Below are 57,671 nucleotides of genomic sequence, written 5' to 3'. Positions count from 1 at the left end.
CACTGAGTTTGGCCCTCTTTCGGCGGTTTGGTTTCTGCCGCCACCGAATAAGTGCGGCCCATAATCATCAATTTATAACCTGGAATTTTTTTCGAACCGAATCCATCAGTGATATCTTCGACCAGTTGCGGCGCAGTCAGGGTTTCGTTTGCCAAAATACGGGCTGAAGTTTCTGCCAAATGGGCAGGCTTGCCGTCTATGGTCAATGCCTGTTCATGGCCGAAATCAGACGCAAATGCAGGCACGGCGGCCAGTGCAGCGGCCAATGCTAGAATACGGATAGTTTTCATTGCAGACTCCTGATAAAAATGTAATTGGGTTGATTACCCGATAAAATCCGGGCAATATTGATTGGAGTCGATATTTTTATATAAATGATACAGATTATCAAGAATATTTGTATTTAAAAATAAAAAAGGCCGTCTGAAAACCAAGTTTCAGACGGCCTTTTAATCTAATTAAACCTTCTATCAGTCTTTGAAGCGTTTGAATACCAATGTGCCGTTGGTACCGCCAAAGCCGAAGGAATTGGAGATGGCAACGTCGATTTTCGCATCGCGTGCTTCGTTGGCACAGTAGTCCAAATCGCAACCGGCTTCAACGTCTTGTTCAAAGATGTTGATGGTCGGTGGAGATTTTTGCTCGTGTACCGCCAACACGCTGTACAACGCTTCCACGCCGCCGGCCGCGCCGAGCAGGTGCCCGGTCATGGATTTGGTGGAGTTAACAATGACTTTGCGCGCATGATCGCCTAAAGCGCGTTTGATGGCTTTGGTTTCGTTGGCATCGCCCAAAGGAGTCGAGGTACCGTGTGCGTTGACGTAATCTACGTCTTCAGGGTTCAGGCCGGCATCTTTCAGGGCGCGGGTAACGGCCAATGCAGGGCCTTCTTCGTTAGGCGCGGTAATATGGTAGGCATCGGAGCTCATACCGAAGCCGACGATTTCGGCGTAAATTTTCGCACCGCGTTTTTTCGCGTGTTCCAATTCTTCCAACACCAGCACGCCAGCGCCTTCGCCGATAACGAAACCGTCACGGCCTTTGTCCCACGGACGGGAAGCGGTAGCAGGATCGTCGTTGCGGGTGGAAAGTGCTTTCATGGCAGCAAAACCACCAACGCCCAAAGTGCTGATCGCGCCTTCTGCACCACCGGCAATCATCACATCCGCGTCGCCGTATTTAATCAGTCGTGCAGAGTCGCCGATGGAGTGTGCGCCGGTCGTACAGGCAGACACCATGCCGTAGCTCGGGCCGCGGTAGCCTTTGAGGATGGTCACGTGGCCGGAGATCAGGTTAATCAGCGAGCCTGGAATAAAGAAAGGATTGATTTTGCGCGCGCCGCCTTCGATAACGGCTTTGCCGGTCGCTTCGATGCTGGGCAGACCGCCGATACCGGAGCCGATGTTGACACCGACGCGGTCTTTGTCGAGGGTTTCCAAATCGTCCAAGCCTGAATCATTGATGGCTTGCAGGGCGGCGGCAATACCGTAGTGGATGAACACGTCCATACGGCGCGCTTCTTTCGCGCTGATGTATTGGCCGATGTCGAAATCGCGCACTTCACCGGCGATTTGGCTGTTGATGTCGGATGCGTCAAAGCGGGTAATCCGTCCGATGCCGCTTTTGCCTGCGAGCAGATTGCTCCATGCGGTGGCGACGTCGTTGCCGACCGGTGATACTTGGCCAAGACCTGTGATGACTACTCTTCTCTGACTCATGATAATCTCGCTGTTGGTTGTCGGGATTTTCGCGGCAGCCTTGCTCTTTTTCTTCGTGAAACGGGCAAAACTCATGCCGTCTGAAATTTCAGGGGTTTAATAATAAGGTAAAAGCCTCTATTGCGATGGCGCAGCAGAGGCTGGATGTTTGGTGCGACCGATTAGCCTTGGTGGGCGTTGATGTAGTCGATAGCCAATTGTACGGTAGTGATTTTTTCAGCGTCTTCGTCAGGGATTTCGCAGCCGAAAGCTTCTTCCAAAGCCATCACCAGTTCTACGGTGTCCAGAGAGTCAGCACCCAAATCGTCTTGGAAAGAAGATTCGTTTTTCACTTCGGCTTCGTTTACGCCCAGTTGTTCAGCAACAATTTTTTTAACTTGTTGTTCGATGTTTGACATGTCAGTCGTTCCTTTTCGCCTTGCGGCAGGTTGTTTAAGGGAAATAATTCGTCGGTATTGTACCGAATTCGGATAGAGTTTTCCATCTAATCCTGCATTTTAGCACAGATTATTCTGGAAAAACCTGTTGTTGCGCATATTAGCATAGGCTGATTTTAACCTACAAGCGGGAATTTGTTTTTCCTTGGTATCAATAAGTTAATAGGCGGAAAGGTCGTCTGAAAACTGATTTCCCCGTTTTCAGACGACCTTTTATTCAATCAAGGCAGATTTGGGATAACCCAAGTAGCGTGGGCTTTGCCCACGAAATCCACCATCCAACAACTAAATCCGACAACAGTCACATAGACTTTCATTTTGGCATTCATCTCGTGGGTAAAGCCCACGTTACGGCTTGCTGTAACGGCAACTTTGCCCTTCCTTCATCTAACGGAGGAAAAGTTTGCGGACGTATGCTAATATAGTATATTGCGGGAAGTGTGCCTGTCAGATTTAGCCGTAATGGCAAGGCATTATTTCATTACTCAAAAATTCTTTATGAATTAGATGTTTAAAATAAACTATTAAAACTTTAGGATACGCATATGCAAGATCAGGGAGAAAGTAAAAATCAGGAAATACAAGAAAAGCAGAAACAAGAAGACAATGGTGCCATGACCAAGTTGCAAGATGTGTTCAATCTTGCGCATGACCAAGCTCATCCCGATAAGATCGATGCCACCATCCGCGCCAATACTCGGGTGTCCGGAACCAGTATGTGGGTATTGATGTTTGCCATTGCCGTGTCGAGTATCGGTCTGAATGTAAACAGCACGGCAGTAGTGATCGGAGCGATGTTGATTTCGCCGTTGATGGGGCCGATAGTCGGTATGGGTTACGGTTTGGCGGTAGGGGATACTGCGCTGATCCGTCAAGCCGTGCGCAATATTATTATATTCGTCGTCATCAGCTTGATTACCGCTACGTTGTATTTCCTGTTAACCCCGCTTAAAGAGGCGCAAAGCGAGATTTTGGCGCGTACTCAGCCGACCCTTTGGGATGTGTTGATTGCCTTCTTCGGCGGTAGTGCGGGTATTGTGGCGCTGACCCGAAAAGAGGGAGGCAATGCCATACCGGGTGTGGCGATTGCTACCGCATTGATGCCACCCCTGTGTACTGCGGGCTACGGACTGGCACATGGCAACTGGCACTACTTTCTCGGTGCTTCATATCTTTTTGCCATCAACTGCGTGTTCATCGCTTTTGCGACCTTGTTGTTTTCCAAGCTGCTCAAGCTGCCGCGCAGGGGGTTGGTAAAGGAATCCAAACGCCGGTTGCACAGCATCATTATTACTGCCGTCGTACTTGCTGTCATGATTCCGAGCGGCTATATGGCATCAGGACTGGTGCGTCAGGAAATCTTCAACACCAGAGCCAATGCTGCCATTGCCACTGCGAAGCAACAGGAAGGTTTTTTCGTGCTGCGTAAGATGTTGAACCATAGAGAAAATACGGTCGGTCTGGTTGTCAATGGAACGGGCAATGCCGAGAAAATTTCCGCCTTGCTGGTGAAAAGCCTTGAAGCGTCAGGTGTGAAAGAGCCGAAGGTCAACGTGGTCTATGCGGGAGGGGACAATGCCAAAATCGAAGAATTGCTGGCAAGCCAAAACAACCCGGTTCAGCAGCAAAATGAGCTGAAAGAGCAACAGGCCTATATCGATACCGTACTGGCAGGCAAAGCCTCCGATATCGACGATGCAGCGGTACTTAAGGAATTAAAAGCCCAATATCCGGAAGCGGAAAAAATCGTTGTCGGACGCGGCTTGGCTTGGGATAAAGCGCAAACAACGCCTGTTTCCGAACAGTCTGAAAGCCAAAAAAACGCAGAACCGAAGACAGATACATATGACGATATCGTCGTTGTCTCTCTCGAATTGGAGCAGCCACTACCTGCCAAAGATTACGAGCGGATACAGGCGTGGTTACGCCAGCGTTATGAGGGTAAGGTAGTGAGCATATTGCAAACGCACAAGTCTCAGACAGATAAACCGTCTAACGAATAATCGCCTTCAGGCTTTATCCATTTCCGAGAAATCATTGATTGTTCCTAGTACACCAAATCCGCCTCAAACACGCCTTTCAAGGCGTTGGAGAGGCGGATTTTTTCTGCGCGTTCGAGCATATCGCGGGTGATGTGTGTTTCGATGATGGTGTCCGCGCCCAAGTAGGTTTGCAGCTGCTGCAACACGGCTTGGCGCATGATGCCGTTGAGGATATCCAAATCCAGAGACGGGGTGAGACGGGTGTTTTTGTGCATGTTCATGTTTCAGTATTCTCCTGGAAATACTGTAAACAACGCTACTAGTTTCTACAGCATCGAGTTGATAACGTTCGCCCACACCGGCAAGGTTTTCTGCGCCAAGGACGAGTTTGAGTTTCTCAAAGTCGATTTGGTCTTCGCAAAAGACTTCGGGAAAGATTTGTTTTAGTTTTAATATATTGTTTTGTTTGAAATTATTTTCTAAATCGTGTATAATTTTTCGGTTCGGTTGCCATAATTGCGTCTTCCATCAATGATCACTTACAAAGTGTCCATTTTATCGGGATATGTTGAAAGTTAAAAGAAAAGAAGGCCGTCTGAAAAACTTTAATATTCGTTTTTCAGACGGCCTTCTTTTCACTTGTCGAAACAAGAGTATTTTGTTTCTCAACTTTACGAAACAGTCAGTCCTGCTGCTTACTTCTACCCCAAAAACTCTTTCAAAAACAGCAATACGCAGGTAAGTTCGTCGGCGGATTCGCGTTGCGTACCGTTGCCGGTATGGCCGCCGCCGTCAGGCGAGTAGAGCCAAGATTGCGGCGAGGTTTCGCGCAGTTTGGCGTAGAACTTGAGCGCGTGGGCGGGATGGACGCGGTCGTCGCTGAGGCTGGTGGTAATGAGCGCTGGCGGATAATTGATGCCGTCTGAAAGATTGTGATACGGCGACAATTCGCCCAGCCAGCGTTTGCAGACTTCGTATTTTTGCGGATTGCCGTATTCGTCCGTCCAGCTTGAACCGGCGGACAGCAGCGGATAACGGATCATGTCGGTCAGCGGCACTTCGCACACCAGCGCGCCAATGCTTTGAGGTTCGCGCACGAAGGCGGCGGCGGTAATCAGGCCGCCGTTGCTGCCTCCCTGCAAGCCGATGTGTTTGGGCGAACTGATACCGCGTTCGGACAAATCGCGCACGACGGCAAGCAAATCATCAACGCTTTTATGTTTGCTGATTCCCTGCGCCGCCTGATGCCAACGCGGGCCGAATTCGCCGCCGCCGCGGATGTTCGCCAACACAAAGGCATTGCCCTCTTCCAGCCAATATTTGCCGACGCTACCCAAATAATGCGGCAATTCGGGAATACCGAAACCGCCGTAGGCATAGACTAAGGTCGGCGTGTCGGGCGTGGCGTTTTTGCCGATGTGGAAATAAGGAATGCGCTCGCCGTCGGCCGAAGTCGTCCAAAACTGCTGCACGTTGATGCCGTCTGAATCAAACTGCTGCGGCTGACGGCGCATGACGGTCAGTTCCATCACGTTCAAATCCAGCGCAAACAGCGTCAGCGGCGTGGTGAAATCGCTGGCGGCAAGGTAAACCACGTCGCCACCCCACGGTTGGTCGGTCATTTCCAACGCACCCGAAGGCAAGCGCGGCAGTTCGACTTCCTGCCATTTGCCGTCGCTAAAGCGCCATGCTTTCAGATGGCCTTGTACGTTTTCCAACAGGCTCGCCACGACAAAACGCTTGGTCGTTTCCACGCTTTCCAATGCCTGCGTTTCATCAGGCGCAAACAAAAGCTGCGCCGCCCCGAGTTCGCCCCGATTCAGTTTCACAGCCACCAGCGCACCGCTCGGATAGCTTTGGTTCGCGCGGTTCCAGTCTTTACGCAGCGTCAGCAAAAGATGTCCGGCCAAATAGCCGACTACGTCGCAATCGTTGGGCAGGTTTAACGGTTTCGCCTCGCCTTCAGACGACACCTGCAAATAGGTTTTGGTGTAAAAACCATCTGACGCTTCAATCAAATCAATCGGCGACCCCTGCGGATCGAGATAACGCCACGCGTTTACCATCATGCCGTCTTCGGCAATTTGATACACCGGCAGGCTTTCCTCGAAACTTTTGCCGCGTTCCACCAGCCATACTTCGCGCGGATAGCCCGATTCGGTCAACTGGCGTTCGTCCCAAGCCGGACACACCCACACGCTGTTTTCATCGCGCCACGACACATGGTTTTTGCCTGCCGGAAAGTGAAAACCGCCTTCTACCAACTCCCCTGCTTCCAAATCCACTTCCAGCGTGTACGCCGTATCTCCGCCCGATTTGCTCAGTGTTAACAACGCGCGGTTGGGCTGTTCCACCAAGTGCGACACGCCGCCCAAATACACATCGTCGCCAAGCAATTCGTCGAAATCCGCTACCGAAAACAGGATTTTCCACTCGGGATAGCCGGAACGGTAAGTCGCCGCGGTACACACGCGGTACACGCCCTTCGGATATTCTGCGTCCTGATGGAAATGGTACATCCGCGCGCGGTGTTCCTGACAAAACGGAATCTGCCGCGTGTCCTGCAACTGCGCCAAAATACCGTCAGACAATTCGCGCGCCTTGTCGTTTTCTAAAAAACGGGCGCGCGTTTCAGCATGCGCCGCGGCGGCGAAATTTTGTGTTTCGGGAGATTCGAGGTTTTCAAAATGGAGATAGGAATCGGGGTAAGATTTCATAGGAAAAGGCCGTCTGAAAGATTGGGAAATGGAATTATAACGGCAAAATCAAAAAAGGCCGTCTGAAACCTGCATTTCAGACGGCCTGAGACATTATTCAACTCAACGTCCGTATATTTTCCACAAACCTTCCTGCAAACCAAACGCAGGCTCGCCGTCTTGCGGCTGGGTGCGGACGTAGCTGCCGTCAGGCTGCATCAGCCAAGCCTGGGTATTGTCTTCCAAAGCCATTTCCAAACCTTCGCGGATCACGCGTTCTTTGAGTTCGGGCGTGGTAATCGGCGTGGCGACTTCAATGCGGCGGAAGAAGTTGCGACCCATCCAGTCGGCGCTGGAGATAAAGGTATCGTCTGCGCCGTTGTTATGGAAGCAATACACGCGCGAGTGTTCGAGTTGGCGGCCGATAATGGAGCGGACGCGGATGTTTTCGGACAAGCCTTTTACACCCGGGCGCAAAGTACACATACCGCGCACAATCAGGTCGATTTGCACGCCTGCCGCGCTGGCTTGATACAGCGCATCAATCACGCTTGGCTCAATGAGGGAGTTCATCTTGGCGGTAATCCGCGCCGGTTTGCCTACTTTGGCGTGTTCGGTTTCCTGCTTGATGCGGTCGATGACCATTTTGTGCAGGGTAAACGGGCTTTGATAGAGCTTGTTCAGACGGCCTGGCTTGCCCAAGCCTGTGATTTCCATAAACAAAGTGTTCACATCGGCAGTGATTTGTTCGTCGGCGGTAATGATGCCGAAGTCGGTGTAAATGCGCGATGTGCCTTGGTGGTAGTTGCCGGTACCTAGGTGGGCATAACGCTTGAGCACGCCGTCTTCGCGACGGATAACCAAAGCCATTTTGGCGTGGACTTTGTAGCCGAATACGCCGTACACGACGTGCGCGCCTGCCTCTTCCAGCTGCTTCGCCCAGTTGACGTTGTTGGCTTCGTCAAAACGCGCCATCAGTTCGACCACGACAGTAACCTGTTTGCCCGCCAGTGCGGCCTTCATCAATGCGCGCACAAGCTCGGAATTGCTGCCGGTACGGTAGATGGTCATTTTGACGGCCAACACATCCGGATCGGCAGCGGCTTCGCGTATCATTTGGACAACCGGATCGAAAGACTGATACGGGTGGTGCAGCAAGATCGGCGACTGTTTGACCAGTTTGAACACGGAGCCGTTTTTGCGCAAGGCTTTCAGACGGCCTGCATTGCGTGGTGGAAACTTCAAATCCGGCCTGTCCACCAAATCGGGAACGGCATTGAGTCGCACCAAATTAACCGGCCCTTTGACCTGATACAGCTCGGCAGAAGTCAGCTTGAACTGGGCAAGCAGGAAGTCGTGAATATGCGCCGGACAAGTGTCCGCCACTTCCAAGCGCACGCCGTCGCCGTATTCACGGTCGTGCAACTCATTTTGAATCGCGGCACGCAGGTTTTTCAAATCTTCTTCATCTACTGTCAAATCGCTGTCGCGCGTGAGGCGGAACTGATGGCAGTCTTTAACCTTCATGCCGGGAAAGAGTTTGCCGACATGGGCGTGCAAAATCGAAGACAAGAACACAAAGCCTGCATCGCCGCCGCAAATTTCAGACGGCATGGGGACGACGCGCGGCAAAATGCGCGGAGCCTGCACAATCGCCATTCCGGACGGACGGCCGAACGCATCCGTGCCTTCGAGTTCGACGGCGAAGTTAAGCGATTTGTTTAACGGGCGTGGGAACGGGTGTGACGGATCAAGGCCGATGGGCGTGAGAATGGGCAACAGCTCGTTGTCAAAATAATTTTCAATCCATTTTTTCTGCGCGGCCGTCCATTTGTGGCGGCGATAAAAATGAATACCGGCGCGACTGAGTGCAGGCTGCAATACTTTGTTAAACAGATCGTACTGCTCGCGAATCAAGGCCTGTGCCTCTTTTGCCACCGCTTCGATGGTTTCGGCCGCGGTTTTGCCGTTGTCGAGCGGCTGATGCGGGCGCAATTTGTTTTCGCGTTTCAACCACGCCATGCGCACTTCAAAAAATTCGTCCAAATTGGAAGACACGATGCACAAAAAACGCAAACGCTCCAACAAAGGAACTTTCGTATCCTGCACCTGAGCCAGTACACGGCGGTTAAACGCCAACAGGCTGAGTTCTCGGCAGAGAATGCGGTTTTGCTCGGGCATAGTTCACTCCTGAAACATCGGTCATTAAGACTATCAAGTATAACGTTTTGACGCTGTTCCGTCAGGTTTCAGACGGCCTTGACAGAAAACCTTATCCCTATTTGAGGCAAGACAAAGGGTTATCCGTTTTTTTCTATGCCGAAACAGCGGTTTTTGCTATAATGCGCAGTTTAATGCAACCGCAATACCACTGCTAAAGGATAAGAAAATGGGCTTTTTGCAAGGCAAAAAAATTCTGATTACCGGCATGATCTCCGAGCGTTCCATCGCTTACGGCATCGCCAAAGCCTGCCGCGAACAAGGCGCGGAATTGGCATTTACTTATGTTGTCGACAAACTGGAAGAGCGCGTCCGTAAAATGGCGGCCGAACTCGGCTCCGAACTCGTGTTCCGCTGCGACGTTGCCAGCGATGACGAAATCAACCAAGTTTTCGTTGATTTGGGCAAACACTGGGACGGCTTGGACGGCCTCGTCCACTCCATCGGCTTCGCCCCCAAGGAAGCCTTGAGCGGCGACTTCCTCGACAGCATCAGCCGCGAAGCGTTCAACACCGCTCACGAAATCTCCGCATACAGCCTGCCTGCGCTGGCAAAAGCCGCCCGTCCGATGATGCAGGGCCGCAACGCCGCAATCGTCGCCCTGAGCTACTTGGGCGCCGTTCGTGCCATTCCTAACTACAACGTTATGGGCATGGCCAAAGCCAGCCTCGAAGCCGGCATCCGCTTCACTGCCGCCTGCCTGGGCAAAGAAGGCATCCGCTGCAACGGCATCTCCGCAGGCCCGATCAAAACCCTGGCCGCTTCCGGCATCGCCGATCTCAGCAAACTCTTGGGCCACGTCGCTTCCCACAACCCATTGGGCCGCAACGTTACCACTGAAGAAGTCGGCAACACAGCCGCCTTCCTGCTGTCTGACCTCGCTTCCGGCATTACCGGCGAGATTACCTACGTTGACGGCGGTTACAGCATCAACGCGCTGAATGACGAAGAGAACTAAACGGTTTTCACGCAAAACGCACTTTCATCATGAAAGTGCGTTTTTTATGGCCGTTACATGATGGTTTGAATAACTGCATAACCCAAAAGGCCGTCTGAAAGTCAAATACGGATACGAAACATTAACTTTACAGGCTTTCAACGACTATGTTTTCAACATTATTATATTATCATTCCACCTTAACCTAAAATTTCGATAGAGCATTGATTCTAAAGATAACATTCATATTATCTGATACTTAGCCACGGATAAAAAGTGGTGCAAAAAAGTAACAAAAAAAATTCAGACGGCCTGTTTTTCATACAGAAGGCATAGAAGCCGGGTATTTTTAGCATGAAATACAAAATTTAACATTATTGAAATTTTCTTAACCGATAAAGCGTTAATATGCCTGCCGTTTTATTGAACTACATCTGATTTTGACTCAAACACATACAGGAGATTAATTATGTCAATCGCTTCAGAATTTAAAGAATTTATTATGCGTGGCAACGTGATCGACCTCGCAGTCGGTATGGTTGTCGGTACAGCATTCAGCGGCATCGTCAAATCATTGGTTGACGACGTAATCATGCCCCCTATCGGCCTGTTGATCGGCGGCGTTGATTTCTCCAACCTGTTCATTACATTGAAAGACGGCGCACAAGCCGCTCCTGCAGAAGGTTACGCCAACTTGGCAGCCGCCCAAGCAGCCGGTGCCGTTACCCTGAACATCGGTCTGTTCATCAACACCGTGATCAGCTTCCTGATCATCGCCGCTGCCATCTTCTGCGTGGTTAAAGCCATCAACTCTGTGAAAAAAGCCGAAGCTCCTGCTGAAGAAGCACCGGCAGAGCCTAGCGAAGAAGTTCTGTTGTTGCGCGAAATCCGTGACTCTCTGAACAAAAAATAATCACAATACCCAAACATACACACAAACTAAGGCCGTCTGAAACCATTTCAGACGGCCTTTTTTCATACCGATCTATTTATCGTCAAGCCCTTCCCATTGAAAGAATCACACCCCTCCCTTTCTCAGCGCTATCCTGCTTTTTAACCATGAAGCAACCACTCATGGCAAACACAAAAAATAAGTGGCTCACTCCTCCCAACCAATAAAAAGCCCGATGCGTTAAACATCGGGCTTTTAACTGGAAAACCAATCTTAGTCTTTGCGTGTTTCCACCAAAATCATTTCGACTGCTACGTCTTCCACTTCTACTTTAGGCACATCCGAACGGCGTGTTTTAGCAACCGGTTCGGGTTGCGGCTGCGCGGCAAAAGCGGCAACGGCTTGCGGATCGGTTTCAACGAAGATTAAATCGCCCAAGCTCTCAGGCACAACGATTGCGACAGGCGCTGCTTCAACTACGGCTTCAGTTTGTGTGGCAACAGTTTCGGCTGGTGCTTCAACCGGTGCAACAGTAGCCGTTGCATTCGGAGACAATACCGCAGCAATGGCTTCTTTGACGTTGCTGACTGCAGATGCAAGCAGGGCTTGTTCGGCATCAGCGCCTTCAGTTTGGGCTACGGCAGGCTCGTCTTCGCCTTCAATGGCAAATACGAATGGCTCTGCGCTGGTCACTTCAGGCTCGGATACCACAATCACCAGCGGCTCGGCTTGGTCGCTTTCAGAAGACAATGTCGCATTTACAGCTTCAACCGTTTCGTTCAAACCCAAAACATGCGCCACGGCAAAGAGGACTTTGTCGGCGGTATCGGTAATGTTCAGGTATTGCTCGATTTTTGCCGAAGACGGAATATTGCGTTTTTTGCTGTTAGAACGGCGGTCGTTGCGGTTGTTACGCTGACGGTTGTTGCGCTCACGTCCTTGACGGCCGTTGTTTTTCGCACCTTCTTCGCTGCGGGCGTTGTCGTCCGCTTCGACTTGCGCCTGTTCGCCATCGGCTTGAACGTTCACGTCTTTAACACGGTTTTCCGTAGATTGATGGCGGTTGCGCTCGTTACGGCCATTGTTGCGGCGGCGTTTATTGCCGTTTTGTTCCGCTTGGTTTTCAGACGGCATCTCAGCCAGTGCAGCCACTTCTTGAACGTTTACATCTTCAACCACTTCCTCAACACGGTTGCGCTCGTTATTGCGATCATCACGGCGGTTGTTACGGTTGCGGTTGCGGCGAGTGTCTTTACGCTCGTCGTTGCGGCTTTCGTTTGATTTGTTTTCTTCAAACTTGCTCTCGGCAGCTTCGGCATTAACTTCGCGCACTTCGACTTTGCTGCCGTCGTGCTTGTTATTGCGGCGTGGATTTTGACGGCGGTTGTTTGCGCGGCGGTTGCCGGAATTGCTGTTGCGGTTGTTACTGCCCGAAGTGCGTTTTTCTGCCACTTCGGCAACAGGCGCGGTTTCGGCTGCGGTATTACCGCCGAAAATGCGTTTCAACCAAGCTTTAAAGCTGTCCCACCAAGAGGCTTTTTTCTCAGGGGCGACAGTCGGTGCAGGCTGGGTATGGCGTACGCCTTTGACAGCTGGCTCAGGACGGGAAGCTTTGGCTTTTTCGCTGCCGAAAGGTTTGGCGGATTCGTCTTCTTCCGGCTCGGCAACGCGTTTGTAGCTCGGTTCGCTGTCTTCTTCTACGTCATCGATGCGGATGCGGTTGATTTCGTAGTGCGGATTTTCCAAGTGGATGTTTGGAATCAGGACGACGTTCACATCCAAGCGCTCTTCCATCGCAAACAGCTCGGCGCGTTTTTCGTTCAACAGGAAGGTAGCAACATCGACAGGCACTTGTGCATGCACTTCGCCGGTGTTGTCTTTCATTGCTTCTTCTTGAATGATGCGCAAAACGTGCAGGGCAGTGGATTCGATGCCGCGGATAACACCGGTACCGGCACAACGCGGACACGCAACATGGCTGCTTTCGCCCAGAGCCGGTTTCAAACGTTGACGGCTCAATTCCAAAAGGCCGAAACGCGAAAGTTTGCCCATTTGCACACGTGCGCGGTCTTTTTTGAGCGCGTCGCGCAGGACGTTTTCAACATCGCGTTGGTGTTTCGGATTTTCCATGTCGATGAAGTCGATCACGACCAAACCGCCCAAGTCGCGCAGGCGCATTTGACGGGCAACCTCTTCGGCGGCTTCCATATTGGTTTTAAACGCGGTGTCTTCAATGTCAGAGCCGCGAGTGGCGCGGGCAGAGTTGACGTCGATGGAAACCAGGGCTTCAGTGTGGTCGATCACAATCGCGCCGCCGGAAGGCAGGCTGACGCTGCGTGAGAATGCACTTTCGATTTGGTGTTCGATTTGGAAACGGGAGAACAGCGGCGTGTGGTCTTGATAGAGTTTCAGACGACCTACATTGCTCGGCATGACATAGCTCATGAACTCGGCAACTTGGTCATAAACTTCTTGATTGTCCACCAGAATCTCGCCGATGTCGGGACGGAAATAGTCACGAATCGCACGAATCAGCAGCGAGCTTTCCATAAAGAGCAGGTAAGGGTCATGGTGTGCTTTGCCTGCTTCTTCGATGGCTTGCCAGAGTTGTTTGAGGTAGTTCAAGTCCCATTCCAACTCTTCCGCGCTGCGGCCGATGCCGGCAGTACGGGCAATGATGCTCATGCCGTTTGGAATGTCGAGTTCGGCCATGGCGGCTTTCAACTCTTGGCGCTCTTCCCCTTCGATACGGCGGGATACGCCGCCGCCGCGCGGGTTGTTCGGCATCAATACCAAATAGCGGCCGGCCAGGCTGATGAAGGTGGTCAGTGCCGCGCCTTTGTTGCCGCGCTCGTCTTTTTCGACTTGGACGATAACTTCCATGCCCTCTTTGAGCACGTCCTGAATACGCGCCCTGCCGCCTTCGTAGTCGCGGAAATATGAACGCGATACTTCCTTAAACGGCAAAAAGCCGTGGCGGTCAGTTCCGTAATCGACGAAACACGCTTCCAGCGACGGCTCGATGCGGGTAATGATACCTTTGTAGATATTGCCTTTACGCTGTTCTTTGCCCAGCGTTTCGATGTCCAAGTCCAAAAGGTTTTGGCCATCGACAATGGCAACGCGCAGCTCTTCGGCCTGCGTTGCGTTGAATAACATTCTTTTCATAGTCACCTCGTGAACAGCGGCCGTTTGATTTGTGAATATCTTTTTCAGACGGCCTGTCTGTCCGGTTGGCACTCTTCAAAGGCAAGATGGGAAAATCCCCGTGTAACCAGTATTTGATTTGAAATCCGCAAGGTTGCATGCTTGAGCTCAAGCCATGTGCGGACGGATTCGGATAAAGAAGGAAATAAAGAACAATGCGGCGGAAAGGTTGATGGTTCCGCTGCCGTCCGAATGCTGATGCTTCGGACAAAATTAAGGCAGCCTACATCTTCTTATTATCGTAGCGCCGGTAATTTCGGACGGTGCTGCGCGGACTGCGTCTTACGCCCGGCCGGACGGCAGGTTCAATTCAAACTTAATTACGGGATTGCGTTTGCCGGCTTTGAACAAACACAAGGAAATGCTTTGCGGAGTGCGTTTTTAATATAAAATCTCGTTTTAACAATAAATCCGTTTCAGACGGCCTGCAACGGCAGGTTCGGGTCCAGAAACGGACGTTTGGGATTATAGAGAAAATGCACGCAATACGCAAAGATTCAGTCAGCCTGATTGCCGTTGCCGAACACGAGGAAGGCCAACGCCTTGATAACTATCTGATAAAAATCCTCAAAGGCGTCCCGAAAAGCCATATCCACCGCATTATCCGCGCCGGCGAAGTGCGGCTGAACAAAAAACGCTGCAAACCCGACAACCGCATTCAGGCAGGCGATACCGTCCGCATTCCGCCGATACGCATCGCCGAAAAACAAAGGCCGTCTGAAAACCAGGCCGCGCCAGCACGCGAGTTTGACATCGTTTATGAAGACGATGCGCTTTTGGTCATCAACAAACCGTCCGGCATTGCCGTTCACGGCGGCAGCGGCGTGAGCTTCGGCGTCATCGAACAAATCCGCCGCGCCCGTCCCGAAGCGCGTTATCTCGAACTCGTCCACCGCCTCGACAAAGACACCAGCGGCCTTTTGATGATAGCCAAAAAACGCAGCGCCTTGGTGAAACTGCACGAAGCCATCCGCAATGACCATCCGAAAAAAATCTATCTCGCGCTGGGTGTCGGCAGGCTGCCGAACGACCGCTTCCACGTCAAGCTCCCCTTGTTCAAATACACCGGCGCACAAGGCGAAAAAATGGTGCGCGTCAGCGAAGACGGCCAATCCGCCCACACCATCTTCCGCGTGTTAAACCGTTTTTCAGACGGCCTTTTGCACCAAGTCGGCCTATCCAACCTGACCTTTGTCGAAGCCACCCTGAAAACCGGCCGCACCCACCAAATCCGCGTCCACCTGCAATCGCAAGACTGCCCCATTGCCGGCGACGAACGCTACGGCGACTATCAAGCCAACAAACGCCTGCAGAAACTCGGTTTGAAAAGAATGTTCCTGCATGCTTCCGAGCTGCACCTCACCCATCCGCTGACTGGCGAAAAACTGATTCTGAAAGCCCCCCTGCCGCAAGAATTGGCGCAATTTGTTTTAATGTTGGAAAATCAGGAAAAGGCCGTCTGAAAGGAAATCCATGAAACCCAAACTCATCATTTTCGACTGGGACGGCACGCTTGCCGACACCACCAACCCCATCATCCACACCTTTCAGCAAAGCTTTGCCGATTGCGGCCTGCCCGTTCCCGAAGCCGACCAAATCCGTCCGCTCATCGGATACAGCCTCTCCGGCATCATTCGCCGCCTTGCCCACAACATCAGCGAACACGTTCAGGAAACCCTGATTGAGACCTATGCCGCGCACTACCTCAATCCCAACAACCGCAACATGACCCTGTTTCCCGAAGCCCTGCCCTGCCTGCAACGCTTGAAGCAACAAGGCTATTGGCTTGCCGTAGCGACCGGCAAAGGGCGGAGCGGCTTGGATAAAGCCATTGCACAAACCGACACCCAAGCCTTTTGGCTCGAAACCGCCTGTGCTAGCGAATATCCGTCCAAACCCGCGCCCGATATGGTACTCGCCCTCTGCGACCGACTGAGTGTTGAGCCGGAAGAGGCCGTCGTCGTCGGCGACACCACCCACGACCTAGAAATGGCTGCCAATGCCAAAATCCGCGCCATCGCTGTCACCACCGGGGCGCATACTGCCAAACAGCTTTCCTCCATGCCCCATGTCGCCATGCTCAACAGCTTGGCCGAATTGCCCGATGTATTGGAAACCTTATAAAAGGCTATGCAACATCTATATTAAAGGCCGTCTGAAACCTATTTTCAGACGGCCTTTAATTTGTTTTATCGATCCGAACGCACTCTGACAAATGTTGCAAATTTCGGCGTTCCTTTTTGCGTAAAACCACGATAACGGTAAGTAATCAGCGCACCGATTTTCGGCGGATGGTCGCGGTCTTTATCCTTAAAACCGCTGCCGATACGAAACTCTCCATATTGGTTTTTGCATCCTACTGCACCCAAACGCCCGACATTGCGCCCTTTGCCCTCATAATGACGCGTTACCGTACATTCATCATCATATTCACTTTTCAGCTTCAACAGCTGCCCATTTCTACCGCTTGCATAACGGGCTTCAGGTTGATGCAGCATCACCCCTTCCCCACCCAGCGCTTCAACTTGTTTCAAAAAATCCAAAGCATGCTGTTTGTCGCGCACCTTGACTTGCGGAATAACCGTAAACCGTGCCGACGGGTGTGATTTCAGCCATTTCGAAGCCGTTTCCAGCCGCTGATACAGATTGCCCTGCGCCTGCGGCACATCAAAAACATGCAAACGAATGCCGTCCCAATTTCCCGAGGCAGAACGCACCGTCGCGGAAATTTGCTCAAACCGCCCTCGTCCGCTGTACAACTCGCCATCCATCGGAAACGGCGGAAAACCTGCTGTAAAACCTTTGGGCGGTGTAAACGCATAGCCCTGACGACTGACCAGCTGCCTGCCGTCCCAATACGCGCGTACGCCATCCAACTTTTCACTCATGGCCCAACCGGCAATATCTTGATTTTTATATTCCTGCGCCAACAACAAATCTGCACCAAACGCCGCAGAGATGAAAGAAGCCGCAAAAATCGGTATCATGGTTCGCATTACATTATTCATATTCATAAGACACTTTTCCATACTTGCTTTTGTTATTATATATGCATAATAACAAAAGGCCGTCTGAAACGTAAACAACATTAAATAAGCATTTCCTAGGAACACCCATGGCACTCCAATTTGAAATCAACGCCGTTACCCCCTTCCGTCAAAACTGCACGCTGATTTGGGATGACGAAACAAAAGAAGCCGTTTTGACCGATGTCGGTGGCGACGTCCCTTATTTATTGCAACAAGTCCAAGAAAAAGGCCTCAAGCTGACCGCCATTTGGCTGACCCACGGCCATCTTGACCACGCAGGCGGCGTGGTTGAGCTTTTGAAAACCTGCGACGTACCTGTTCTCGGCCCGCACAAAGACGACGAATTCCTGCTCCAAGCCCTCCCGCAAACAACGGCGCAATACGGCTTCCCCGTTTCTCCGTCATTCACGCCGACGCGCTGGCTGGAAGAAGGGGAAACGCTCAAGGTCGGCAACCACAGTTTCCAAGTCCTCCACATTCCCGGCCATACCCCCGGCCAAGTCGTTTTTTACAACGCCGAAAACGGACTTTTAGTCGCAGGCGATGTTTTATTTTATGAGACCGTTGGTCGCACAGATTTTCCGCGCGGCAATCATGATGACCTCATAAACAATATCTGCGCTAAACTATTAACCCTGCCCGAAACCACGCAAGTTATAGCCGGACACGGTCGTATGACCAGTATCGGGCATGAGAAAAGGTATAATCCGTTTCTGGTTCGTTAATATGAATGTTGTATAAAGCCAACATTCTGGCATACACAGATTATGCGTATAAAGGAAAACTGGCATACAATTTGCAGGGATAACACCCGAAAGATTAAGTACCTAATCTCCGGCAAATGCCAAAAAGAACTAAAGCACAAAGATAACAAGGTATTACGCAATACAACCTGATTTATCGAAAACCGGAAATCTCTAAACTCCAAGCCTTACTCGCAGTGAAATTGTTACAAAGTGACAATAAATGTCAGTCAGGCCGTCTGAACGGTTCTGCCGATTCAGGCGGATACAACGGAGATGAGGCGCAATGCCCTGCCGGAATGTGCCGATGTTCTGTTTGTCAAACCGTCGGGTACATCTTTAAGAAGCACAACATTATTTGGGTAAACCGGCAAACTCGCTGCCGGCACTAACAGGCCGTCTGAAAAGTTCGGCTGGTAAAATCAATAAAAGGATTATCAAATGAAAAAAATCGCAAAAGTGGGCTTCGTCCTGCTGGCTACCGGCCTGCTGGCCGCCTGTGCTACTAAGAGCAAAATCACTCCTGAAGGCACTACAGACGAGCCACGCTTCCCTAAACCTTACTCCCTGACCTTCAACAAAGACCGCGGTACATTCCCGACTTTTGACGAGCTGGATCAAATGCGTCCTGGTCTGACCAAAGACGACATCTACAAAATCCTCGGCCGTCCTCACTACGACGAAGGCATGGTTGGCGTGCGTGAATGGGACTACCTGTTCCACTTCTACACCCCGGGCGTAGGCGTTGACCCTGAAAACACTTCCGGCGTTGAAGGCATCACTACTTGCCAATACAAAGTGATCTTCGACAAAGACAAATTTGCACGCAGCTTCTTCTGGAATCCAGTATTCCCTAAAGATGCCGTATGTCCTCCTCCAGCACCTAAACAAGAGCCTCAAGTGATCATCCGCGAAATCATTAAAGAAGCTCCTAAACGCATCCGTCAATAAGGACAAATTTGAAACGGATCCTATTGGGTATAGCCTTGGCAGCAAGCCTGAATTCTTTGGCCGCTGCCGATGCTGTCAGCGACTATATCCAACGCAAAAAAGTTGTGGTCAATACAGCTAAGGCGGAGCTTTGCTTTGCCGATGACGGTCAGTGCCATCCGGTATTGATTGGCAAGACCACGCCGAAAGGCAAATTCAATATGACGCCGATGATGACCAGCAAACCGGGTTACGGTGGTGAAGTTATCGGCTTCAAAGAAGAAAATGACTTTCTGTTTGCGTTACACAGGGTATGGACGCTCAAGCCGCAGGAAAGACGCATGGAACGCATCGTCTCCCCTCACGTGGCCGACCGCATCATAACCAATGGTTGTATCAACGTACAAAATAATGTGTACGAAAAACTGCGTCAGTATTTCATTCTGGAAATCATCTGATGTAAGTCAGTCAAACAAAGGCCGTCTGAAACTTTTCAGACGGCCTTTCTTCTCAAACGAAAATTCAACGGCAATTTGCTTGCTCCGTCAGTACCAAACGAAGAATATTTGACCGCTTCATCCTCAATTCATCCTCAAAGCCATATCATTTTTTACCATATCCAAAGAACCAACGGTTATTTATGCCGTTTCTCGCCCAATGCTAGAATCGCGCGTTTATATATCGGCTCGCCGAGAAATCAAATAAATAATATAGTGGCAGGAATAGCTTTTATTCCCTGCCCCCTTACACACAAACATCATGACCGATTCTTCTGCCAAATTACCTAATTTGTGGCTGCTGATTGCCGCTGCCGCCTCCATCCTGCTGATTACCATCGGCATGAGGATGACTTTAGGGCTTTTTGTCCTGCCCGTCGTCAACTCGACCGAATTGAGCATGACCCAGTTCAGCCTGATTATTGCCGTGTTCCAATTGATGTGGGGCATATCGCAACCCTTATCCGGCGCGTTGGCCGACCGTTTCGGCGCGTTTAAGGTTTTAGCCGGCGGTACGGTTCTATTGATTGCCGCCTGTCTGATGGTGCCGCAAATGCCGACTTATTGGGGGCTGATGCTGGGTATCGGTTTATTGTTGGCATTCGGTACAGGTTCGGGCGGATTTTCCATCATTATGGGACAGGTCGCCGCCAAAACACCGCCTCATCGGCGTGGCTTGGCTTCCGGCTTGGTCAATGCAGGCGGGTCCGCAGGGCAATTTTTGTTCGCGCCGTTGGTTCAAGGTTTGATTACCCTACCCCATGTCGGCTGGACAGGGACATTTTATGTTTGGGCAGTCATTGCCATCTTGATTTTGCCGATTTCTTGGTGGCTGGCCGGCGGCAAACATGCTTCTCACACCGTCCATACCGACAACGGCGGCCAAACCCTGAAGCAGGCCGTCTGCAAGGCTTTCGCCAACCGCAGCTATATCTTGCTGCATTTGGGTTTCTTTACCTGCGGTTTCCACATCGCCTTTTTGGTTACCCACCTACCGACCGAAATTTCACTTTGCGGCCTCCCCGCTACGGTCGCTTCGACCTCCATTGCCATTATTGGTTTGGCAAACATCGCCGGCTGTATTTTTTCAGGCTGGTGTACCGGCAGATTTTTGGGCAAATACGTCCTCTTCGGTTTATATGCTTCGCGTGTCGCCATGATATTGATTTATCTGGCCGCACCTAAAACCGATTTGAACTTCTATCTTTTCGCCGCCGGACTCGGTTTCACTTGGCTGGCAACCGTCGCTCCCACCGCCGCCATTACCGGCAAACTTTTCGGTACGCGCTACTTGGCCACCCTCTTCGGGTTGACCATGTTGAGCCACCAAATCGGCGGCTTTTTGGGTTCATACATCGGCGGCATCGTCATCACGCGCTTCAACGATTACGGCTGGATGTGGTACGCCGACGCAGTCTTGGCAGGCGCGGCCGCCCTGTTGAATTTACTGATTCATGAACGGAAAGCGGCTGCCGCCTGACGCGGAAACCTTGACATTTCAAGGCCGTCTGAAACGTTTCAGACGGCCTTTGCCTTATTCCATTTTTTGTGTTTTATCCACAATCGATATTCCTATCCATTATTTAACACTCTCTTACAAACCCGTTAAAATACTGCCTTTATCATGCTGATTGTCTGACTCTGATGAACTGGTCTTATCTGATCGATGCCATCCCTAAATTTGTCGATGCGGCAAAGCTGACGCTGGAATTGTCGGTATATGGCGTCGTTTTGTCGTTGCTGTTCGGCCTGCCCGTTGCCGTGGTTACGGCATACCGCATCCGCCCCTTCTACGCATTGGCACGCGCCTATATCGAGCTGTCGCGCAATACGCCCCTGCTGATCCAATTGTTTTTCCTGTATTACGGCCTGCCGAAAATGGGCATTAAATGGGACGGTTTCACCTGCGGCGTGATCGCACTGGTTTTCTTGGGCGCAAGCTATATGGCGGAAGCCATCCGCGCCGGTATTTTGGCCGTCCCCAAAGGGCAGATCGAAGCGGGCAAGGCCATCGGTTTGAGCCGCTTTCAAGTGTTCCGCTATGTCGAATTGCCTCAGGCATGGGCGGTCGCCGTTCCCGCCATCGGCGCAAACGTATTGTTTTTGATGAAAGAAACATCTATCGTCAGCGCGGTCGGCATTGCAGAATTGTTGTTCGTTACCAAAGACATCATCGGCATGGACTATAAAACCAACGAAGCCTTGTTCCTGCTGTTTGCCAGCTACCTGATCATCCTTCTGCCCGTTTCGCTTCTGGCGCGCTGGGCAGAAAACCGCGTACGGAGTGCAAAATATGGTGTTTGACTGGTTGTTTGAAGGACAAAACGCGGCACGCTTGGGCGAAGGCTTGTTGCTGACGGCGCAGATTTCCCTGGTCTCCGTTGCTGCCTCCTGTGTATTGGGTACACTGTTCGGCTTGGTTTTGCGTTCGCGCAACCGGCTCATCCGCTTTATCGGACGGTTTTATCTCGAAACCATCCGAATCGTGCCGATTTTGGTGTGGCTGTTCGGCCTGTATTTCGGCCTATCCGTCTGGACAGGCATCCACATCGACGGATTTTGGGTCTGCGTCTGGGTATTTACCATGTGGGGCATCGCCGAAATGGGCGATTTGGTCCGCGGCGCATTGGAATCGATTGAAAAACACCAGGTCGAATCAGGCCTAGCACTCGGCTTGAGCCGCGGGCAGGTATTCCGCTACATCGAGCTGCCGCAAAGCATCCGCCGCGTATTGCCCGGCGCCGTCAATCTGTTTACGCGCATGATCAAAACCAGCTCGCTCGCCTCCCTTATCGGCGTCATCGAAGTCGTCAAAGTCGGCCAGCAAATCATTGAAAACTCGCTGCTGACGCAACCCAATGCTTCATTTTGGGTTTACGGCCTGATTTTTATGCTGTATTTCTTCTGTTGCTGGCCGCTGTCGCTGCTGGCGGCAAAACTTGAACAAAAATGGGAACACTGACATGGCTTTACTGAGCATCCGCAACCTGCACAAACAATACGGCAACGTAACCGCCATTCAATCCTTAGACTTGGACTTGGAAAAAGGCGAAGTCATCGTACTGCTGGGTCCGTCCGGCTGCGGCAAATCCACCCTCCTGCGCTGCGTAAACGGTTTGGAGCCGCACCAAGGCGGCAGCATCGTGATGGACGGTGTCGGCGAATTCGGCAAAGACGTTTCCTGGCAAACCGCCCGGCAAAAAGTCGGCATGGTCTTTCAAAGCTATGAACTGTTTGCCCACATGACCGTCATCGAAAACATCCTCTTAGGCCCGGTGAAAGTACAAAACCGCAACCGTGCCGAAGCAGAGGCACAAGCCGACAAACTTCTGGAACGCGTCGGCCTGCTCGACCGCAAAAACGCCTATCCGCGCGAACTCTCCGGCGGCCAGAAACAACGCATCGCCATTGTCCGCGCCCTGTGCCTGAATCCGGAAGTCATCCTGCTGGACGAAATCACCGCCGCACTCGACCCCGAAATGGTGCGCGAAGTCTTGGAAGTGGTTTTAGAACTCGCCCATGAAGGCATGAGCATGCTCATCGTAACCCATGAAATGGGGTTTGCTCGCAAAGTTGCCGACCGCATCGTCTTCATGGACAAAGGCGGCATCGTCGAATCGTCCGACCCCGAAATTTTCTTCTCCGCCCCCAAAAGCGAACGCGCCCGCCAATTCTTGGCAGGCATGGACTACTGATTTTATTTTCAGGCCGTCCGAACCCTTTTTCAGACGGCCTCCACTTTCAACCAAACATTTGAAAAGGAAACACTCATGCAATTGAATACCAAATTCAAAGCCCTCCTCGCCTCCGCCGCCATCGCCGTCGGCCTGACTGCTTGCGGAGGCGGCTCCGGCGATGCCCAATCTTCACAAAGTAGCGGCGCGGCAACCGTTGCCTCCATCAAAGAAAAAGGCGTCATCCGTATCGGCGTATTCGGCGACAAGCCTCCGTTCGGCTATGTTGACGCCAACGGTAAAAACCAAGGCTTTGACGTTGAAATCGCCAAAGACCTGGCCAAAGACCTGCTCGGCAGCCCCGACAAAGTCGAATTCGTCCTGACCGAGGCCGCAAACCGCGTCGAATACGTCCGTTCCGGCAAAGTCGACCTCATCCTCGCCAACTTCACCAAAACACCCGAACGTGCCGAAGCCGTCGATTTCGCCGATCCTTACATGAAAGTGGCCTTGGGCGTAGTTTCCCCCAAAGACAAACCGATTACCGACGTTGCGCAATTGAAAGACCAAACCCTTCTGGTCAACAAAGGCACCACCGCCGACGCCTTCTTCACCAAAAACCATCCTGAAGTCAAACTGCTGAAATTCGACCAAAATACTGAAACCTTCGACGCACTGAAAGACGGCCGCGGCGTAGCACTCGCCCACGACAACGCCCTGCTGTGGGCATGGGCAAAAGAAAACCCAAATTTTGAAGTTGCCATCGGCAACCTCGGCCCTGCCGAATTCATCGCCCCGGCTGTTCAAAAAGGCAACACCGACCTCCTGAACTGGGTCAACGGCGAAATCGCCGCCATGAAAAAAGACGGCCGTCTGAAAGCCGCCTATGAAAAAACCCTCTTGCCTGTGTATGGCGAGAAAGTCAAACCGGAAGAATTGTTGGCGGAATAAACCGACTATTTTCTCGGCAAAAGTCACTTTCCCGTATTTCAGCCATCCGATTTGTGATTAATTTAAACAAATATCATATCTAACAACAGGCCGTCTGAACGTGTTATCGATACCTTCAGACGGCCTGTTGTTTAAAAACGAATAACATGATAGCCTTTTAATAACGGATGAAATAATTCGTCCGATATTTCTACAAAGCAAAAAGGAAACTATGATGAACCGTCGTCAATTTATCGGCAGCGCCGCTGCTGTCTCTCTCACCGCCGCCGCTTCTTTTACCCATGCTCACGACCATGCACACCACGCCGGTCATGCTGGTCACGCGCACTCTGCACCGCGCGCCTACGAAGCTGCGCGCAAAGCGGCCGCACATTGCGTTGAAGCCGGTCAAATCTGTTTGGCACACTGCATCGCCCTGTTGAGCGAAGGCGATACCTCCATGAAAGACTGCGCAGCCGGCGTCAATCAAATGTTGGCACTGTGCGGCACCTTGCAAAACCTCGCTGCCCAAAATTCACGCCTGACCCCGTCTTTGGCAAAAGTGTGCATCGAAGCCTGCAAACAATGTTCTGCCGCCTGCAAAGAACACGCCGGCCACCACGCTGAATGCAAAGCCTGCTACGAATCTTGCTTGGCTTGCATTAAAGAATGCGAAAAAATTGCTGCTTAATCAATATTAAAAAAGGCCGTCTGAATTTCAGACGGCCTTTTATTTTGCTATTTTGTTTACGCTATTCGGCTGCAAGCTCTTGCTCATCAAGCAGATTTTTCCGAACAATCGCAGGATTGCCCGCTGCCACGCAATAAGGCGGCACATCTTTAGTAACCACCGAACCTGCGCCGATTACCGCACCCTTACCGATGGTAACGCCGCCCATGATAATCGCACGTCTACCAATCCAAACATCGTCTTCAATCACAATCGGGCTGATGTCTGTATAACCTTCAAAGCGGCGGGTTTCAGGGTTAAATTTGTGGTTGGTCGAATAAAACAGGCATTCCGGCCCCATCATCACGTTCTTGCCAAGGGTTAAACCGCGGCAGATTTCGCAATTGACGCCGATACCCGAATTGTCGCCGATTACCGTATCCGGAAAGACGTATCCGCCTTTTTCAATATTGACGTTTTTGCCGATGTTAGGGGAAATGCACGCAGCCAAAGCAGCACGGAATTTTTGCGCAATCCGGCCGAAGGGTTTGCAATAAGACGGAGGCAACATTCCTCCCCAGACACGCAAAATACGCGTCAATATCCTTTTTTGCATGGATTCCGTCTCCTGTTCGTAAAAGCGTAAATATTAATCAGACTATTATTTTTCTTAAAGTTTCACATCTAGAAGAGGTTTTACATCCTCTTTTCAGTTGAATTACAGCCCGATTACACAATATTTGGTTTGAAACTCTATTCTAAACTGTTCTCGTCTGTTGTGAAACTGCCCGTTACGCAAAATATCCACTTGACGAAACAGCCAAAAATAGAGAAAATTCCACGCTTAACTGAAGTACAGGCAAAACCCCTGTGCCCGCTTAATCGAAAGGAAATCAAATGAAACAAGGTATTCACCCGAACTACCACGAAATCAACGTTACCTGCTCTTGCGGCAACAAATTCGTGACCAAATCCGCAATGGAAAAAGACAGCTTCAACGTTGAGGTTTGCTCTCTGTGCCACCCTTTCTACACCGGTACTCAAAAAATCGTCGACACTACCGGTCGTGTGGACAAATTCAACAACAAATTCGGCAACCTGTTCAAACGCTAATTGCCGCTTTGTCAAAAAGACTGCTTCGTGCAGTCTTTTTTGCATTCAGGCCGTCTGAAACCTTTCTTTCAGACGGCCTGAGCTTTTTGTCGTCAACCGAATGCCATATCATTCCAAACACCCGATAAAAACGAGCCGTCAGCATTATTTTACAAAGCTCCCCAGCCCGGCATATCGCGCAAATCCGTCAAACCCTGTACCATTGCTATTCAAACCAACCGTTTTTTGACCTTCCATGCTGACTTACACACCGCCCGATCCGCGCCGCCCCCAAAAAACCCATGAAAAACCATGGCTTCTGCTGCTGATGGCCTTTGCCTGGCTGTGGCCGGGCGTGTTCTCGCATGACTTGTGGAACCCTGCCGAACCCTCCCTCTTTACTGCCTCCGAATTCATGAAAAACGGCGGTAGCCTGTTGGTTGCGCAAATCTTCGGCCAACCCGACTTCACCATTTCCCCTGCTTTTTTGTGGGCGGCAACCGCATTCCAAACCCTGTTTTCGCCTTGGGCGGCCGATGCCTATGATGCTGCGCGTTTTGCCGGCGTGGTATTTACCGCCATCGGACTGACCGCCTGCGGATTTGCTGGTTTCAACTTCCTCGGCAGACACCACGGCCGCAGCGTCGTCTTAATCCTTATCGGTAGCATCGGTTTACTGCCCATCGCCCACTTCCTCAATCCCATGTCGGCCGCTTTTGCCGCATTTGGATTAATTCTGTGCGGCTTCTCACTGGCACGCCGCCGCGTCATTATCGCCATTTTGTTGTTGTGCGGCGGCTGGGTTTTACTCTCCCTTTCCTCAGGCTATCTGCTGACCGCGGCCATGATGTTTTTGGCACTTGCCCTGTCGTTCCATTCCACTTGGCAGAGCAAACGCTATTTGCTGACCCTAATTGGCGCCATCGTCGTTTCCCTGCCCCTGCTGATTTTGTATCCACTGGTTTTATCAAAAACCAATCCCGAATGGTTTGATATTTGGTTCAACCATTATTCCTTAGGCGTATTCGGCGGCTTCCATCAAATTCAGACGGCCTTCAACCTGCCCTATTATCTGAAAAACCTGCTGTGGTTTGCCCTGCCTGCTTGGCCGCTGGCAGCATGGACGCTCAGCCGCACGCGTATCCACGATAAAAACTGGGGCATTCTGAGCCTGTCGTGGCTGGTTATCATGACAGCCCTGCTTGCCATCAATCCGCAACGCCTGCAAGACAACCTCGTTTGGCTGTTGCCGCCGCTCGCCCTGCTCGGCGCGGCACAACTGGACGGCCTGCGCCGCGGCGCAGCGGCATTTATCAACTGGTTCGGCATCATGGCATTCGGTTTGATTGCCGTGTTCCTGTGGCTGGGCTTCTTCGCCATGAACTACGGCTGGCCCGCCAAACTGGCCGAACGCGCCGCCTATTTCAGCCCGTATTACATCCCCGACATCGACCCGATTCCGATGGCCGTCGCCCTGCTGTTTACCCCGTTATGGCTCTGGGCGATTACGCGTAAAAACATCCGCGGCCGCCAAGCCGTGACCAACTGGGCAGCCGGCGTTACCTTGGCCTGGGCCTTGCTAATGACCCTGTTTTTACCGTGGCTCAACGCCGCCAAAAGCCATGCGCCGGTCGTACACCAAATGGAAGCCGCGCTTTCTTCCGAATTGAAACAGCAGCTTTCAGACGGCCTCGAATGTATCAGCATCGACAGCCAAGACCAGCGCACACGCATCGCGTGGACACAATACAGCCATATTAAAACCACGACCGACAACCCGTCCTGCCGCTACCGCCTCATCCGCCAAGCCGCCAACATCGGCGCACCTTCGGGTTGGCAAACCTTGTGGCAAGGTGCAAGACCGCGCAACAAAGCCGAAACTTTCCTATTGCTGGAAAAAACTGCAGCGCAGTAAATCACACCAGCCTCGAAACTGAGCATTCCCAGTGCAACAAAGGCCGTCTGAAAGAACTTTTATCCTTTCAGACGGCCTTTGACTTACTTTAACGCCGCTTCCCGTACAATGGTCCTTTTCCCTTAATCTGCCTAAAAATATGAAACCCAACCGCCTTTTGCCCCTCGTCCTCTTATTGACCGCCTTCTCCACCCATGCCAAAGATTTCATCATCTACGACCGCATGGACTACGTCGGCAAACCCGACCTGACCGCCGACAAACTCTCCAAAGTGTTCTTGGTTTACGAAAGCGAGTTGGTCAAACCCGATCCGACAGGCAAACGCAAACACGGCGTACTCAACGAAGCGCGCATCCGTGAATTGGCCAAACAATCGCGCCGCGAAGGCTACCGCACCATTTCCACCGACATCGAAAGCTGGTTTGCCGAAAAAGACGGCCAGCTGCTGACACCCGACGAATTGAGAACCGACTTCGCGCGGATGTACCAAATCTTCAGAGAAGAAAATCCGCGCGCCTTCATCAGCAACTACGGCATGCCCTCCGAACACCTGCACGGCATCCGCCACTACCGCCCAAACGTTGACAACGAAGCCATCTTGGCCAAATGGCGGCAAGTCAGCAAACGCCGTGCGCCCACCGCCGCCATCAGCGACTATGCCAATCCTGTGTTCTACATCACTTCCCCCGATTTGGTGCAATGGGAAAAAGACGTCAAAACCGCCGTTGATGACATCCATCAACGTTTTCCCAACAAAAAAATCATCGGCTACATTTGGCCGCAATATTATTCGGCCACCAACAGCCCTTATTTCAAGCAGTTCATCGACCCCGTCCGCTGGCGCAAAATGCTCGAAATCAGCAAAAAATACACCGACGGCGTGATTATCTGGTCGGACAAGCGCGATGAAAACAACCAAATCGTGCGCTGGAACGATCCGCGCATTCAAGCCACGATGAAAGCAACTCAAGCCTTCATCAATGCCAATGCCAAAGAAATCAAGGTAGAAGGTTTGCAGAAATATTAAAAATAAGGCGGGCATGTTTGCCCGCCTCTTTATTTACCTACACATCTGTCTGTATGTTTGACACAACATACGACAAAATGACCGTAGCACCAACGCTTCTGCATTCTTTCACACGTTTTTACCCGTTATTCCTAAGCGCAGGCCGTCTGAAAATTGCCCGAATATCCAATACCCTTTACAATACTCGTAATTAAAATACATTTTTCGACACCCCTCTCCTGCATGAGTTCCACACCCTTCATCGAAATGAAAGACGTTGCCTTCGCATATGGCGACCGTCCTATTCTGAACAACATCAACTTCAGCATTCCACAAGGCAATTTCGCCGCCGTAATGGGTGGTTCGGGCAGCGGTAAAACCACGCTGATGCGCCTGATTACGGGTCAAATCCGCCCACAATCGGGCAAAGTGCTGATTGAAGGGCGTGATTTGGCCGCATTTTCAGCGCAGGAGCTGTACGAACACCGCCGCCGCATGGGCGTTTTGTTCCAACACGGCGCATTGTTCACCGACTTATCCGTCTTCGACAACATCGCCTTCCCCATGCGCGAGCTGACGGATTTACCCGAAGCGGTCATTCGCGATTTAGTATTACTGAAACTGAATGCAGTCGGTTTGCGCGGCATTGAAAACCTGATGCCTTCCGAGCTTTCCGGCGGTATGTCACGCCGCGTCGCCCTTGCGCGTACGATTGCGCTCGACCCTGAAATCATGTTGTACGACGAGCCTTTTACCGGCCTCGACCCGATTTCGCTGGGCGTCATCGCCCACCTCATCAGCCGCGCCAACAAAGCCCTGCGCTCAACCAGCGTCATGGTAACGCATGATATTGAAAGGTCACTGGAAATTGTCGATCAAGTCATTTTCTTGGCACACGGCGAAATCATGTTCTCCGGCTCGCCCGAAGAAATGCGCGAACTCGACTCGCCTTGGGTACGCCAGTTTGTCGGCGGTTTGGCAGATGGCCCTGTCGCCTACCGCTATCCGGCGCAAACGACTTTAAAACAAGACTTGCTGGGCTGATGTTCAGACGGCCTGAAACTTAAACAAGGCCGTCTGAAAACCATTTAACCAATCAACTGAAACCTATGAATTTTATCCGTTCCGTCGGGGCAAAAACCCTCGGCTTCATCCAATCGCTGGGCAGCATTACGCTGTTTTTCCTGCATATCTTGGCCAAATCAGGTACGGCGTTTGCCCGCCCGCGCCTGAGCATCCGCCAGGTTTACTTTGCAGGCGTGTTGTCTGTCCTGATTGTTGCTGTGTCCGGGCTGTTTGTCGGCATGGTGTTGGGCTTGCAGGGCTATACGCAGCTGGCAAAATTCAAATCCGCCGATATTCTGGGCTATATGGTTGCCGCTTCCCTGTTGCGTGAATTGGGTCCCGTATTGGCGGCTATTCTGTTTGCCAGCAGCGCGGGCGGTGCCATGACCAGCGAAATCGGTTTGATGAAAACCACCGAGCAGCTTGAAGCAATGAACGTGATGGCGGTCGACCCCGTGGCACGCGTGGTTGCGCCGCGCTTTTGGGCAGGCGTGTTTTCCATGCCTTTACTGGCTTCGATTTTCAACGTTGCCGGTATTTACGGCGCGTATTTGGTCGGCGTCGAATGGCTGGGTTTGGACGGCGGTATTTTCTGGTCGCAAATGCAAAACAACATTACCTTCCATTACGACGTCCTCAACGGCTTAATCAAATCCGCCGCTTTCGGCGTAGCCGTTACGTTAATCGCCGTACATCAGGGCTTCCACTGCGTACCGACTTCCGAAGGTATTTTGCGCGCCAGTACACGCACAGTAGTGTCTTCCGCCCTGACCATCCTCGCTGTCGACTTCATGTTGACCGCATGGATGTTTACCGACTAAAGGCCGTCTGAAACGACACTTAAAAAGAATGAAACAAGGACAATAGCACATGAAAAAAAATGCTTTGGAATTTTGGGTAGGACTGTTTGTCTTACTGGGCGCTGCCGCTATCGGCTTTCTCGCCTTCCGCGCCGCCGGCGGTCAATCGTTCGGCAAATCATCACAAACCTACACCGTCTATGCCGATTTCAGCGACATCGGCGGCTTGAAAACCAACGCTCCGGTCAAATCCGCAGGCGTACTGGTGGGCCGCGTTGCCTCCATTCAGCTCGACCCTAAATCCTATCAGGCAAAAGTCGCCCTCAATCTGGACAGCCAATATCAGTTCAGCAGCGACGTTTCCGCACAAATCCTGACTTCAGGCCTGTTGGGCGAACAATACATCGGCCTGCAACAAGGCGGCGATACTGATTCTTTGGCGGCAGGCGACACCATTACCGTCACCAGCTCCGCCATGGTTTTGGAAAATCTTATCGGCAAATTCATGACCAGCTTTGCCGAAAAAAACGCAGACAGTGAATCTGCCGGTCAAAACAAACAATAAACACATATCAACCCAATATTCAGGACACTCCCATGAAAAAAACTTCCTTCATCAGCGCATTGAGCATCGGCGTATTGAGCATCAGCATGGCATTTGCCTCTCCTGCCGACGCAGTCAACCAAGTCCGTGAAAACTCCGTTCAAGTGCTGAAAATCCTCAACAGCGGCGATGCCAACACTGCACGCCAAAAAGCTGAAGCCTACGCCATCCCTTACTTCGACTTCCAACGCATGACCGCTTTGGCCGTCGGCAATCCGTGGCGCACTGCGACTGACGCACAAAAACAAGCGTTGACCAAAGAGTTCCAAACCCTGCTGATCCGCACCTACTCCGGCACCATGCTGAAATTCAAAAACGCCAAAGTCAACATCAAAGACAACCCGGTCGTAAACAAAGGCGGTAAAGAAATCGTCGTCCGTGCCGAAATCAACGTTTCCGGCCAAAAACCGGTCAACATGGACTTCACCACCTACCAAAGCGGCAGCAAATACCGCGCATACAATGTCGCAGTAGAAGGAGCAAGCCTGGTTACCGTATACCGCAACCAATTCGGCGAAACCATCAAAGCCAAAGGTATCGACGGCCTGATTGCCGACTTGAAAGCCAAAAACGGCGGTAAATAATCCACCCCCGCACCATGCCGCCTGATGTTCAGACGGCATGGTGCCTTACATCATCAAGACACCATGCAAACAGAAATCCGCAACGGCACGCTCTACATCAGCGGCGACGTTACCGTCAAAACCCTGACCGCCTCCGCCTTTGCGCGCTTTGAGCAACAATGCCGTCTGAAAGACACAGACCGCATAGACTTCAGCCAAGTAGGCAAAGCAGATTCCGCCTGCGTTTCCCTGCTGCTCAACGCTCTGCGCCGGACAGACAAAAAACCGACCATTCAAAATATTCCCGATTCCGTCCGCGCACTGGCCGAACTTTACGAAATTAAAGACTGGTTGCAATCATGAAAAAAACCACCGCTTCCCTCTGCCTCATCATCAGCATAGCCTCCGCGCCCACACTTGCCGAACGCAATCCGGCCGACCCTTACGAAGGCTACAACCGCACCGTTTCCAAGTTCAACGACAAAGCAGACAAATACGTCCTTTCCCCCGTCGCACGCGGCTATCGCAAAGTAACGCCCAAACCGGTGCGTACCGGCGTGATCAACTTCTTCAACAACCTGCGCGATGTCGTCAGCTTCGGCAGCAACGTGCTGCGCCTTGACGTCAAACGCGCCAGCGAAGACCTCGTCCGCGTCGGCATCAACACCACCTTCGGCCTTGGCGGTTTAATCGACGTAGCCGGTGCAGGCGGCGTACCCAGCAATAAAAACACCCTCGGCGACACCTTCGCCTCATGGGGTTGGAAAAACAGCAACTACTTCGTCGTCCCCCTGCTCGGCCCGTCGACCGTACGCGATACCGTCGGCAACGCCGTCACCACCGTCTATCCGGTTAAAAACGCCGTCTTCCACACCAGCGCAGGACGCTGGGGCACAATCGGCCTGCAAGCCATCAATACCCGTGAAGAACTGCTCGACCTGACCGACAGCCTCGAAGGCGCAGCCATCGACAAATACAGCTACACACGCGACCTTTACATGAAAGTCCGCACCCAACAAACCGGCGGCACGCTCCCTCAAAACGAAGACGACAACATCGACATCGATGACCTGGTGGACAGCAACACCACTTCCGAACCGGTAGCACCCCAATCCGCTCCTGCAGAAATCCCCGATACAGCCAACCCCCAAACCCTGTATCAAACACCATCAGAAAACCCCTGATTGTTCCCAAAAATAAAGGCCGTCTGAAATTCAGACGGCCTTTATCCCCCAAAAGATAGCCAGTCCACCACCTTTGCTATATCATTCAACTATACAGAAACCAAGGAAAACACCATGTACGAAGTCAACCGCAGCGTCTTCCTGCTTATCCCCCTCGATCCTTTTTGGAACTGGCTGAAATCCCTGCCCGGCAATCACCTTGACGGCCTGACACTTGAAGATATCCAAGCTGATGCCAACTCCTACCTCGTTCGCCCGTGCGAAACTGCCGACGAAGTATGGGACGAAATCGAAGCGCGTTTTGAAGACATTTTTGCTGCCGAATTGGCCGACTGGTGCGAAGACGAAAGCGAATGGCCGGATTTGGACGCCGACATTTTCAACGAATGGTTCGACATCCAACTTTCCACCGTAATTACCGACCTTGAACACGAACCAATCGCACGCGAAGAGTTCCAACCCATCAATCTCAACTGATGAAACTGACCGTCCGCAACTACCACCTCGACGGCTACGGCCACGTCAACAATGCGCGCTATCTCGAATTTCTCGAAGAAGCGCGCTGGACGTTTTTTCAAGAGCATGACCTTCTGTCCGAACTCAAAGGCATCATGCTCGTTGTTGCACGCGTTGACATCCGCTATCGCCGCCCGTCGCTTGAAGGCGATGTCTTGACCTTTACAGGCCGTCTGAAAGACATCGGCACACGCCACATCATCCTCAGCCAAACCGCGACCCTGCCCAATGGCAAAGCCGCCATCGAAGCCGAAGTTACCCTTATGCCCGTCAGCAGCGAAAGCGGCCGCAGCATCAGCGTTCCCCAAACCTTAGCACACGCAATCCAAAACCTTACATCATGAAAAAAATACTCACACTCCTTGTCGTTGCCACGATTGGCGCGCTTCTTGCCTTCGTCCTTATCCCCAGCAACAAAGCCGCCCCTGATTTCGCCCTGCCCGACCTGCAAGGCAAAACCATTACCAACGCCGATTTGAAAGACAAAGTTACCCTCATTAACTTCTGGTTTCCCTCCTGCCCCGGCTGCGTAAGCGAGATGCCTAAAATCATCAAAACCGCCCAAGACTATCAAGGCAAAAATTTCCAAGTCCTCGGCATTGCCCAGCCCATCGACCCTATTGAGAGCGTCCATCAGTACGTCAAAGAATACGGCCTTCCTTTCACCGTCATGTACGATGCCGACAAAACTGCCGCAAAAGCTTTTGGCACACAGGTTTACCCGACTTCCGTCCTGATCGACAAAAACGGCAACATCCTCAAAACCTACGTTGGCGAACCCAATTTCACCCAACTCTACCAAGAAATCGACCAAGCCCTCGCCCAATAAATCCAAGGCCGTCTGAAACCATATTTCAGACGGCCTAAAACCGAAATATCCTTTATAATAAGCAACATTTTATCCGTTCAGACACCAAACTCCTCTATCAACAAAGGCCGTCTGAAACAACCGAATACCCAGTAAGAGAACACCATGAAATTCATCGACGAAGCAAAAATCGAAGTCGCCGCAGGCAAAGGCGGTAATGGCGCAACCAGTTTCCGCCGCGAAAAATTCGTACCCCGCGGCGGCCCTGACGGCGGCGACGGCGGCAAAGGCGGCAGCGTTTGGGCAGAAGCCGACGAAAACACCAACACCCTCGTCGAATACCGCTTCGTCAAACGCTATCAAGCCAAAAATGGCGAAAAAGGCCACGGCTCCGACCGCTACGGCGCAGGTGCGGACGACATCGTCCTCAAAATGCCCGTCGGCACCCTTATCCGCGACCTCGACACCGACGAAATCGTCGCCGACCTCACTTATCACGGCCAGCGCGTCTGCCTCGCCAAGGGCGGCAAAGGCGGCTTGGGCAACATCCACTTCAAATCCTCCGTCAACCGTGCGCCCAAACAATCCACGCCCGGCGAAGAAGGTGAAACCCGTTCCCTGCAACTCGAGCTTAAAGTCCTCGCCGACGTCGGCTTATTAGGCATGCCCAACGCCGGTAAATCCACCCTGATTACCGCCGTATCCGCCGCACGTCCCAAAATCGCCAACTACCCCTTCACCACCCTGCATCCGAATTTAGGCGTTGTGCGCATCGACGAAAACCACAGCTTCGTCATGGCAGACATCCCCGGACTGATTGAAGGCGCAGCAGAAGGCGCAGGCCTCGGCCACCGCTTCCTCAAACACCTATCGCGCACCGGCCTGCTGTTGCACGTCGTCGATTTGGCGCCCTTTGACGAAGCCGTCAACCCCGCCGAAGAAGCACTTGCCATCATCAACGAATTACGCAAATACGACGAAGAACTCTACGACAAACCGCGCTGGCTGGTACTCAACAAACTCGACATGCTCAATGAAGAAGAAGCCCAAGCACGTAGCGCCGCCTTCCTCGAAGCCATCGGCTGGGACTACCCGAAACCAGACGACCGTTTCCAATTCGATATGGAAACCCCGCGCCTCTTCCAAATCAGCGCCCTGACCCATCAAGGCACACAGGAATTGGTACACCAAATCAACCAATACCTGACCGAGAAAAAACGCATCGAAACCGAGAAAGCTGAAGCGGAGCAGGTTGAAATAGAAACAGCAGAAAAACAACCTAAAACAAATACGGAAATTCTTAAGGCTGAATAATTTTTTAGTAGTCTAAATTTGGTTTAGACTATCCGAAAGATGTAATTTTTTAATAAAATTACGAACCCAGAAAGGATTTTGGAGTGAAAAAAGTATTAACCTTAATAGGCTCAGCAATTCTGCTATCAGCCTGCAACTTGGAGGATGGAAAAATGTTTGATTCAGCTTATGACTTTCACGGACTGCCCAAAGCAGAAAGTGACCCTGTTGTAACGGAGAATCCGAAAAAGCATCAAAAATACGAATTGACGGTTACGTTTAAAAATGCACCAGGAAAATTTGAAATTTCCAGACTGGTAGAAAACTATGATGCAAAGAATTGTATGATTACCACCAACCGTGCAGCTGGCGCAACCGCGTATGCAGTTTACCAACCTGAATTTACCTTAAAAAAAATCAGCGATACAGTTTATCAAGGGGAATTTTATACCGACAGGCCTTTGAATGAAGACTATTTTGGTCAGGGAGTGTGTTTGTGGGAAAATTATGGTGTTTCTCTAGAATTCAAAGCTGATAACAATAAAAAAAGTACCCTTTTTTCAGCATATATTGACGATACCGTATGGAAAAATATGGCAGAAAAAGGTACAACAGCAAACTTAATCTACTATCACCAAAAAGCAGATTATCCAATTGCTACTTGGTTAGATAGTGAAACTGGTCTTGTTTCCAGTGGAGTTACAGCAGAACAAGCGCAACAAAGAGGCATTGATTTAAAAGATGCATTTAGTATTGAACTTGAAATACGGAGAGCCTAAATATGAAAACGCAAAATTATCTTGCAACTGCTGATTTAGCTTATAAAAATCTAAAAGAAGGTCAACATATTCGAGGAATTGACAATGTAGAATATGAAGTTGTCAAATCTCTCCATACTAAATCTGGCTACGACGGCTATGTCCTGTACAGAAAAGACACCAATGAACTAGTTGTTACTCATAGAGGTACATGGCCCGAAAAAAATGCAAAAGCCACAGATATACTGACCGATTTAGGCATGGCAGTCAATCAAGGAAACAATCAATATCCCGATGCCAAGAAATTGACAGAAATAGCTATATCATTAACTCAAACACGTTATCCAGGAGCCGTAATTCACCAGTCAGGACACTCTCTCGGCGGAGCTCTAGCACAATTGTGCGGCTACAATTATGGCCAAAGAACCGAAACATTTAACGCCTACGGTGCGGCTAATCTGCAAGAAAAACAACCAGGTAAACAATCTAATGCCCAATTAATCACAAACCACGTCCGCGGTATGGATCCCGTAAGCGCTGCCAGTCCGCATTTAGGTAATGTTAAACATTACCTGAATAAAACTGAACAGATAGTATTGTATCTAGGTGGCTTTGGCAAATTGAACATAACCCCAAACCGTACATGGGCAGTTGCAATAACTGGTGCTGTCTACAGTCATGGACTCAACAACTTCAAAAATGGTGGTTTATCTACTAAAGACCATACCTTTGCCTTAGATAATATACAACTGATTAAAGAATTCCGCACAGAATTTGAAGAAGAAGCTCGAAAAGTAGGAAAAGATGTTAAATTCATAAAAGATATAATGAATGATGCCATTAACTGGGGTAAAAAAACATTAAACCTTTCAGAGAATTCGAACATATCAGAAGACCAATTTGCCCGACTTTTTGCCAACGAAGCAACTAATAGTAATCTTCTTGCAAAAGAGCAGGATACTATAAATAATCTTGCTTCAGCTTCCTCTGCCACAAAAAGACCACAATCTAAGTATGATGAAGTCAAAGGTATGCTGCGAGGACTTATCAATGATACTGATGGTTCATATGCTCAAAGGGTACTTGCAGAACATCCTGAGCAGGTTGCTCTTTTTGACGAAAAAATCCGTCAAAATGTAGCGCTAAACCAAGATAGACAACAAGAATTAGTAGCTGAGAAGAGTCAAGCGTTCCAGCATGAAGAGCAACAGAGAGTCTTTTCTCGATCATTCGGCTAATTTAATTTTCTACTAAACTTCCTTTAGAACTTTAATTTATCTTTTCCCTAAAAATCTCAAAAATCAAATGACCAAGGAAGAGGTTAAAATTTTAGTTCTATAGGAAGCCTAAAAATAAATTATTTAATTAATAAAACTCTCCCATGGCCACCATCTACAACACCCTTACCCGTCAAAAAGAACCCTTCTCCCCCATCGACCCTAAAAACGTGCGTATGTACGTTTGCGGCATGACTGTTTACGACTATTGCCACTTAGGCCATGCCCGTGTGATGGTTGTGTTCGACATGATTGCCCGCTGGCTGCGCGAGTGCGGTTATCCGCTTACTTATGTGCGCAATATCACCGACATCGACGACAAAATCATCGCCCGCGCGGCTGAAAACGGCGAAACCATCGGCGAACTGACTGCGCGTTTCATTCAGGCTATGCACGAAGATGCCGATGCTTTGGGTGTGTTGCGTCCGGATATTGAGCCGAAGGCAACAGAAAACATTCCGCAGATGATTGCCATGATTGAAACCCTGATTCAAAACGGCAAGGCATACCCTGCTTCAAACGGCGACGTTTACTACGCCGTGCGCGAGTTTGCCGCTTACGGCCAATTATCGGGCAAATCGCTAGACGACCTGCGCGCAGGCGAACGCGTGGAAGTAGACGGTTTCAAACGCGATCCGCTTGATTTTGTATTGTGGAAAGCGGCCAAAGCAGGCGAGCCGGCATGGGAAAGCCCGTGGGGCAACGGCCGTCCGGGTTGGCACATCGAATGCTCGGCCATGAGTGAAAACCTGTTCGGCGATACTTTCGATATTCATGGCGGCGGCGCGGACTTGCAGTTCCCTCATCATGAAAATGAAATCGCCCAAAGTGTCGGCGCGACAGGCCACACCTGCGGACATGACCACGCGCAAACCCACCACGGTCAAAGCATCGCCAGCCACGTCAAATACTGGCTGCACAACGGCTTCATCCGTGTGGACGGTGAAAAAATGTCCAAATCATTGGGCAACTTCTTCACCATCCGCGAAGTGTTGAAACAATACGACCCTGAAGTCGTGCGTTTCTTTATCCTGCGCGCCCACTACCGCAGCCCGTTGAACTACTCCGACGCGCATTTGGACGACGCAAAAGGCGCGCTGACCCGTCTGTACACCACGTTGAAAAACACACCAGCGGCTGAGTTTGATTTATCTGAAAACGCCAATGACTACACCCGCCGCTTCTACGCCGCCATGAATGACGATTTCGGTACGGTCGAAGCGGTTGCCGTGTTGTTTGAGCTGGCAGGCGAAGTGAACAAAACCAATGATACGCACCTCGCCGGCTGCCTGAAAGCCTTGGGCGGCATCATCGGTCTGTTGCAACGCGATCCGATTGAATTTCTGCAAGGCGGTGCGGTTTCAGACGGCCTGTCCAACGAGGAAATCGACGATTTGATCGCCCGCCGCAAACAGGCGCGCGCGGATAAAAACTGGGCGGAATCCGACCGCATCCGCGACCTTCTGAACGAACACAAAATCATTCTGGAAGACAACGCCGGCGGTACGACTTGGCGCCGCGGTTGATTTCATGGCATAGATAAAAGGCCGTCTGAAACTGTTTTCAGACGGCCTTTTTAATTTTGGTATTTCAAAAAGGGCGCAAACATTACGCCCTTTGTTTAAAACATCATTTCATTTATGCGCCAAATACTTTCAGACGGCCTTCGATTGGTTGGAAGGCTTTTTCACCGGCTGAAGCCGCGATACCGCCAATCACCATTTGCGCACGCAACAACCAGCTTTCCGGCAAGTTCCATTCTTTGGCAATGGCCGCATCAGGCAGTGGATTGTAGTGTTGCAGATTGGCGCCGATACCGGCAGCCGCCAATGTTGTCCATACAGCATATTGAACCATGGCATTTGCCTGATCCGCCCAGATCGGAAAGTTGGCCGCATAAGATGGGAACTGCTCTTGCAAACCTTTGACAACATCTTGATCTTCAAAGAACAAAACTGTTGCCGCGCCTGCTTTAAACAGGTTCAGTTTTTGTGCAGTGGCTTCAAACTGCTCGGCAGAAACAATTGCACGCAACGCTTCTTCGACAAAATGCCACACTTTGGCATGTTCTTCGCCAAACAATACGACCACTCGGGCAGATTGCGAATTGAAAGCAGACGGCGTATGCAAAACGGCGTGTTCGATGATTTTGGTTACTTCCTCATTGGACAGAGGCAGGGTGTTGTTCAATGCATAAATAGAACGACGGGTTTCAGCAGCTTGTTGCAAAACAGAATAAGTCATGATCTTTTCCTTAAATTAATCTTTATCTTTACCAAAAACGTTATCCAAAGCCCACGCTCCGCCACCGGCTACTGCCAGGTACAGGAACACAAAGCAGAACAAAACGGCAGATTCGCCATGGTTGGCCAATGGAAACAAAACATTACCCGAGGACGCGTGTGCCATAAAATAGGCGGCTGCCATCTGACCGGACAAAACAAACGCGGCTGGACGGGTAAACAAGCCCAATATCAATAAGATACCGCCGACAATTTCCAAAATACCGGCCACCAGCATCAAGCCTTCAGGCGCGCCGCCCATGGACATCGGAAAACTGAAAAACTTGGCCGTGCCATGCAGCAAAAACAGATACGCCGCAACAATACGCAAGACAGACAATACAACAGGTTGGAATGATTTGAGGGCTGACATCTGAATAATCCTTATTTTAATGGCTACCTGAAGAGGTAGGGAGCAATTTCAATAAGTGCAGTATAGATAATTCCCAGTAAGAGATATATACTCGAATTATTGATACAACGTTTCCTAATAAGAAATAATGGATACTCTATTTAGCCTAAAAGTTTTCCGCCAAGTTGTTCAAAGCGGCAGTTTTACCCGTGCCGCCGATCAGCTCGACATCTCCACCGCCATGGCCAGCAAACACGTCAGCCATCTGGAAAACACCATTCAAGCCAAGCTCTTACACCGCAACAGCCGCAACCTCCACCTGACCGAAGCAGGCGAAGAATACTACCGCCAATGCAGCTACGCGCTGGATACCTTGGACACCGCTGCCCAAAAAGCGGCAGGCGGCGCCGACACGCCGCAAGGTATGTTGCGCGTTACCATGCCCCTGTGGTTTGCAGGCGGCAATATGAGCGCATGGTTGGCCGAATACCGCCAGCGTTATCCCAAAGTCACGCTTGACCTCGTCCTCGACAACCGCCATATCGACCTTATCGCCGAAGGCTTCGATCTCGCCTTGCGCGTTTCCAAAACCCCCTCCCCTTCGCTGATCGTCAAACCACTGGCCAAAATTGAGTTCGTCCTGCTTGCCGCCCCCGACTATCTTGCCCGACACGGCACACCCGATACACCCGAAGCCGTCATGCAGCATCAAGCCATTCTGCCTTCCTATACCAGTCAACAAAACTGGGAAATTACCCACCGCGCCACAGGAGAAAAAGCCATTCTCCATCTCTCCCCGGTTATCCGCAGCGACAACACACTGATGATACGCGAGCTGATTAAAGCAGGCGCAGGCATAGGCTATCAGCCCCTTTGGGCAGTTCAGCAGGAATTGAAGGATGGTACATTGATCCAACTCCTGCCCGATTACACCATCTGGACAGACCAACTGAACGCCACTTATGTCGACAGGGCATTTCTCAGTGCGAAAGTGCGCAGCTTTATCGACTTTCTCAATGAAAAAATATCGGAAGGATAAACATCAAGGCCGTCTGAAACACTTTTCAGACGGCCTTTAATCAAAGCAACAACCCAATCAATAATTGGTCGAGCAGAACTGTTCGCGTTTGTCCGCATCGGCGGCATAGCATGTCAAACCCATGCCTGACGCATTGCTGTTGTTCGCTTTCGCACCCGGTTTCTTGTTCACCAAAACCTTACCGTTTTTTCCGATTTCAACGGTTACGCCTTTGCCGTTTTTCAGCTTCCATTTCAACACTTGCGCATCGGCATTCTGGCATTTGCTGACCGTACAGCCGCCTTCTGTCGCGACGTTGCCGTTTTTATAAATCACGCACTGCTGCTGGCTGTCGGTACAGACCGCATACGCAGCAACGGAGAAACAGGAAATCAGCGCAGCAAACAAAACAGGTTTCATGGTTTGAACTCCTAAAGTTGTGATGATGGGTTTGTGATATTTGGAACTATACGCTTGTTTGCATGTGCCTACTACAAAATGTATCGGTAAGATTCAATAGACGCATCACTATATCCACTCCACTAATTATCTAATTCACCCCATACGATAAAGGCCGTCTGAACATCACTTTTCAGACGGCCTTCAATTGGTTTTCTACCTTACCGCTTCAGCTTCGCAAACGCATCTGCCATTGCCGAATTGGTTGGGACACGCTCGTTGCGTTGGGGTTTGCGGTCGCGGCGTTCTTGATGTCGGGTTTCAGACGGCCTGTTGCCTTTGGCTGTGCCACCCAGTTCGTCATCCAACCGCATAGTCAGCGCAATGCGTTTACGCGCAGCATCGACTTCCAGCACTTTTACTTTCACCACATCGCCGGCTTTCACCACTTCACGCGGGTCTTGGACGAACTTGTTGGACAGGGCGGAGATGTGCACCAAGCCGTCCTGATGGACGCCGATGTCCACGAACGCGCCGAAGTTGGCGACGTTGGAAACCACGCCTTCGAGTATCATGCCGACTTGCAAGTCGCTGATTTCATGGATACCTTCAGCGAATGAGGCCGTCTGAAACTCGCCGCGCGGGTCGCGGCCGGGTTTTTCCAGCTCGGACAGGATGTCTAAAATGGTCGGCAGGCCGAAGCGTTCGTCGATAAAGTCGGATGCTTTGATTTGCTTCACGCGATCGCGGTTGCCGATGAGTTCGGTTGCGGTAATGCCTTGTTGCGCCAGCATTTTGGCAACGATAGGATAGGCTTCGGGGTGGACGGCGCTCGCGTCCAGCGGCTCTTTGCCGCCATTAATCCGCAAAAAGCCTGCCGCCTGCTCGAAGGTTTTTTCGCCCAAACGCGGCACTTTCAGCAATTTTTTGCGGCTGTCGAACGCGCCGTTTTCATCGCGGTAGGCGACGATGTTTTGGGCAAGGGTCTGATTCAAACCGGAAATCCGCGCCAAGAGCGGGGCGGAGGCGGTGTTCACATCCACGCCGACGGCATTCACACAGTCTTCAACCACTGCGTCCAGCGATTTGGCGAGCTGGCTTTGGTTCACATCGTGCTGATACTGACCTACGCCGATGGATTTGGGATCGATTTTAACCAACTCGGCGAGCGGGTCTTGCAGCCTACGGGCAATAGACACCGCGCCGCGCAGGGAAACGTCCAAATCGGGGAACTCGCGCGCCGCCAGTTCGGACGCGGAATAAATCGACGCGCCAGCTTCGGAAACGACGATTTTGTGCAGCCCCATTTCTGGCATTCCGCGCACCAGTTCGCCCGCGATTTTGTCGGTTTCGCGGCTGGCGGTACCGTTGCCGATGGCGATGAGTTTCACGCCGTGCTGCTTAATCAGGCGCGACAGTGTTGCCAACATATTGTTTTCTTGATGCAAATAGACAATGACGGTATCCAGCAGCTTGCCCGTATCGTCCACTACAGCGCATTTCACGCCGTTGCGGTAGCCGGGGTCGAGACCCAAAGTGGTCAGCCGTCCGGCGGGCGCGGCGAGCAACAAGTCTTTGAGATTGCGGGCGAACACGGTAATCGCATCAGTGTCGGCGGCTTCTTTCAAACGATTTAGGGCTTCAAGTTCCAGCGATAAAAAGATTTTTGCGCGCCAAGTCAGACGTACGGTATCGCGCAGCCATTTGCAGCCGTCTGAAACCTTAAAACGGCGGGTGATGATTTGCTCGTATTCGCTTTGCTGCGTAATCGGCGTGTCGTCGGGCTGGTATTTGAGCGCGATGTTCAAAATGCCTTCGTTGCGGCCGCGCAAAACCGCCAGAGCGCGGTGGCTGGGCATAGTGCGGACAGGTTCGCGATGGTCGAAATAATCGCTGAATTTTTCGCCTTCGGTTTCTTTACCTTCAACGACTTGCGCGTGGATTTCGGCTTCGTTCCACAGCTTGTCGCGCAGCGTGCCGATGAGTTCCGCATCTTCAGCAAACTGCTCCATCAGAATCGCGCGCGCGCCGTCCAGCGCGGCTTTGATATCGGGGACGTTTTCGTTCAGATAGCCTTGCGCGGCGGCTTCCACGTCCTGCGGCTGCTCGGCAAGCAACACGTCCGCCAGCGGCTGCAAACCGTGTTCGCGCGCGATTTGCGCTTTGGTACGGCGTTTGGGCTTGTAGGGCAGATACAGGTCTTCCAGCGCGGTTTTGTTGTCGGCGGCTTCAATTTGCGCCCTGAGGTCGTCTGAAAGCTTGCCTTGCTCTTCAATGCTTTTTAAAACAACGGCTTTGCGCTCTTCCAACTCGCGCAGGTATTGCAACCGCTCGGCAAGCTGACGCAACTGCGTATCGTCCAGCCCACCCGTGGCTTCTTTACGGTAACGCGCGATAAAGGGTACGGTCGCGCCGTTGTCCAAAAGCTTAATGGCGGCATTGATTTGAGCAGCCGTAGCCGAAAGTTCTTGGGAAAGAATTTGAGTAATGTTCATCAATAGAATTCCAACGGACAGGCCGTCTGAAATTTCAGACGGCCTGATTTAAAAAACAATCGCTTTAAGGCAGCGAATTATAATATTCGTAGGCTTTGTCCATATCTTCAAACTGGTGCATATGCCCTTTTTCCAGCACCATCGCATTATCGCAATATTGCTTCATGGCGCTGTGGCTGTGCGATACCAAAATGATGGAACGGTCTTTGCGCTTTTCAAACAACTCGTACTTACATTTATCGGCAAAGCGCGAGTCGCCCACTGCAATCACTTCGTCAATCAAATAGCAGTCAAACTCTACCGCCAACGACAAAGCAAATGCCAAACGCGCCTTCATACCTGAAGAATAACGCTTGACCGGCTCGTAAAGATACTGCCCCAGCTCGGAAAACTCTTCGGTAAAGTTCTTCACATAATCGATATCGACATTGTAAATCCGACAGATGAAACGCAAATTGTCCATACCGGTCAGACTGCCTTGAAACGCTCCGGAGAATGCCAAAGGCCAAGAAATACTCATCGTCCGCTTGATTTCGCCCGTGGTTGGCGGCTCAACGCCACTGATCAAACGGATGAGCGTCGATTTACCTGCACCGTTGCGGCCGAGAATACCGATTTTCTCGCCCTTCTCCATTTTGAAGTTGATATCGTGCAAGACTGTCCGCCAACCTTGGCGGGTCAGATAGCGTTTGGAAACGTGTTCAACTGAAATCATTGCGGCTCAACCCCTTTGCTGAATCTCGCCACCATCGCCAAACCAAGCAGCAGCAAAACTAAATTACACAACAAAATATACCAAGGATTTTCGTAAGTCGTAACGCTGTTACCAAAATATCCAGCACGGAACATTTCTGTACCATGCACCATCGGAATCATCAGTACATAGTGTTGCAACTGCTGAGGCAGGTTGTGTACGAAGAAAAACACGCCGGACAAAGGCATCATCACAAAACTGATGGTACTCCAAACCTTGCCAAACGGCTCAAAATGAAACGCCACCGAACAGATGACCAACCCCAATCCAACGGCAAACATAGCCATCAAAAGCCAAGCCAACAACATATAGAAAATATCTGCCGGTACATCAATCCAACCGATGATGACCAATGCGAACATAATCACGACCTGCGCAATCGTAGCACCGGCAATCTCCAACAACATACGCGCAAAAATGGTATCTAAAACACGTACATTTCGGTGATACAGCAGGCTTGTGTTGGCCGCAATCGAACCGATGGCACGATTAGAGGCATTACGCCACATCATCATCATCGGATAGCCTGTCAGCGTGAAAGCCACGATATTCAAAGCCGACACGTTGTTCATGCGGAAAAACTTCCACATCAACACCATGACCAAAGTCAGCAGCAAAGGTTCGACAAATAACCACAAAAAACCAATGTTATTACGACCGTAGCGAGTAATAATTTCACGCATTAAGAGTGCGCCGATTACCCTTTTTTGGATAAGCAGCGACTCCAAAAACGATGTTTTATGTAGCTCTTTCATCAGTTTTTATGCTCACGGATACTTGCAGACAGCAACACGGCAATGCCATAGACAATCAAACCGATGACAAACGTTGCCACGATGTTGTACAGACGGTTTGGCTCATGCGCCAAGTCAGGTTTGTTCGGCTGGGAAATCACTTCCAAATACAATTGCTGACGATCTGCTTCCGCTTTTGCACTTTCCAAAGAAGTCATCGCCGCAGCCAATTGTTTTTCGGCCAATTCGTTTTCCAAATACACGCGCTGATATTCCGCCGCCTGATTGGACAATGAACCCTCGCCACCGCCGGAAATCGCTTTCATTTGTTGCGAGATTTCTTTACGCAAGCTCTTCTCACGCGCAATCAAACCTGGAATTTGCGGGTTTTCAGGCGTAACGGCTTTTACCTGGTCAAGCTGGGTCTGAATGACAATCAATTCATCCTGTAATTTAGACACCAAACCCATTTGCACATCGGATTGCGCCTTCAAGTCAAAAATACCGTTGGACACACGGAATTTGGTCAATTGAGCCGAAGCCTCTTTGACTTGTTCTTCGGCCGAATTGACCACTTCTTGAGCATAACGAATCGTATCTTGACGCGCACGCTCGTTCAGCTGGTTGATCAATACCTCACCCTGTTTGAGCAAAGCATCATTGATCTTTTGAGATTCACCGGCATTGAACGATGTAACGCTCAAATTGGAAATGCCTGAGACAGAGTCAAAATGGATGGATACCTTATCGCGGTAGTATTGATAAAAGGCCTCATCCTCGCCACGCAGGCCAAAACCATTAAAACGGCTGAAAATGTCGCCTTCTTTTTCATAAAAATCACGAACGGGCATTTTCTTACGCAACGCGTCCAAAGCCGAACGCGACTGCATATATTCCTGCACGGTATAAATATCGTCTTGCGCACGAGAAAAACCAGACCCCTGCAAAATAGCGCCCAGGCCATTCAAAGACGATTGGCTCTTAGGAGAACGCACCACAAAGCTGGACTGGGATGTGAACTGATCAGAAGCAAATAGTCCGTAATACACACCGGAACACAAAGTCGGCACGATAACCGTTACCCAAAGCAACGGCTTAATCTTACGCAACCAAGACTTTTTGGCCTTTTTCTTTTCGGGAGCTGGTTGTTCCGGTTTCACATCCACATTTGCAGAAACTTGCTCAGACATTATTTTTCCCATTAGTTCACTAAATTATTAATACTGTTCGCACCGCTAACCACAGGCGAGAACACAAATGACAAGAACTTGCGTACTTCAGCCATCGGCGCATTCGATACGTACACCACGTCCTTATCCTTCACAGGGAAACGCTGCATCCAAAACATAGAATTCGCATCTGCCAGGTTCAAACGGTAGACCACAGGAATCTCCGCACGATCGCCATAGCCCTTTTCAACCCATTTAGATTGTTTTTCCGGAGGCAACTCGGACAAAGGCGCATAACGGAATACAAATACACCGCGCGCATCTGCACGATAATCCTGCAAACCGCCCATACGTCCCACAGCCTCAGCCAAAGACAAGCCCTTCACAGAGAAACCAATCTGCTGCGTATGACCAACCGCACCCATAGACGTAAACGTGCTTGGATTAGTAATCATTGTTACTACATCACCGCGGCGCAACAAAATATTTTGACGCGGATGCGCCACCAAGTCTTCCAAAGCAATCGTTCTGACAACATTGCCACGTGTCAGCTGTACGTTCGTATCCTGAACATTCGCAGTCGAACCGCCCACGGCAGCCACCGCATCCAACACACGCTCGCCTGCAGCCGTCAAAGGCATACGCACACTGTTACCCGCGCGGATAACCGATACATTCGCCGCATTGTTTTGCACCATGCGCACCATTACCTGCGGCTGGTTCGCCATTTTTTTCAGACGGCCTTTAATAATGTTTTGCACCTGAACCGGTGTTTTACCGAGGACAGACACATCGCCGATAAACGGCACAGAAATCGTACCTGCAGAGCTGACCATCTGTTCAGGAAGCTTCGTTTGCTGAGCATTACCCGAACCGGTAGACGACAAAGCCCCACCGAACAGCACAGCCGGAGGAGCTTCCCAAATCGTAATGTCCAGCACATCACCTATATTGATAGCCCCTATTGATGACGTACCATCGCCCAGCTGAGCAAATGACTGATTAACTTGCGCTTGATATAGCGACTGAGCTACCGCACCATTCACATCAATCAATTCCACCTCCGGCACTTCGGCTGTAGCCTGCTGTTGCCCCAAAGCAACAACATTTCGCGTACTCGGACCAGAATTAGGAAGAGAAGAGCATGCAGCCAACAGACTGACGTACAACAATAACATGCCCCTGCGGGTAAGACATTCTGCTTTCAACATTGATTAAATCTCACTATACTTTTAATTACGCACAGCCATTATAACACCTGATGAAATATTAGGCCGTCTGAAAACCTGACATAAGTATCAAAAAACATCACATTACAGCGAATACCGTCATGAGAAAACTTAAAAAACTGATTCGACAACCAGGTGTATTCTTCCGCGACTATCTCAACAAAAGATACCCTGTCCGCAACGCCGAACAGCGTACAACAGAGTCTGACGAACCAGTCATTATCGACAATACCCTGTATTTAGCCGAACTTGAAAATAGTATCAACCTTCACCCTATTAAAGTTGATGTCGTTTTCACATGGGTAAATAACCAAGATTCCAAATGGCAGCAACGTCGGCGCCAACATAGCCCTACTGCCGAACAAAACGCACTCCACAATAATGACGAAGCCCGTTTCAGCAACCACAACGAACTTTACTATTCACTTCACAGCGTGCGTACCTTCCTGCCGTGGGTAAACCATATCTACATCATTACCGATAACCAACGCCCCGACTGGCTCAATCCTGCCGACTATCCCAATGTCAGCATAATAGATCACAGTCAAATCATTGACCCGCAATACCTGCCCACCTTCAATTCGCATGTAATCGAAGCACACTTGCACAACATTCCCAATCTAAATGAACACTTCATCTATTTTAACGATGATGTATTTGTTGCCCGACCATTACCGAAGGAACATTTTTTTCACGCCAACGGGATTGCTTCACTTTTTATTGCAGACAAAAGCCTAAAACAAATGTCCGAAAGAGGAACCGATACACCAACTCTTTCCGCCTCAAAAAACTGTATCGCACTATTACAACAGCACTACGATTGCCACATCGACCGTCCGTTAGTACACACCTATATCCCACTGCATAAAAGCAGCTTTCAATTTGCTTGGCAGCACTACCGTACTGAGATTGAAGCCTTTTTATCCAACCGTTTCCGTTCTAACCACGATCTCAATCTTGCCACCTTCCTCGTACCTTGGCTGATGTTTTTAAACAGGAAATCTACAGTAGGTAATGAAATATGTTATTATTTTAATATCCGTTCCAACAAAGCGCCTGCCCAATATATCAAGCTCTTGGAAAATAAAAAAAATGGGCGGCAGCCACACTCTTTTTGTGCCAACGATTTTCACAGCCAGCAACAGATTGAAAACTACCAGGACAAACTGATTCAAATGCTGGAAAATTACTTCAAAACCAAATAAAAATAAAAGGTCAAAAAAATGAATAATAAAAAATTTCGGAAGCTCTTACGAGACCCTAAACTCTTTTTCCGCGACATGTACGCCAAACGCGTAATGAAACTCAAAAAATACCTTCCCTTAAAATACGAAGGTAATAATCAATTTACAATCGTTTCAGCCGTTTATAACGTCGAAAAATACCTTGATGAATACTTTGACAGTATCGTCAAACAAAGCTTGAATTTCAAAAAACACATTCAAATCATTCTAGTAGATGATGGGTCAACCGACCATTCGGCAGAAATCATCAAACGATGGCAAGCCAAGTTTCCCCAAAATATCCATTATTTTTACAAAGAAAATGGCGGCCAAGCCTCGGCACGCAATCTGGGTTTGCAACATACACAAACTGAATGGGTAGTATTTACTGACCCTGACGATTATCTTCACCCTGACTACTTCAAATCAGTAGATACTCAAATTAGCCAACATCCGTCGGCAGTAACTGTAGCTACTAATATGAAATTTTTCTTTGAAAATCAAAATATCATTAAAGATAGTCATCCTCTAAGATTCCGTTTTAACAAAACCCACGTTATTGAGGTTGCCAAGCTCGATAAATTTATCAATATGTCTGCTGCCTCAACCTTTTTCAGAGTCAGCCATATTAAAAAACAGAATTTGGTGTTTGACCACAATGTTAAGCCAAACTTTGAAGATGGCAAATTTATTGCAGACTATTTATTAGATTTGCAGGACGCAAAAGCTGTGTTTGATAGAGATGCCGTCTATTTCTATCGAAAACGTGAAAGTGGCACATCTACTTTAGATACTTCTTGGCAAAAAGTAGAAAAGTTTTCTAATGTTTTTGAGTACGGCTTCTTGCCTATGCTTAAAAACTATAAAAACCGCTTAGGGTATGTACCCTCCTCAATACAAAAAACTGCATTATATGATATGGCTTGGTATATTCAACAATTGCTTAATAGACCTGAACGTCTAGATTTGTTGGATACTAAACAAAAATCACATTTTTATGATCTAATGCAGCAGGTTTTTGATTATATTGATCAAAAAAATATTATGGAATTTGGCTTAGCAGGAGTATGGCTATTCCATAAAGTTGGTATGCTTGGAATGTTCAAACAGAGCGAGCCTCCATTCCAAATCGCCTATATTGAAAACATCGATCGTGAACGCAAACAGTTCCTTATCAGCTATTTTACCTATTTTGACCAGCCATATTCTGTGCAAGCCGATGGGCGTGATCTTATTCCTGTCTATGCAAAAAGCGTGGTCAATAAGCTAAATGAACAATTATTTGTTTACGAAAAACGTTTGTGGATTCCCTATGGTGACGTTGCAGACAACGCCAAAATTAATATCCTACTCAACAAAAAAGCAATGCGAATTTCAATTAAAGGTAAAACCTTTATGCACGGCATCGCATTAAATGAACTTACCGGTTTATTTACGCCGTCTGAAAAATACCTTTCAGACGGCAGCTGGCTTTTAATGGATAGGGAAACTAAAGCTGACGACAACGCTGAGCATTTTTATCGTTATATGATGCAGAACCACCCTGAACAAACTTGCTATTTCGTACTCAACAAAACTGCCCCAGACTGGAACCGTCTCGAACAAGAAGGCTTCAAACTTGTAGAATTCGGCGGTAGTGAATATGAACGACATTTGCGTAAAGCTGAAAAAATCATTTCTAGTCATTTGGAAAAACACATCAACAATTATTTTGGGGATTTATACGAACACAGCAAAAAATTTGTCTTTCTTCAGCACGGAGTAACCAAAGACAATCTTTCTGCATGGACAAATAGCAAACAAAACCTACACTGTTTCATTACCACTACTGAGCCAGAAAGTCGCTCGATTAAGGCTGACTTCAATACCTACAAGCTGACCGAAAAAGAAGTAGCACTAACTGGATTTCCACGCTACGACTCCTTACTATCAAAAAATAAGCCCGACAGTCGCAAGATCCTGATTATGCCAACTTGGCGCAATAACATTGTCGGTCAAAATATCGGTACAGGTAGCAATACTCGTACGCTCAACAGTGCTTTTATGGAAACTGACTATGCCCGTTACTGGCAGGCTCTGCTTCACGACCAGCGCCTGAAGGAAATGGCAGAAACCTACGGCTACGAAGTAATTTTTGCGCCACACCCAAATATCGAGCCCTATTTGGAAGTAATGAATGTCCCTACCTATATAAAAATCTGGAGTGGACTGCGTGAAACTGAAAGTATTCAAAATCTTTTCGGACGTTGCGCCGTATTGATTACCGACTACTCATCAGTAGCATTTGACATGGCCTATCTGAATAAGGCAATTATTTACTATCAATTTGATAAAGAAGCCTTTTTCTCTGGTACACACACCTATCAAAAAGGCTATTTCTCTTACGAAACTGACGGATTTGGCCCTATTACCATCAATCAGCATGAAACGCTGACTGAATTAGAAAACATTTTAAAATCAGGACATGCCAAACCCGAATATCTTGCTCGCATCCGCGATACTTTCCCCTTTCAGGAAGGTGGTAACTGCGAACGTGTGTATCAAGCTATTATCGCCCTTGATCATGCCGAAACTGTCGACAACCTACCGATTCTGGTCGATATGATTGAGCAAGCAGAAAATCATCAGGCATGGGACTTGGCTGCAAGCCGTATTCAAACTCTGCTTGATACAGGCCGTCTGAATGCGGAAGAAACAGCTGATTATCGCCATCGTTATCTGAATGCTTTATTTGAGAGCAAACAGTTTGATACTTTGCAAAACCTGTTACCTGATTATCCCGATACCGCAGGTTACTGGCATGCAAAAATGGACTTATATATCGGTAATGCCGTTAAAGGGGCGGAATTTTTTGCTGAAAACGAGCATATAGGAACGCAAAATGATTTACTTATCGCATTACTTGCAGCCTCGTTTCATCAAGCAAAAAGGCCGTCTGAAAAACTGTTTGTTCGTATAGGTACAGACTTATCCGACTCATATCAACCTTTGTTAGCCGTAGCACAAAAGCTATCGGAGCAGAATTATTTTGTAGCATTGGCTTTACTGAAAACGTATATTGATGGCTTGGATGATCGCACAAAAGGCTATCTCAAACCCGAGCTATTAGCTTCTTACCTCTGCATGAAACTTGGTAACTTACAAGGCGCGCATCAGTTTTTGGTTGCTTTTGAAAACCATACTCAGAATGATCCAAGTTGCCGTATAGCGATTGCAAGACTTGCAAAATTACGCGGTGATTCTGAAAAACTATTTACCCAGCTTAACCGTGCCTTTGAAGAAAATCTGCTCTTCATTCCTGAAGATTTAACAGTCGATTATCTGAAAAAAATGTACGCTACCGGCAACACTGACGGCGAAGGATATCTATTGGCTCAACTGCGCCAAAAATATCCTGAGAATCCGTCTTTGGCCTTGTATGAAGCTGAAAAACTAGCCCAAAACCAAGATTGGGAGTCTGTCACCAAAATATTGGCTGATTTTGCACAAACCTCACCGGAAACGATGTATCTTTATACAACTGCTTTATGCCGTCTGAAAAACCATCAAACAGCACAACGTTATTTTGACAGTCTCTCTCTACAAGACACAGCAGCATATTGGAAACTGGCAGCTGAAATAGCCGAAGCGAAAGGTGACAAGGCATTACAGGCTGAGTGTCTGAAAAAACAATTGGCTTGTTTAGAGTAATCTCTGTCTTATCTTAAAAAAGGCCGTCTGAAAACTTTTATGTTTTCAGACGGCCTTTACTATTAGATGCACTAATCAAGTTCTACTGTTGAATTGATATAGGTAACATGATTCATTTCTGCCAAATCCTTACCTTCATCTATATCTGTGTATAAAACATTATTGCGTTCCCAAAATACATCTTTGCGTATGACTTTAGCCGGCACGCCTGCAATAACACAGTTATTAGGAAAATGTTTTTTCACTACCGAAAATGCACCAACAATACTACCGCTACCAATCTTTGTACCACCCCAAATTGTTGCGCCATAGGCTACCCACACTCTGTCTCCAATGGTAACGTCTTTAGAAACATTTAAACGTTTGCCAGTATGAACATCATAAATCGGGTGTGCATCATCAGTACGGATTTGATTATTCGTGGCAAACATACAATCTTCACCAATGGACAAGGTTGTATGTTCGGCAACAGTAATATAAACCGGATTGGTACTGGTAGTTTTACTGCCGATGTTAATCGTACAGCCTACTCCCAAACACCATTGGCCTTGCATAGAAACATTCTCGCCAATATAGACTTTGCTGTCCTTGCCTAAAAATTCCAAAAACACATTACGCAAGTTTGCATTAGGGTGGATAACAACTTCATTCCCACCTCCTCCTAGAAATTGGAAATGACAGTTTCGCAGATTATCAGGTGCAGTAATTTTATTTCCGGAAGTATCAATATAATTGCCTGACATCACTTCTTTTTTACGGCTGTTAACTACTGGCCGTTCAGAAAAATATTGTTCCGCACGTTCGGCCAATTTGATAAAGACTGCACAGGTTTGGGCAAAATCCAAAGCACTGACATCATAAATGTATACATTATCCCCATCCTGCTTAGATAAACTGAAGTTTGGAAACATTTCTCCGATATTATCTATCTCACTTTTATTACGATAAAACAGGAAAATCTTCTGCCAAACTAAATTTAAACTGACAGAAAATGGTGTTTCACGGTCAGATTTGAAATTTCAGTACACATTCTGCTGATAATAAATATCAACAGACGTATTTTTTAATTTGATATTTTTAAGAATTTCTTGCTGAAATTCTTCAGTCGTTTTATCTATCATTACATTCCCCAAACATGATAAATATGGTTCAAATATTAAAAAAATAGACAGTAAATTTTAAACTTACTGTCTATTTACTTCGCATTTAGTTCAGATTAATGTCCGAATCAGTGATATGGATGTCCAACAGCAAATTATTGATAATGGTATTGGACAAGAATACTGTGTTGCCTGAAAAATCTATGTGCTTTTGAATTTTTTCAAAGTCAAATTCACATAATACAACTGTAGGCAATGCTTCTTTCAGCTCTTTAATATCCGGATAAAACTCTGATACTTTAGCCGATGAAATGACCACTTGATTTTCAAGGTTATGATCAATTACATCTGGTAACTTTTTGAAAGTCTCCAAAATCGGCGTACGGATAGAATGCAGATACAATGGATCTTTGCCACCATAGTATTTATGGTTGCCCAAAAATGGGTCGATTGCAAAGGTTTTGTACCCACCAATTAGGCCATGATATACCGCTCCTGTACCGCCTGATGATGCGCCGCAAATGACTACGTTTTTCTTATCTACGCCATAAATACTCATCAGGCTCTTAATGAAACGCTGGATATTGTCTTCGATATTTTCATCAAACTTTGTATTCAACCCATGACTACCAAACGCGTCTGATACATCAGCCATACGGATGATATAAGTATTTGGCATAATACTGTTGCTGATAAATGGAAATGGGTGGCTATAATAACGGTCAACCATATTCTCATTACTCTTATTGGTATAAGAGAACAACACCAATAGGTTTTTCTTGTTGGCACTCAATACTTTCGGTGCTTCAACAGTATAAATGACATTTTCCAACTCATGGAAAGAGTCTGGGAAATAAGCCAAAAGATCTTTATAGCTGTGCTTGTTCACACGACGGAACACACTTACACCCATTTTGTGTTCAACAGCTAAAAAGCCTCTATTATTTAGCTCATAAACATAATCACTTAGACCATGATTCCGAGCATAGCTTAGGAAAAACTCATTACTGTCGCCTTTGACACCAATGTATTCAACTTCCGGCTTATCCAAGTACTCGGCTAAATTAATGCCTTTATTTTTTTCAACATTCAGGATGTAACACAATTCGCTACCAAGATAAATAGAAGTAACTTCTAAAATCTCACTAAATTTATCCTCAATTTTTGCCCAATCGGCTTCAGCAAATTTAAAAGACAATACTGTCTTTTCTTGATTAACCGATTGCGGGTAACTTCCATAGACTTCTGAAATATATTTCAAAAATTTTGGAAAACCAGAAATTTGAGAAACCTTGCTCTTATTGCGCTCAATAAAGTTAAAGGTTTGTCCTACTACCGTATAACTGACGCTGACAAAATAGTCGTTCAACAGAAAATCAAACACTATACTTTGATTGTTATAAATCCAAGCGTTAACCTTTTGAGGATCAATCTTGGCTTTTCGTAAGATGTTTTGCTGAATTTGATATAAATCCATTTTATAAACCCTGCTGATATTTTTCCAACAATGCTTTTTTGTCGGTTTTGTGGTTGGTGCTGACTGGAATTTCATCAATGTGAATAAATTCAGACGGCATCATGTAAGACGGTAAATTTTGTACTAATGCGTCTTTGATCGCCTGAGTATCTGCACTTTGCTTGGCTGTATAGAAACACACCAAACGCAATACTGCGCCTGTGTTGCGCTTCAAAGCCACTACTGCCACATTATCAAAGGCAAATTCCTTAAGGTTAAGGATTTTTTCTTCAATTTCTGAAAGTTCGATACGGTAGCCATTGAGCTTAATCTGCTCGTCTTTACGGCCTTGTACATAGAACAATCCATTTTTTTCAAAACCATAGTCACCTGTTTTATAAGTACGGTTATCTGCACTGTGTACTACCAAGCGTTTGGCATTTTCAGTTTCGTTGTTCAGATAGCCACGCATTACATGGTTGCCGCTAATCCAAATCTCTTCGTCAACAATCTCTAATTTGGAATTAAGCACGGCAACGCCTACAGGCAACTCTTCTTCTGCCGCCAGCATATCAGGTGTAATATCAACGTAAGTTGTTGCTACAGTTGCTTCAGTCGGACCATAGGTATTGATAACGCGGACACCGGGAAATTTTTGAAAAATCATATTTACTACTGGTTTGCCAAGTTTTTCGCCACAGAACAAAAATTCTTTCAAACTCGGTAAAGTAGCCTGACTGCATTTAGGGTTAAGCAGCTGCTGCATGGCAAAAGAAGGCGTGGAAACCCAAGTAGTAATTTGTTGTTTGGCCAAAAAATCAATCCAGGTGGCAGGATTAGAAATAGCATCACGACTGTTCATGACAATGCAACCACCGTAAGCCAAGTTGCCAAAGATTTCGTACATTGACAAATCAAATGCAAACGGAGCCTGATTCATAAACACATTAGGTGCGGCTAAATTAAGCTGCTCTTTCATCCATTTCATCAGGTTGAATACAGCTTCACGACCGATTTGCACACCCTTAGGTGCGCCGGTTGTTCCTGAAGTAAACATGATGTAAGCCAAATCTTTTTCAGCCAGCTCTACTTCTTCGTCAGTCTGCTTTTCAAAAGTTTGCGTTGCCGAACGGTACACAAAGCGTGCCTTCGACAGTTGGCAGATATTGTTCAGACGGCTTTCAGGATAAATACTATCCACCGGAATAAAAGGGATTTTGTTTAATAAGCAGGCATAAATTGCCACTGCAAAATCAATTTCTTTATGGCCGTGCAACACCAGAGGAATGTTTTTGGTAATATCTGCTATGCTTTTGTAAGCCTCGATAAATGCGGCTATTTTTACGCGCAACTCTTCCCAAGAACATTCCTGAGTATCATTAACTAACGCTTTTCCCGAAGTTTGGCTGAAACGGTATTCCAAAAAATCATCAAGATTTTGGAATTCATTTAATTGTTTCATGATTTAGCCTTTGTAATTATTTTCAACATATTGAATGATATTGGCTGAGTTTGCCAAAATATCAACCAGTTGCTCAAACGGCAAATCAACATCAAATTTTTGTTTGATGGCCATAACCAAATCCATTGCGCTCACAGAATCAATAAGTCCTGTAGACAACAATTCTTCATTTGCTGACACTTGTTTTTGTGCAACTTGTGAAATCAACGCCAAAACTTCGTTAGATACTGACATGGTAAGATCCTTTTATTAAAATTGAAATGATAACGCTTTGCACCCTGTGCATAACACTGTGATTATCCCATATTTTTTTACTTTTCAGGTAACTAAATATACAATATCCAAATAAAGCAATCCCTCTTTGACAACATTTACATCAGGTTATCTGAAAGCGTGTTTGTATTTTCAGCCAACCGATTTCACGACTTCCAAACACAATTTTAATTAAGGAAAACCAATGACTATTCTTATCACCGGCGGTACCGGTTTTATCGGTTCTCATACCGTTGTTTCCCTGTTGAAATCAGGCTTTAATGCCGTGATTTTGGACAATTTGTGCAATTCGTCTGCCAACATCCTCCCGCGCTTGGAAAAAATTACCGGCAAGTCTGTGCCTTTTTACCAAGGGGATATCCGTGATCGTGAAGTGTTGCGTCAAATCTTTGCAGAACACGAAATTGATGCCGTCATCCATTTTGCCGGCTTGAAGGCAGTCGGTGAAAGCGTGGCCGAACCAATGAAATACTATGACAACAATGTGTTGGGCAGCTTGGTTTTGGCTGAAGAAATGGCGCGTGCCGGCGTATTTAAGATTGTATTCAGCTCATCGGCTACGGTTTACGGCGATCCGGGTAAAGTGCCTTAT

56 protein-coding genes (2 of these 56 running past the window's edge) are annotated in these 57,671 nt (G+C 48.9%); 34 read left to right on the top strand and 22 right to left on the bottom strand.

What is annotated here, in order from left to right:
* The 4 genes from O3661_RS01095 to O3661_RS01080 form a co-directional block, all read right to left on the bottom strand.
* A protein-coding gene (locus O3661_RS01095) for a hypothetical protein (RefSeq protein WP_063068368.1) crosses the window boundary here: on the bottom strand, positions 1-290 show its 5' end (the start). The gene continues 403 nt to the left of window position 1, outside the view; 290 of the gene's 693 nt are visible here — the first part of the coding sequence; the start codon lies at positions 288-290; its stop codon lies beyond the left edge, outside the window.
* A gap of 180 nt (positions 291-470) precedes the next feature.
* Positions 471-1,718 carry a beta-ketoacyl-ACP synthase II gene (fabF, locus tag O3661_RS01090; protein WP_039861923.1) on the bottom strand — a complete coding sequence of 416 codons (1,248 nt, stop codon included), beginning with the start codon at positions 1,716-1,718 and terminating at the stop codon, positions 471-473.
* A 161-nt stretch (positions 1,719-1,879) separates the two neighbouring features.
* A complete protein-coding gene (gene acpP, locus O3661_RS01085; protein ID WP_003679644.1) occupies positions 1,880-2,116 on the bottom strand; it encodes an acyl carrier protein in 237 nt (78 codons plus the stop codon).
* A gap of 260 nt (positions 2,117-2,376) precedes the next feature.
* Positions 2,377-2,502 carry a hypothetical protein gene (locus O3661_RS01080; RefSeq protein WP_265511057.1) on the bottom strand — a complete coding sequence of 42 codons (126 nt, stop codon included), beginning with the start codon at positions 2,500-2,502 and terminating at the stop codon, positions 2,377-2,379.
* A 198-nt stretch (positions 2,503-2,700) separates the two neighbouring features.
* Between O3661_RS01080 and O3661_RS01075 the strand changes: the two genes are divergently transcribed.
* Positions 2,701-4,158 carry a DUF389 domain-containing protein gene (locus O3661_RS01075; protein ID WP_371492015.1) on the top strand — a complete coding sequence of 486 codons (1,458 nt, stop codon included), beginning with the start codon at positions 2,701-2,703 and terminating at the stop codon, positions 4,156-4,158.
* A 44-nt stretch (positions 4,159-4,202) separates the two neighbouring features.
* Here O3661_RS01075 and O3661_RS01070 read toward each other — a convergent pair whose 3' ends face one another.
* The 3 genes from O3661_RS01070 to ppk1 all read right to left on the bottom strand — a co-directional run bounded on the left by O3661_RS01070 (position 4,203) and on the right by ppk1 (position 9,014).
* Entirely contained in the window at positions 4,203-4,418 is a 216-nt protein-coding gene (locus tag O3661_RS01070; RefSeq protein ID WP_371492013.1) for an aminotransferase class IV, read from the bottom strand.
* A 420-nt stretch (positions 4,419-4,838) separates the two neighbouring features.
* Positions 4,839-6,854 (bottom strand): prolyl oligopeptidase family protein, encoded by a 2,016-nt coding sequence (locus O3661_RS01065; protein ID WP_371492011.1) that lies wholly within the window; start codon positions 6,852-6,854, stop codon positions 4,839-4,841.
* A 102-nt stretch (positions 6,855-6,956) separates the two neighbouring features.
* Complete coding sequence (gene ppk1 / locus O3661_RS01060; protein ID WP_371492009.1) at positions 6,957-9,014, bottom strand: polyphosphate kinase 1; 2,058 nt, start codon at positions 9,012-9,014, stop codon at positions 6,957-6,959.
* Positions 9,015-9,222: 208 nt separating this feature from the next.
* On the opposite strand from ppk1, the gene fabI reads away from it, so the two are divergent.
* Both fabI and mscL read left to right on the top strand, forming a co-directional pair.
* The gene (gene fabI / locus O3661_RS01055) at positions 9,223-10,011 is read left to right on the top strand and encodes an enoyl-ACP reductase FabI (protein WP_003748060.1); all 789 of its coding nucleotides are present in this window, start codon (positions 9,223-9,225) and stop codon (positions 10,009-10,011) included.
* Positions 10,012-10,459: 448 nt separating this feature from the next.
* Positions 10,460-10,903 carry a large conductance mechanosensitive channel protein MscL gene (gene mscL / locus O3661_RS01050; protein ID WP_003748057.1) on the top strand — a complete coding sequence of 148 codons (444 nt, stop codon included), beginning with the start codon at positions 10,460-10,462 and terminating at the stop codon, positions 10,901-10,903.
* Between the two features lie 252 nt (positions 10,904-11,155).
* Here mscL and O3661_RS01045 read toward each other — a convergent pair whose 3' ends face one another.
* A complete protein-coding gene (locus O3661_RS01045; RefSeq protein WP_371492007.1) occupies positions 11,156-14,050 on the bottom strand; it encodes an Rne/Rng family ribonuclease in 2,895 nt (964 codons plus the stop codon).
* 515 nt (positions 14,051-14,565) lie between these two features.
* Here O3661_RS01045 and O3661_RS01040 point away from each other — a divergent pair.
* Positions 14,566-15,552, top strand: coding sequence for an RluA family pseudouridine synthase (locus tag O3661_RS01040; RefSeq protein WP_371492005.1), 987 nt, complete (start codon positions 14,566-14,568; stop codon positions 15,550-15,552).
* Positions 15,553-15,562: 10 nt separating this feature from the next.
* Complete coding sequence (locus O3661_RS01035; protein ID WP_371492003.1) at positions 15,563-16,213, top strand: HAD-IA family hydrolase; 651 nt, start codon at positions 15,563-15,565, stop codon at positions 16,211-16,213.
* A 65-nt stretch (positions 16,214-16,278) separates the two neighbouring features.
* Here the strand turns inward: O3661_RS01035 and O3661_RS01030 are convergent, their stop codons facing one another.
* Positions 16,279-17,085 (bottom strand): DNA ligase, encoded by an 807-nt coding sequence (locus tag O3661_RS01030; RefSeq protein WP_371492063.1) that lies wholly within the window; start codon positions 17,083-17,085, stop codon positions 16,279-16,281.
* A gap of 119 nt (positions 17,086-17,204) precedes the next feature.
* On the opposite strand from O3661_RS01030, the gene O3661_RS01025 reads away from it, so the two are divergent.
* From O3661_RS01025 to O3661_RS00985, 9 genes are all read left to right on the top strand, one after another.
* Entirely contained in the window at positions 17,205-17,843 is a 639-nt protein-coding gene (locus O3661_RS01025) for an MBL fold metallo-hydrolase (RefSeq protein ID WP_293201152.1), read from the top strand.
* A 459-nt stretch (positions 17,844-18,302) separates the two neighbouring features.
* On the top strand, positions 18,303-18,812 hold the full coding sequence (locus O3661_RS01020; protein WP_004519039.1) for an outer membrane protein assembly factor BamE: 510 nt from the start codon (positions 18,303-18,305) through the stop codon (positions 18,810-18,812).
* Positions 18,813-18,820: 8 nt separating this feature from the next.
* Positions 18,821-19,249: a murein L,D-transpeptidase gene (locus tag O3661_RS01015; RefSeq protein ID WP_204787904.1), complete on the top strand. Its 429-nt coding sequence runs from the start codon at positions 18,821-18,823 to the stop codon at positions 19,247-19,249.
* A 301-nt stretch (positions 19,250-19,550) separates the two neighbouring features.
* Entirely contained in the window at positions 19,551-20,768 is a 1,218-nt protein-coding gene (locus tag O3661_RS01010; protein WP_101755772.1) for an MFS transporter, read from the top strand.
* Positions 20,769-20,932: 164 nt separating this feature from the next.
* Positions 20,933-21,592, top strand: a complete 660-nt coding sequence (locus O3661_RS01005; protein ID WP_003748035.1) for an amino acid ABC transporter permease — start codon at positions 20,933-20,935, stop codon at positions 21,590-21,592.
* Complete coding sequence (locus O3661_RS01000; RefSeq protein WP_101755771.1) at positions 21,582-22,250, top strand: amino acid ABC transporter permease; 669 nt, start codon at positions 21,582-21,584, stop codon at positions 22,248-22,250. Before O3661_RS01005 ends, O3661_RS01000 begins: the two co-directional genes overlap by 11 nt.
* 1 nt (position 22,251) lies before the next feature.
* Positions 22,252-22,983, top strand: a complete 732-nt coding sequence (locus tag O3661_RS00995) for an amino acid ABC transporter ATP-binding protein (RefSeq protein WP_371492001.1) — start codon at positions 22,252-22,254, stop codon at positions 22,981-22,983.
* Between the two features lie 75 nt (positions 22,984-23,058).
* On the top strand, positions 23,059-23,913 hold the full coding sequence (locus tag O3661_RS00990; protein ID WP_371491999.1) for an amino acid ABC transporter substrate-binding protein: 855 nt from the start codon (positions 23,059-23,061) through the stop codon (positions 23,911-23,913).
* A gap of 214 nt (positions 23,914-24,127) precedes the next feature.
* Entirely contained in the window at positions 24,128-24,583 is a 456-nt protein-coding gene (locus tag O3661_RS00985) for a four-helix bundle copper-binding protein (RefSeq protein ID WP_371491998.1), read from the top strand.
* 61 nt (positions 24,584-24,644) lie between these two features.
* On the opposite strand, the gene O3661_RS00980 is transcribed toward O3661_RS00985, so the two are convergent.
* On the bottom strand, positions 24,645-25,178 hold the full coding sequence (locus tag O3661_RS00980) for a DapH/DapD/GlmU-related protein (protein ID WP_371491997.1): 534 nt from the start codon (positions 25,176-25,178) through the stop codon (positions 24,645-24,647).
* A 281-nt stretch (positions 25,179-25,459) separates the two neighbouring features.
* Between O3661_RS00980 and rpmE the strand changes: the two genes are divergently transcribed.
* From rpmE to cysS, 16 genes are all read left to right on the top strand, one after another.
* The gene (gene rpmE, locus O3661_RS00975) at positions 25,460-25,675 is read left to right on the top strand and encodes a 50S ribosomal protein L31 (protein ID WP_003681847.1); all 216 of its coding nucleotides are present in this window, start codon (positions 25,460-25,462) and stop codon (positions 25,673-25,675) included.
* A gap of 235 nt (positions 25,676-25,910) precedes the next feature.
* Complete coding sequence (locus tag O3661_RS00970) at positions 25,911-27,569, top strand: ArnT family glycosyltransferase (RefSeq protein ID WP_371491996.1); 1,659 nt, start codon at positions 25,911-25,913, stop codon at positions 27,567-27,569.
* Between the two features lie 139 nt (positions 27,570-27,708).
* Positions 27,709-28,596, top strand: coding sequence for a hypothetical protein (locus O3661_RS00965; RefSeq protein WP_371491995.1), 888 nt, complete (start codon positions 27,709-27,711; stop codon positions 28,594-28,596).
* Between the two features lie 222 nt (positions 28,597-28,818).
* A complete protein-coding gene (locus O3661_RS00960) occupies positions 28,819-29,619 on the top strand; it encodes an ABC transporter ATP-binding protein (RefSeq protein ID WP_049329453.1) in 801 nt (266 codons plus the stop codon).
* 65 nt (positions 29,620-29,684) lie between these two features.
* Entirely contained in the window at positions 29,685-30,461 is a 777-nt protein-coding gene (gene mlaE / locus O3661_RS00955; RefSeq protein WP_070606268.1) for a lipid asymmetry maintenance ABC transporter permease subunit MlaE, read from the top strand.
* A gap of 49 nt (positions 30,462-30,510) precedes the next feature.
* Entirely contained in the window at positions 30,511-31,005 is a 495-nt protein-coding gene (mlaD, locus tag O3661_RS00950) for an outer membrane lipid asymmetry maintenance protein MlaD (protein WP_049329454.1), read from the top strand.
* A 32-nt stretch (positions 31,006-31,037) separates the two neighbouring features.
* Positions 31,038-31,628 carry a phospholipid-binding protein MlaC gene (locus tag O3661_RS00945; protein WP_003681817.1) on the top strand — a complete coding sequence of 197 codons (591 nt, stop codon included), beginning with the start codon at positions 31,038-31,040 and terminating at the stop codon, positions 31,626-31,628.
* Positions 31,629-31,691: 63 nt separating this feature from the next.
* The gene (locus tag O3661_RS00940; protein ID WP_049349372.1) at positions 31,692-31,970 is read left to right on the top strand and encodes a lipid asymmetry maintenance protein MlaB; all 279 of its coding nucleotides are present in this window, start codon (positions 31,692-31,694) and stop codon (positions 31,968-31,970) included.
* Positions 31,967-32,791, top strand: a complete 825-nt coding sequence (locus tag O3661_RS00935; protein WP_371491993.1) for a VacJ family lipoprotein — start codon at positions 31,967-31,969, stop codon at positions 32,789-32,791. Before O3661_RS00940 ends, O3661_RS00935 begins: the two co-directional genes overlap by 4 nt.
* Positions 32,792-32,905: 114 nt before the next feature.
* On the top strand, positions 32,906-33,268 hold the full coding sequence (locus O3661_RS00930) for a hypothetical protein (RefSeq protein ID WP_003681812.1): 363 nt from the start codon (positions 32,906-32,908) through the stop codon (positions 33,266-33,268).
* A complete protein-coding gene (locus O3661_RS00925; RefSeq protein WP_003748005.1) occupies positions 33,268-33,651 on the top strand; it encodes a thioesterase family protein in 384 nt (127 codons plus the stop codon). The genes O3661_RS00930 and O3661_RS00925 overlap by 1 nt, the downstream gene beginning before the upstream one ends.
* Positions 33,648-34,136: a peroxiredoxin gene (locus tag O3661_RS00920; RefSeq protein ID WP_004519060.1), complete on the top strand. Its 489-nt coding sequence runs from the start codon at positions 33,648-33,650 to the stop codon at positions 34,134-34,136. The genes O3661_RS00925 and O3661_RS00920 overlap by 4 nt, the downstream gene beginning before the upstream one ends.
* Positions 34,137-34,280: 144 nt before the next feature.
* On the top strand, positions 34,281-35,429 hold the full coding sequence (gene obgE / locus O3661_RS00915; protein ID WP_371491991.1) for a GTPase ObgE: 1,149 nt from the start codon (positions 34,281-34,283) through the stop codon (positions 35,427-35,429).
* An 83-nt stretch (positions 35,430-35,512) separates the two neighbouring features.
* On the top strand, positions 35,513-36,187 hold the full coding sequence (locus O3661_RS00910) for a hypothetical protein (RefSeq protein ID WP_003683730.1): 675 nt from the start codon (positions 35,513-35,515) through the stop codon (positions 36,185-36,187).
* A gap of 2 nt (positions 36,188-36,189) precedes the next feature.
* Positions 36,190-37,404, top strand: coding sequence for a hypothetical protein (locus tag O3661_RS00905; RefSeq protein WP_371491989.1), 1,215 nt, complete (start codon positions 36,190-36,192; stop codon positions 37,402-37,404).
* Between the two features lie 143 nt (positions 37,405-37,547).
* The gene (gene cysS, locus O3661_RS00900; RefSeq protein ID WP_371491987.1) at positions 37,548-38,969 is read left to right on the top strand and encodes a cysteine--tRNA ligase; all 1,422 of its coding nucleotides are present in this window, start codon (positions 37,548-37,550) and stop codon (positions 38,967-38,969) included.
* 112 nt (positions 38,970-39,081) lie between these two features.
* On the opposite strand, the gene O3661_RS00895 is transcribed toward cysS, so the two are convergent.
* Both O3661_RS00895 and O3661_RS00890 read right to left on the bottom strand, forming a co-directional pair.
* Positions 39,082-39,687, bottom strand: coding sequence for a nitroreductase family protein (locus tag O3661_RS00895; RefSeq protein ID WP_371491986.1), 606 nt, complete (start codon positions 39,685-39,687; stop codon positions 39,082-39,084).
* Positions 39,688-39,702: 15 nt separating this feature from the next.
* Positions 39,703-40,098 carry a DoxX family protein gene (locus O3661_RS00890; protein WP_254321358.1) on the bottom strand — a complete coding sequence of 132 codons (396 nt, stop codon included), beginning with the start codon at positions 40,096-40,098 and terminating at the stop codon, positions 39,703-39,705.
* A 127-nt stretch (positions 40,099-40,225) separates the two neighbouring features.
* Here O3661_RS00890 and O3661_RS00885 point away from each other — a divergent pair, with 127 nt between their 5' ends.
* Positions 40,226-41,116, top strand: a complete 891-nt coding sequence (locus O3661_RS00885) for a LysR family transcriptional regulator (protein ID WP_371491985.1) — start codon at positions 40,226-40,228, stop codon at positions 41,114-41,116.
* A gap of 57 nt (positions 41,117-41,173) precedes the next feature.
* Here the strand turns inward: O3661_RS00885 and O3661_RS00880 are convergent, their stop codons facing one another.
* From O3661_RS00880 to O3661_RS00855, 6 genes are all read right to left on the bottom strand, one after another.
* Positions 41,174-41,515, bottom strand: coding sequence for a hypothetical protein (locus tag O3661_RS00880; protein WP_371491984.1), 342 nt, complete (start codon positions 41,513-41,515; stop codon positions 41,174-41,176).
* 200 nt (positions 41,516-41,715) lie between these two features.
* Complete coding sequence (locus O3661_RS00875) at positions 41,716-43,989, bottom strand: Tex family protein (protein WP_371491983.1); 2,274 nt, start codon at positions 43,987-43,989, stop codon at positions 41,716-41,718.
* Between the two features lie 64 nt (positions 43,990-44,053).
* A complete protein-coding gene (locus O3661_RS00870) occupies positions 44,054-44,704 on the bottom strand; it encodes an ABC transporter ATP-binding protein (RefSeq protein ID WP_036492188.1) in 651 nt (216 codons plus the stop codon).
* Positions 44,701-45,498 (bottom strand): ABC transporter permease, encoded by a 798-nt coding sequence (locus O3661_RS00865; RefSeq protein WP_371491981.1) that lies wholly within the window; start codon positions 45,496-45,498, stop codon positions 44,701-44,703. Before O3661_RS00865 ends, O3661_RS00870 begins: the two co-directional genes overlap by 4 nt.
* The gene (locus O3661_RS00860) at positions 45,498-46,667 is read right to left on the bottom strand and encodes a capsule biosynthesis protein (protein WP_371491979.1); all 1,170 of its coding nucleotides are present in this window, start codon (positions 46,665-46,667) and stop codon (positions 45,498-45,500) included. Before O3661_RS00860 ends, O3661_RS00865 begins: the two co-directional genes overlap by 1 nt.
* An 11-nt stretch (positions 46,668-46,678) precedes the next feature.
* Complete coding sequence (locus O3661_RS00855; protein WP_371491978.1) at positions 46,679-47,857, bottom strand: polysaccharide biosynthesis/export family protein; 1,179 nt, start codon at positions 47,855-47,857, stop codon at positions 46,679-46,681.
* A gap of 119 nt (positions 47,858-47,976) precedes the next feature.
* On the opposite strand from O3661_RS00855, the gene O3661_RS00850 reads away from it, so the two are divergent.
* Together O3661_RS00850 and O3661_RS00845 are read left to right on the top strand one after the other, a co-directional pair.
* Entirely contained in the window at positions 47,977-49,080 is a 1,104-nt protein-coding gene (locus O3661_RS00850; RefSeq protein WP_371491976.1) for a Stealth CR1 domain-containing protein, read from the top strand.
* A gap of 18 nt (positions 49,081-49,098) precedes the next feature.
* Entirely contained in the window at positions 49,099-52,788 is a 3,690-nt protein-coding gene (locus O3661_RS00845; protein WP_371491975.1) for a CDP-glycerol glycerophosphotransferase family protein, read from the top strand.
* A 71-nt stretch (positions 52,789-52,859) separates the two neighbouring features.
* Here the strand turns inward: O3661_RS00845 and O3661_RS00840 are convergent, their stop codons facing one another.
* The 4 genes from O3661_RS00840 to O3661_RS00825 all read right to left on the bottom strand — a co-directional run bounded on the left by O3661_RS00840 (position 52,860) and on the right by O3661_RS00825 (position 57,040).
* Positions 52,860-53,699, bottom strand: coding sequence for an acyltransferase (locus O3661_RS00840; protein WP_371491974.1), 840 nt, complete (start codon positions 53,697-53,699; stop codon positions 52,860-52,862).
* A gap of 295 nt (positions 53,700-53,994) precedes the next feature.
* Positions 53,995-55,365, bottom strand: coding sequence for an XcbB/CpsF family capsular polysaccharide biosynthesis protein (locus O3661_RS00835; protein WP_070646514.1), 1,371 nt, complete (start codon positions 55,363-55,365; stop codon positions 53,995-53,997).
* 1 nt (position 55,366) lies between these two features.
* The gene (locus O3661_RS00830; RefSeq protein WP_004519078.1) at positions 55,367-56,806 is read right to left on the bottom strand and encodes an AMP-binding protein; all 1,440 of its coding nucleotides are present in this window, start codon (positions 56,804-56,806) and stop codon (positions 55,367-55,369) included.
* A 3-nt stretch (positions 56,807-56,809) separates the two neighbouring features.
* Entirely contained in the window at positions 56,810-57,040 is a 231-nt protein-coding gene (locus tag O3661_RS00825; protein ID WP_003747973.1) for an acyl carrier protein, read from the bottom strand.
* Positions 57,041-57,263: 223 nt separating this feature from the next.
* Here O3661_RS00825 and galE point away from each other — a divergent pair, with 223 nt between their 5' ends.
* On the top strand, positions 57,264-57,671 hold the beginning of the coding sequence (gene galE, locus O3661_RS00820) for a UDP-glucose 4-epimerase GalE (RefSeq protein ID WP_371491973.1). 609 nt of this gene lie beyond the right edge of the window; the window shows 408 of its 1,017 coding nt (coding positions 1-408); its start codon is at positions 57,264-57,266; the stop codon falls past the right edge of the window.

It is taken from the genome of Neisseria sp. 20925_1_37, assembly GCF_041433255.1.
Classification (GTDB): domain Bacteria; phylum Pseudomonadota; class Gammaproteobacteria; order Burkholderiales; family Neisseriaceae; genus Neisseria; species Neisseria flavescens_D.
The sequence above is the reverse complement of the archived record's forward strand: the minus strand, read 5'-3'. Positions and strand labels throughout refer to the sequence as shown.

Excerpts from the sequence above, each read along its gene's own strand:
- O3661_RS00925 (WP_003748005.1), top strand. The coding sequence starts at position 33,268 with ATGAAACTGACCGTCCGCAACTACCACCTCGACGGCTACGGCCACGTC.
- acpP (WP_003679644.1), bottom strand. The coding sequence starts at position 2,116 with ATGTCAAACATCGAACAACAAGTTAAAAAAATTGTTGCTGAACAACTG.
- fabI (WP_003748060.1), top strand. The coding sequence starts at position 9,223 with ATGGGCTTTTTGCAAGGCAAAAAAATTCTGATTACCGGCATGATCTCC.
- O3661_RS01075 (WP_371492015.1), top strand. The coding sequence starts at position 2,701 with ATGCAAGATCAGGGAGAAAGTAAAAATCAGGAAATACAAGAAAAGCAG.
- O3661_RS00850 (WP_371491976.1), top strand. The coding sequence starts at position 47,977 with ATGAGAAAACTTAAAAAACTGATTCGACAACCAGGTGTATTCTTCCGC.
- O3661_RS00875 (WP_371491983.1), bottom strand. The coding sequence starts at position 43,989 with ATGAACATTACTCAAATTCTTTCCCAAGAACTTTCGGCTACGGCTGCT.
- O3661_RS00965 (WP_371491995.1), top strand. The coding sequence starts at position 27,709 with ATGAAACCCAACCGCCTTTTGCCCCTCGTCCTCTTATTGACCGCCTTC.
- O3661_RS01030 (WP_371492063.1), bottom strand. The coding sequence starts at position 17,085 with ATGCGAACCATGATACCGATTTTTGCGGCTTCTTTCATCTCTGCGGCG.
- cysS (WP_371491987.1), top strand. The coding sequence starts at position 37,548 with ATGGCCACCATCTACAACACCCTTACCCGTCAAAAAGAACCCTTCTCC.
- fabF (WP_039861923.1), bottom strand. The coding sequence starts at position 1,718 with ATGAGTCAGAGAAGAGTAGTCATCACAGGTCTTGGCCAAGTATCACCG.
- O3661_RS00970 (WP_371491996.1), top strand. The coding sequence starts at position 25,911 with ATGCTGACTTACACACCGCCCGATCCGCGCCGCCCCCAAAAAACCCAT.
- O3661_RS00990 (WP_371491999.1), top strand. The coding sequence starts at position 23,059 with ATGCAATTGAATACCAAATTCAAAGCCCTCCTCGCCTCCGCCGCCATC.
- O3661_RS00835 (WP_070646514.1), bottom strand. The coding sequence starts at position 55,365 with ATGGATTTATATCAAATTCAGCAAAACATCTTACGAAAAGCCAAGATT.
- O3661_RS01025 (WP_293201152.1), top strand. The coding sequence starts at position 17,205 with ATGGCACTCCAATTTGAAATCAACGCCGTTACCCCCTTCCGTCAAAAC.
- O3661_RS01005 (WP_003748035.1), top strand. The coding sequence starts at position 20,933 with ATGAACTGGTCTTATCTGATCGATGCCATCCCTAAATTTGTCGATGCG.
- O3661_RS00830 (WP_004519078.1), bottom strand. The coding sequence starts at position 56,806 with ATGAAACAATTAAATGAATTCCAAAATCTTGATGATTTTTTGGAATAC.
- O3661_RS01045 (WP_371492007.1), bottom strand. The coding sequence starts at position 14,050 with ATGAAAAGAATGTTATTCAACGCAACGCAGGCCGAAGAGCTGCGCGTT.
- O3661_RS00895 (WP_371491986.1), bottom strand. The coding sequence starts at position 39,687 with ATGACTTATTCTGTTTTGCAACAAGCTGCTGAAACCCGTCGTTCTATT.
- O3661_RS00845 (WP_371491975.1), top strand. The coding sequence starts at position 49,099 with ATGAATAATAAAAAATTTCGGAAGCTCTTACGAGACCCTAAACTCTTT.
- O3661_RS00825 (WP_003747973.1), bottom strand. The coding sequence starts at position 57,040 with ATGTCAGTATCTAACGAAGTTTTGGCGTTGATTTCACAAGTTGCACAA.
- O3661_RS01020 (WP_004519039.1), top strand. The coding sequence starts at position 18,303 with ATGAAAAAAATCGCAAAAGTGGGCTTCGTCCTGCTGGCTACCGGCCTG.
- ppk1 (WP_371492009.1), bottom strand. The coding sequence starts at position 9,014 with ATGCCCGAGCAAAACCGCATTCTCTGCCGAGAACTCAGCCTGTTGGCG.
- O3661_RS00930 (WP_003681812.1), top strand. The coding sequence starts at position 32,906 with ATGTACGAAGTCAACCGCAGCGTCTTCCTGCTTATCCCCCTCGATCCT.
- O3661_RS01035 (WP_371492003.1), top strand. The coding sequence starts at position 15,563 with ATGAAACCCAAACTCATCATTTTCGACTGGGACGGCACGCTTGCCGAC.
- O3661_RS01000 (WP_101755771.1), top strand. The coding sequence starts at position 21,582 with ATGGTGTTTGACTGGTTGTTTGAAGGACAAAACGCGGCACGCTTGGGC.
- mlaE (WP_070606268.1), top strand. The coding sequence starts at position 29,685 with ATGAATTTTATCCGTTCCGTCGGGGCAAAAACCCTCGGCTTCATCCAA.
- rpmE (WP_003681847.1), top strand. The coding sequence starts at position 25,460 with ATGAAACAAGGTATTCACCCGAACTACCACGAAATCAACGTTACCTGC.
- O3661_RS00840 (WP_371491974.1), bottom strand. The coding sequence starts at position 53,699 with ATGTTTCCAAACTTCAGTTTATCTAAGCAGGATGGGGATAATGTATAC.
- O3661_RS00980 (WP_371491997.1), bottom strand. The coding sequence starts at position 25,178 with ATGCAAAAAAGGATATTGACGCGTATTTTGCGTGTCTGGGGAGGAATG.
- O3661_RS00995 (WP_371492001.1), top strand. The coding sequence starts at position 22,252 with ATGGCTTTACTGAGCATCCGCAACCTGCACAAACAATACGGCAACGTA.
- O3661_RS00890 (WP_254321358.1), bottom strand. The coding sequence starts at position 40,098 with ATGTCAGCCCTCAAATCATTCCAACCTGTTGTATTGTCTGTCTTGCGT.
- O3661_RS00905 (WP_371491989.1), top strand. The coding sequence starts at position 36,190 with ATGAAAACGCAAAATTATCTTGCAACTGCTGATTTAGCTTATAAAAAT.
- mlaD (WP_049329454.1), top strand. The coding sequence starts at position 30,511 with ATGAAAAAAAATGCTTTGGAATTTTGGGTAGGACTGTTTGTCTTACTG.
- O3661_RS00860 (WP_371491979.1), bottom strand. The coding sequence starts at position 46,667 with ATGTCTGAGCAAGTTTCTGCAAATGTGGATGTGAAACCGGAACAACCA.
- O3661_RS00865 (WP_371491981.1), bottom strand. The coding sequence starts at position 45,498 with ATGAAAGAGCTACATAAAACATCGTTTTTGGAGTCGCTGCTTATCCAA.
- obgE (WP_371491991.1), top strand. The coding sequence starts at position 34,281 with ATGAAATTCATCGACGAAGCAAAAATCGAAGTCGCCGCAGGCAAAGGC.
- O3661_RS00935 (WP_371491993.1), top strand. The coding sequence starts at position 31,967 with ATGAAAAAAACCACCGCTTCCCTCTGCCTCATCATCAGCATAGCCTCC.
- O3661_RS00920 (WP_004519060.1), top strand. The coding sequence starts at position 33,648 with ATGAAAAAAATACTCACACTCCTTGTCGTTGCCACGATTGGCGCGCTT.
- O3661_RS00870 (WP_036492188.1), bottom strand. The coding sequence starts at position 44,704 with ATGATTTCAGTTGAACACGTTTCCAAACGCTATCTGACCCGCCAAGGT.
- O3661_RS01040 (WP_371492005.1), top strand. The coding sequence starts at position 14,566 with ATGCACGCAATACGCAAAGATTCAGTCAGCCTGATTGCCGTTGCCGAA.
- O3661_RS01065 (WP_371492011.1), bottom strand. The coding sequence starts at position 6,854 with ATGAAATCTTACCCCGATTCCTATCTCCATTTTGAAAACCTCGAATCT.
- O3661_RS00880 (WP_371491984.1), bottom strand. The coding sequence starts at position 41,515 with ATGAAACCTGTTTTGTTTGCTGCGCTGATTTCCTGTTTCTCCGTTGCT.
- O3661_RS00885 (WP_371491985.1), top strand. The coding sequence starts at position 40,226 with ATGGATACTCTATTTAGCCTAAAAGTTTTCCGCCAAGTTGTTCAAAGC.
- O3661_RS00940 (WP_049349372.1), top strand. The coding sequence starts at position 31,692 with ATGCAAACAGAAATCCGCAACGGCACGCTCTACATCAGCGGCGACGTT.
- O3661_RS00960 (WP_049329453.1), top strand. The coding sequence starts at position 28,819 with ATGAGTTCCACACCCTTCATCGAAATGAAAGACGTTGCCTTCGCATAT.
- O3661_RS01070 (WP_371492013.1), bottom strand. The coding sequence starts at position 4,418 with ATGAACATGCACAAAAACACCCGTCTCACCCCGTCTCTGGATTTGGAT.
- mscL (WP_003748057.1), top strand. The coding sequence starts at position 10,460 with ATGTCAATCGCTTCAGAATTTAAAGAATTTATTATGCGTGGCAACGTG.
- O3661_RS01010 (WP_101755772.1), top strand. The coding sequence starts at position 19,551 with ATGACCGATTCTTCTGCCAAATTACCTAATTTGTGGCTGCTGATTGCC.
- O3661_RS00855 (WP_371491978.1), bottom strand. The coding sequence starts at position 47,857 with ATGTTGAAAGCAGAATGTCTTACCCGCAGGGGCATGTTATTGTTGTAC.
- O3661_RS00945 (WP_003681817.1), top strand. The coding sequence starts at position 31,038 with ATGAAAAAAACTTCCTTCATCAGCGCATTGAGCATCGGCGTATTGAGC.
- O3661_RS00985 (WP_371491998.1), top strand. The coding sequence starts at position 24,128 with ATGAACCGTCGTCAATTTATCGGCAGCGCCGCTGCTGTCTCTCTCACC.